Origin of the sequence: Pseudomonas sp. FP453 (assembly GCF_030687495.1) — a bacterium.
In the GTDB taxonomy this organism is placed as follows: Bacteria; Pseudomonadota; Gammaproteobacteria; order Pseudomonadales; family Pseudomonadaceae; genus Aquipseudomonas.
This window is the reverse complement of sequence record NZ_CP117435.1, coordinates 3,316,405-3,373,017: the sequence shown is the minus strand read 5'-3', so window position 1 is coordinate 3,373,017 and position 56,613 is coordinate 3,316,405. Positions and strand designations below refer to the sequence as shown.

Genomic DNA, 56,613 nt, shown 5'->3' with positions numbered 1-56,613 from the left:
GGCGTTTTGCCCGCTGGCGCCCGGTTGCGCAGTTTGGCCGGGTTGGGTGGTTTCGTCATCTTCGTTCTTTGCCGGTTTTTCAGGTTCCGGCTGCGTTTGCTCCTGCATCAGGGTTTCCAGCAGGGCTTTGTTTTTCAGCGCCGGCTGCAGGTCGGGCTGGGCTTCCAGAGCCTGTTCGTAGGCGTCGATGGCGGCTTCCAGTTCACCGGACCTGGCCAGCGCATTGCCTCGATTGTAGTGGGCGTAGGCGTCATTGCCTTCGGCAAAGCGTTTGATCGCTTCGGCGTAGTTGCCGGCTTCGTACAGCGCCACGCCTTGCCATTGCGGGTCTTGAAAGTGTTCGGCGGCTTCGGCGGGGCGTTTTTGCTTGAGCAGGTACTGGCCTTGCTGGTCGGGGCGCAGCCACAGGTCCTGCCACTCGAAGGCATAGCTGGGTTGTGGCGCGACCAGGAGCAACAGCGGCAGGCAGAACAACCAGCCGCGCCGCCCGGCACAGGCGGCCAGCAGCAGCAAGGGCAGCAGCAGCCAGTAACCCTGGTCGGCCCAGGTGTCGAGGTGCAGGCGCTGGCCGTCGTCGCGCAAGGCTTGCGGCGGGTCGAGCACGCCGAGCTGGCGCAGGTCCTTGTCATCCAGACGCGCGGCACGGTAGCGGCCGCCCATTTCGTTGGCGAAGGCCTTGAGGGTCGGGCTGTCGAGGCGCGGCACGAGGATCGCGCCCTGTTCGTCCTTGAGGAATTCGCCGCTTTCCTGGGTCACGGGCGTGCCTTCGCGGCTGCCGATGCCGAGGATCGACAGGCTCGGCGATTGCGCGCTTTGCAGCAGCAGGCGAATGCCCTGGCGCTCCTGTTTGGACAGCGACGAGCCGATCAGCAGCAGGCGTCCCTGGCCGAGGCCGCCACGCTTGAGCAGGTCCAGGGCTTTTTCCACCGCCAGGTCGGCACGATGGCCGGGCTCGGGCATGATCGACGGGCGCAGGGCTTCCAGCAGGTTGCGGCTGGTGGCCAGGTCGTCGGACAGCGGCACCAGCGTGTGGGCGCTGCCGGCATACACGACGATGGCGGTTTGCGCGTCGCTGCGCGCCTGCAACAAGTCGTAGAGTTTGCGCCGCGCCTGTTCCAGGCGGTTGGGCGGGCTGTCGGTGGCGAGCATTTCCGGGGTCAGTTCCAGCAACACCACCAACGGGTCGGACGGTTTTTGACTGGACTGTTCAACCCGCTGCCAGCTCGGCCCCAGCAGTGCCAACACGGCCAACAGCCAGGCGATGCCCAGCACCACCCACGGCGATTTGCTTTCGCGGCCGTTGCCACCACTGAGCAACACGGCATGGAAGGCCGGCGGCAGGATCATCTGCCAGCGCCCGGCGCGTTTCTGCCGATGCCACAGTTGCCACAGCAGCCAGCCGAGCAACGGCAGCAGCAACAGCCACCAGGGGCGGAACCAATGCGGCCACAGGTCGATCATCGCCGCCTCCGCAAACGCAGGCGTTGCAGGCGCTTGCGCCATTCGGGGTGCTGTTGCAGGAAAATCCCCTTGCTTGAGAGTTTGTTGAACAGGCGTTGCAGGGCGTTGTTCGGCCAGCGCTCCTGGATCACCAGCAACAGGCTCAGGATCAGCGCCAGGGCCAGCGGGCCGCTGTACAGCGCCTGCGCCGGTCGGGCCTGGGTCGGTTGTTGTTCGACCGGCTCGAGCTGGTCGAGGGTGTCCTTGATGGTTTGCAGTTCTTCGCCGTCGCGGGCACGGAAGTACTGGCCGCCGGTGGCCTGGGCGATGGCCTTGAGCGCCGGCTCGTCGAGGTCCAGGCTCGGGTTGACGCCAAGGATGCCCAGGGAACCGGTTTGCTCGGGGTCGGCGCCAATGCCGATGGGGTAGATCTTTACGCCTTCTTCGGCGGCCAGGCGCGCGGCGGTAAGCGGGTCGATCTGCCCGGCGTTGTTGGCGCCGTCGGTCACCAGAATCAGTACGCGGCTTTGTGCCGGGCGCTGGCGCAAGCGTTTGAGGGCCAGGCCGATGGCGTCGCCGATGGCGGTGTTTTTGCCGGCGATGCCGATGCGCGCTTCATCCAGCCAGGTGCGCACGGTGCGGCGGTCGAAGGTCAGCGGCGCTTGCAGGTAGGCCTGGCTGCCGAAGAGGATCAGGCCGACGCGGTCGCCTTCGCGCTCCTCAAGGAAGTCGCCGAGCAAGTGTTTGACCAGGCTCAGGCGGCTGATGTCGTCGTCCTGCCAGTGCATGTCGGGGAAATCCATGGAGCCGGACACGTCCACCGCTACCAGCAGGTCGCGGCCGCTGGCGGCAATCGGCAGCGGTTCGCCGAGCCATTCCGGGCGGGCGGCGGCGGTCAGCAGCAACAGCCACAGGACCACGAACGGCGCTTGCTGGCGCCAGCCCGGCAGGTTCACGCGGGCGCGGCGACGGGCCAGGCTTTCGAGGTCGCCCAGGTAGCTGACTTTCAACGCGGGCTCGCCGCTGTCGGCCACCGGCAGCACGAGGCGCATCAGCCAGGGCAATGGCAGCAGGGCGAAGATCCACGGCCAGGCGAACTCAAACATGTTTGCGGATCCAGGTGTCGACGGCTTGGGTCAGGCCGGCGATGGCCTTGTCGTCGAGTTTGCATTCGGGTTTATAGGCGCCCTCCACCAGCACCATCCAACGGGTGAGGCCCGCGGCGGGGCAGCGGTTGTCGAGAAACGCCAGCCATTTGCGGCCGTTGAGGGTGTGGCTCTGGCTGTAGGGGTAGTCGTTGCGGCACAGGCGCTTGAGCAGGCCGTTGAGTTGTTGCAGCCAGGCGCCGGCCGGGGCGCCGTCGTAGGGTTTGGGCATCAGCGCCAATTCCGCGAGGGCGGCAATGCGCAACGGGTCCAGCGGTTGTTCGGCACGGGCCACCGGGCGCCGCGCCGGCAGGAAGCGCCGCAGCGACCACAGCCCCCAGCCAAGCAGCGGGAGCAGCAGCAACAACAGCCACCAGCCCGGCGCAGGCGGCCAGAAGCCGATGGCCGGCGGGGCGATCAGCGGTTGCAGTTGGTCCAGGCTGCTCATTGCTTTTTCACCGGACGCTGCGGGTTGAGGTATTCGCGCAGTTGCTCGACCATTTCACTTTGGGTGCTCAAGGGCATCAGCAGCACCCGCAGTTTTTGCGCGAGCAATTCCCAGCGGGCGATGCGCGCCTCAGCTTGGGCTTTGTAGGCCTGGCGCAAATCGTAGTTCAGCGTATCCAGTTCAAGCAGCGCGCCGCGTTGCGCAAAACGCAGCAGCCCGGCGGCGGGCAGGGCGTGGTCCAGCGGGTCGGAGATCGGCAATAGCAGCAGGTCGCAATGGCGCGACAACAGGCTCAGTTGCTGCTCGGCGCCTTCGGTCAGGGCGCGCTCGTCGCAGATCACGATCACCAGGCTGCCGGGGCGCAAGACTTCACGGCCACGGCGCAGGGCCATGCCCAGGGCATCGGCTTCGGGGTGGCTTTCGGTGTTCAGGCTCTGGTTGACGCGCACCAGGCGGTTGAGCAGTTGCAGCAGGCTTTGCTTGCTACGGCGGGGTTTGATTTCGTAGTGCTCGTTGTCGCCAAACACCAGCCCGCCGACGCGGTCGTTATGCCCCAGCGCCGCCCAGCCGATCAGGCTCGCCGCTTGGGCGGCCAGTACCGATTTGAACATTTGCCCGGAGCCGAAAAACAGCCGGCAGCTTTGCTCGACCATGATAAAGATCGGCCGCTCGCGCTCTTCATGGAACAGCTTGGTGTGCGGCTCCTGGGTGCGTGCGGTGACGCGCCAGTCGATGGTGCGCACATCGTCGCCCGCCTGGTACACGCGCACCTGGTCGAAGTCGACGCCACGCCCGCGCAGCTTGGAGTGGTGCAGGCCGATCAGCGGGCTGCGCTGGCTGGGCGTGGAAAACAGCTGCACTTCGCGCACGCGATGGCGCATCTCGATCAATTCGCTGAGGGTGACGCGGATGCCATCGCTTGCGTTCATGGGGTTCAAGCGACGGCAACGACGTCGAGAATGCGTTGCACCACACGGTCCTGGTCAATGCCCGCGGCTTCGGCTTCGAACGACAGGATGATGCGATGGCGCAGCACGTCGAACAGCACCGCCTGGATATCTTCCGGGCTCACAAAGTCACGCCCGGCCAGCCAGGCGTGGGCGCGGGCGCAGCGGTCAAGGGCGATGGAACCGCGCGGGCTGGCGCCGTAGGCGATCCATTCGGCCATCTCCGGGTCGAACTTGGCCGGGGTGCGCGTGGCCATGACCAGTTGCACCAGGTATTCCTCCACCGCGTCGGCCATGTACAGGCCGAGGATTTCCTTGCGGGCGGCAAAGATGGCTTGCTGGCTGACCCGGCGCTCGGGCTTGGTTTCACCGTTGAGCGCTTCGCCGCGGGCCTGTTGCAGGATGCGCCGTTCGACGGCGGCGTCCGGGAAGCCGATTTTCACGTGCATCAGGAAACGGTCGAGCTGGGCTTCGGGCAGCGGGTAGGTGCCTTCCTGCTCGATCGGGTTCTGCGTGGCCATCACCAAAAACAGCGGCGACAGCTCGTAGGTGCTGCGCCCGACGCTGACCTGGCGCTCGGCCATGGCTTCGAGCAAGGCCGATTGCACCTTGGCCGGCGCGCGGTTGATTTCGTCCGCCAGCACCAGGTTGTGGAAGATCGGGCCTTGCTGGAACACGAAACTGCCGGTTTCCGGGCGATAGATCTCGGTGCCGGTGATGTCGGCGGGCAGCAGGTCGGGGGTGAACTGGATGCGATGGAACTGCGCCTCGATGCCTTCGGCCAACTCCTTGATGGCCTTGGTCTTGGCCAGGCCCGGCGCGCCTTCTACCAGCATATGGCCGTCGGCGAGCAGGGCGATCAACAGGCGATCGATGAGTTTTTCCTGGCCGAGAATCTGCGTAGAAAGAAAGGTTCGCAGCGCGAGCAGCGCTTCACGATGTTCCATCGATGACGGTTCCTGGAGAGGTGCGCCCTGGGGTCGAGTCAGAACGCCGGGCTAGGGAGGCTTACTTTAATGCATCGCGGGGTGTGGCGACTAACGGCGCGCGGGGTATTTTTAGGAAAACTTGTAGGATTTTTGTGTGTAGGACGTAAATTCTGCTGGTGTGGCTCGGTCCCTGTGGGAGCTGGCTTGCCTGCGATAGCATCACCTCGGTATCGCTGACAAACCGCGGTGCCTGCATCGCAGGCAAGCCAGCGCCCACATTTGATCGCTTGTGCAGCTTAGATTCGGGTGAAGGTGCCGGTGCCGTTGAGGATGTTCTGCAGGGTTTCTTCTACTTCGGCCATGTCTGAGGCAGCGGTGGCGTGGCTGATCTGCAATTGATCCTTGCCCCCCAGCGCGTCGGCGTCACCGGCAGCCAGTTCCACCAGCAGGGACGTGTCACCCAGGGTGACCTTCAGCCCATCCAGGGTCGATGGCTCGTAGTCCCAGGTCAGCTCCACTTCGTCTTCATCCGGGTAGCGGGTGAGCATGAACATCTCGCCGTTCTTGCCGTGGCAGCAGAGCATGGCCATGTTGTCTTCTTCGTCATCGCACGGGGTGACCATCAGCGCGTCGGTTGTCAGTTGCAGCATGGGGAATCCTGTCTGGGCGGGGCGTAATGCGGGCAATTGTGCCATTGCCGCGAATTTTGTGCTGCATCCTGTGTCAGACCCAGTGCATGACCTGACGCGTGCTATCAGTCATTTTCGGCACTCGGTGCAGTAAAAGTAGCTGGTTTTTTCACCGAAAATTTCGGGTTGCCCAAGTTGCAACCCCCAGCCTGCGTACCGATGACCGAATATGTCGCAGCACCGCAAGCAGCTGTCTTCCCACACTCGTTAAGCTGCGCAACGGATGTGCATGGGCCAGGCGCCTGACCTGCCCGTCGTACCGTCATCTGGCCCGGTGCGCATCTTGTGCAAGTTGTATGTGACCCCGTTGTCTTGTGCAGCTTCACCCACCTGTCGCTTTGATTCGCTATGGTTAACCTGCGAACAGAGCTGACGGTCTCCCCGCAAGGGGATAACACGCGACGCTTTCATCAATAACAAGCCCAAGCGGAGTACCACAGATGGCGTTCTTCACCGCAGCCAGCAAGGCCGACTTCCAGCATCAACTGCAAGCGGCACTGGCGCAGCACATCAGTGAACAGGCACTGCCACAAGTGGCGCTGTTCGCTGAACAATTCTTCGGCATCATTTCTCTGGACGAACTGACCCAGCGTCGCCTTTCCGACCTGGCCGGTTGCACCCTCTCTGCGTGGCGCCTGCTTGAGCGCTTTGACCACACCCAACCGCAAGTGCGGGTGTACAACCCCGATTACGAACGTCATGGCTGGCAATCGACCCATACTGCGGTTGAAGTGCTGCACCATGACCTGCCATTTTTGGTGGACTCGGTGCGTACCGAGCTGAACCGTCGCGGCTACAGCATCCACACCCTGCAAACCACCGTGCTCAGCGTGCGTCGTGGTGCCAAGGGCGAGTTGCTGGAAATCCTGCCGAAAGGCACCCAGGGCGAAGGCATCCAGCAAGAATCGCTGATGTACCTGGAAATCGACCGTTGCGCCAATGCCGCCGAACTCAACGTGCTGAGCAAAGAGCTTGAGCAGGTGTTGGGCGAAGTGCGCGTCGCCGTGGCCGATTTCGAACCGATGAAAGCCAAGGTCCAGGACCTGCTGGCCGGTATCGACGCCAGCCAGTTCAGCATCGACGGCGAAGAAAAGGCCGAGATCAAGAGCTTCCTGGAATGGCTGGTGGGCAACCACTTCACCTTCCTCGGCTATGAAGAGTTTGTGGTACGTGACGAGGCGGACGGCGGTCATATCGAATATGACGCCGATTCTTTCCTCGGTCTGACCAAGCTGCTGCGTGCCGGCCTGACCGCCGAAGACCTGCGTATCGAAGATTATGCGGTGAACTACCTGCGTGAACCGACGGTGTTGTCGTTCGCCAAGGCGGCGCACCCGAGCCGCGTACACCGTCCGGCCTACCCGGACTACGTGTCGATCCGCGAAATCAGCGCCGACGGCAAGGTCATCAAGGAACACCGCTTCATGGGCCTGTACACCTCTTCGGTGTACGGCGAAAGCGTGCGCGTCATCCCGTATATCCGTCGCAAGGTGGCCGAGATCGAACGCCGTTCCGGCTTCCAGGCCAAGGCGCACCTGGGCAAGGAGCTGGCGCAAGTCGTTGAAGTGCTGCCCCGCGACGACCTGTTCCAGACCCCGGTGGACGAGCTGTTCAGCACCGTGATGTCCATCGTGCAGATCCAGGAGCGCAACAAGATCCGCGTGTTCCTGCGCAAGGACCCGTACGGTCGTTTCTGCTACTGCCTGGCCTATGTGCCGCGTGACATCTATTCCACCGAAGTGCGCCAGAAGATCCAGCAAGTGCTGATGGATCGTCTGAAAGCCTCGGACTGCGAATTCTGGACCTTCTTCTCCGAGTCCGTGCTGGCTCGCGTGCAGTTGATCCTGCGGGTTGACCCGAAGAACCGCCTCGATATCGACCCGCTGCAACTGGAAAAAGAAGTGGTGCAGGCCTGCCGCAGCTGGCAGGACGACTACGCCAGCCTGGTGGTGGAAAGCTTCGGCGAAGCCCAGGGCACCAACGTGCTGGCGGACTTCCCGAAAGGCTTCCCGGCCGGCTACCGCGAGCGTTTCGCCGCGCATTCGGCCGTGGTCGACATGCAGCACCTCAACAGCCTGACCGAAGCCAACCCGCTGGTGATGAGTTTCTATCAGCCGCTGGGCCAGGTTTCCGGCCAGCGTGAGCTGCATTGCAAGCTCTACCACGCCGACACCCCGCTGGCGCTGTCCGACGTGTTGCCGATCCTGGAAAACCTCGGCCTGCGCGTGCTGGGCGAGTTCCCGTATCGCCTGCGCCACGCCAACGGCCGCGAGTTCTGGATCCATGACTTTGCGTTCATCGCCGCCGAAGGCGTGAACCTGGACATCCAGCAGCTCAACGACACCCTGCAAGACGCCTTCGTGCACATCGTGCATGGCGACGCCGAGAACGATGCGTTCAACCGCCTGGTGCTCACCGCCGGCCTGCCATGGCGCGACGTCGCGCTGCTGCGTGCCTACGCCCGTTACCTCAAGCAGATCCGCCTGGGCTTCGACCTTGGCTACATCGCCAGCACCCTGAACAACCACACCGACATCGCCCGCGAGTTGACCCGGTTGTTCAAGACCCGTTTCTACCTGGCGCGCAAGCTCACGGCCGAAGACCTGGAAGACAAGCAGCAACGCCTGGAGCAAGCGATCCTCAGCGCCCTGGACGACGTTCAGGTGCTCAACGAAGACCGCATCCTGCGTCGCTACCTGGACCTGATCAAGGCCACCCTGCGCACCAACTTCTACCAGACCGACGCCAACGGCCAGAACAAGTCGTACTTCAGCTTCAAGTTCGACCCGCGTGCGATCCCTGAGCTGCCCAAGCCGGTGCCGAAGTTTGAAATCTTCGTCTACTCGCCACGGGTTGAAGGCGTGCACCTGCGCTTCGGCAACGTCGCTCGTGGTGGCCTGCGCTGGTCCGATCGTGAAGAGGACTTCCGTACCGAAGTGCTTGGCCTGGTAAAAGCCCAGCAAGTGAAGAACTCGGTCATCGTGCCGGTGGGTGCGAAGGGCGGCTTCCTGCCGCGTCGCCTGCCACTGGGCGGCAGCCGTGACGAGATCGCGGCCGAGGGTATCGCCTGCTACCGCATCTTCATCTCCGGCCTGTTGGACATCACCGACAACCTGAAGGACGGCGCCCTGGTGCCACCGGCCAACGTCGTGCGTCATGACGACGATGACCCGTACCTGGTAGTGGCAGCGGACAAAGGCACGGCGACCTTCTCCGACATCGCCAACGGCATCGCCATCGACTACGGCTTCTGGCTGGGTGATGCGTTTGCTTCCGGTGGTTCCGCTGGTTACGACCACAAGAAAATGGGCATCACTGCCAAGGGCGCGTGGGTCGGTGTGCAGCGTCACTTCCGTGAGCGCGGCATCAACGTGCAGGAAGACAGCATCACCGTGGTGGGCGTCGGCGATATGGCCGGTGACGTGTTCGGTAACGGCTTGCTGATGTCCGACAAGCTGCAACTGGTCGCGGCCTTCAACCACCTGCACATCTTCATCGATCCAAACCCGAACCCGGCCACCAGCTTTGTCGAGCGCCAGCGCATGTTCGAGCTGCCGCGTTCGGCCTGGACCGACTACGACACCAGCATCATGTCCGAAGGCGGCGGTATCTTCTCGCGCAGCGCGAAGAGCATTGCCATTTCGCCACAGATGAAAGAGCGCTTCGACATCGCGGCCGACAAGCTGACCCCGACCGAACTGCTGAACGCCTTGCTCAAGGCACCGGTGGACCTGTTGTGGAACGGCGGTATCGGTACCTACGTCAAGGCCAGCAGCGAAAGCCATGCCGACGTGGGCGACAAGGCCAACGACGCGCTGCGCGTCAACGGCAACGAGCTGCGCTGCAAGGTAGTGGGCGAGGGCGGTAACCTCGGCATGACCCAGCTGGGTCGTGTGGAATTCGGCCTCAATGGCGGCGGTTCCAACACCGACTTCATCGACAACGCCGGTGGTGTGGACTGCTCCGACCACGAAGTGAACATCAAGATCCTGCTCAACGAAGTGGTGCAGGCCGGTGACATGACCGACAAGCAACGCAACCAGTTGCTGGCGAGCATGACCGACGAAGTCGGCAGCCTGGTGTTGGGTAACAACTACAAGCAGACCCAGGCCCTGTCCCTGGCCGCGCGCCGTGCCTACGAGCGTGCAGCCGAGTACAAGCGCCTGATGAGCGACCTGGAAGGCCGTGGCAAGCTGGACCGCGCCATCGAGTACCTGCCGACCGAGGAGCAGCTCGTCGAGCGCGCCGCGACCGGCAAGGGCTTGACCCGTCCAGAGCTGTCGGTGCTGATTTCCTACAGCAAGATCGACCTCAAGGAAGCGCTGCTCAAATCCCTGGTACCGGATGACGACTACCTGACCCGTGACATGGAGACCGCGTTCCCACCGAGCCTGGTGGCCAAGTTCGGCGAAGCCATGCGTCGCCACCGCTTGAAGCGCGAGATCGTCAGCACCCAGATCGCCAACGACCTGGTCAACCACATGGGCATCACCTTCGTTCAACGGCTCAAAGAGTCGACCGGCATGAGCCCGGCGAACGTGGCGGGCGCGTATGTGATCGTGCGTGACATCTTCCACCTCCCGCACTGGTTCCGTCAGATTGAAGCCCTGGATCACCAGGTGTCTGCCGACGTGCAACTGGAGCTGATGGACGAGCTGATGCGCCTGGGCCGCCGTGCTACGCGTTGGTTCCTGCGCAGCCGTCGCAACGAGCAGGACGCTGGTCGTGACACCGCGCACTTCGGTCCGCACCTGGCGGCGCTGGGCCTCAAGCTCGACGAACTGCTGGAAGGCCCGACCCGCGAAGGCTGGCAGAACCGCTACGGCAAATACACCGAAGCCGGTGTACCGGAGTTGTTGGCGCGCATGGTTGCAGGTACGACTCACCTGTACACCTTGCTGCCGATCATCGAAGCCGCCGACGTCACCGGGCACGACGCCGCCGAAGTGGCCAAGGCCTACTTCGCCGTGGGCAGCGCCCTGGACCTGCCGTGGTACCTGCAGCAGATCAGCGATCTGCCAGTGGCCAACAACTGGCAGGCCCAGGCCCGCGAAGCGTTCCGCGACGATGTGGACTGGCAGCAACGGGCGATCACCATTTCGGTCCTGCAAATGGCCGATGCGCCAGAAGACATGGAAGCCCGCGTGGCCCTGTGGCTTGAGCAGCACAAGGACATGGCTGATCGTTGGGTGGCGATGATGGTGGAGATTCGTGCCGCTGTGGGCACGGACTACGCCATGTATGCGGTAGCCAACCGTGAGTTGCTGGACCTGGCGTTGAGCGGTCAGTCGGTGTTGTCACCGGTTTGATCTGACGCTGAAAACAAAAGCCCCCGTATCGCGAGATGCGGGGGCTTTTTTGTTTGAATTGGAATGCGATCACTGTGGGAGCTGGCTTGCCTGCGATAGCGGTGTATCAGTGACATATGTGTTGGCTGACCCACCGCTATCGCAGGCAAGCCAGCTCCCACATTTGGATGTGTTTATCCCTTGGGATCAGTGGTGTTTGAGTAATTTGGATTCCAGGTGGTCCAGGTGCTGGGTCATCAGGCTCACGGCGGCGGTGGCGTCGCGTTGCTCCAATGCATCCACAATCGCCATATGCTCCTGCCACGCGCAGTAGGTGCAGGCTTTCGCCTCGTACTGGGCAATGACCAACGACGTCAGCGGCACCAGGCTGTTGAGGAACTGCGCCAGCGGCGCATTACGCGCCATCGCGGCCAATTGCAGGTGGAACTCCCCGGACAACCGAATCGCCGGCCCACGCTGGTCGCGCTCGATGCACTCGCGCTCGCGGGCGATCAGCTCGCGCAACTGGCGCAGTTGCGTAGGCGTGGCGTGCACGCAGGCCAATTGCACCACGGTGATTTCGGTCAGGCGCCGCGCCTCGAGGATCTGCCGGGTTTGCTGGGCATCCGGCGCGGCCACTTGGGCGCGCTGGTTGGGGCGCAGGATGATCACTTGCTGGTGTGACAGTTTGGCCAGTACGCGACGGATCACGCTGCGGCTGACACCAAAGGTCTCGCCCAGGCTCTCTTCGGTAAAACGACTGGCCGGCGCAATGCGCTGTTCGAGGATGGCATCGAACAGGCGCGGGTAGATGTCGTCCACCGAGGGCTTTTTACCGGCGATCAAGCGCAGGGCAGGGAAGATAGGATCGCGTTGCAACGCGTAAGCGGTCATGGCCAGTCTCCAATAAATCAGCTGCCCAGATGGTCATCCGGGATGTTCAAGCGAATGCCCATGCGCAGGCCTTCCTGCAGGATGTGCCGACGCATCTCGGCACTGGCCAGGGCGCTGTTCTTGTTGCGGATGGCGCGCACCACCGCCTCGTTTTCGCGCAGGCGTTCGGCCAGGTGCTCCGGTGAGTTGCGCAGCACCTGGGCGCTCTGCTTGAGGGCGTTGCTGGTTTGCTGCACCACGTTCTGGAAGATCGGGTTGGAGGTCAGGGCGAACAGTTCTTCATGGAAGCCGATGTAGGCGTTCATGCCGGCTTCGGCGTCTTCGGCGTCGAGGGCTTCGCGCATGTCCATCAGGGTCAGGCGCAGTTGGCCGACTTCCTTGCTGCTGATGGATTGGGCGACGAGACCGACGATGAAGGGTTCGAGGGTGTAGCGCAGTTGCAGGATATCTTCCAGGCTCGCGTCGGCCACGGCGTCGCTGGATTGTGGTTCGCTGACGCTGGTTTCCAGCACCACCACGCCTTTGCCGGGCATGGAGCGCACCAGGCCGAGGGTTTCCAGGACGATCACCGCTTCGCGCAGGCTGGGGCGGCTGATGCCCATCTGTTCGGCCAGCTCGCGTTGGCCGGGGAGCATTTCGCCACGGCGCCACTGGCCGCGCTTGAGGGCGGCGCGCAGTTTTTCTACCACTGAATTGACGACGGTTGAGGTGCTGATCACGTCTACGCCTCCTTTAAGTTGCAAACACAATAGTTAATCCAGCGAAGATCTAGTGTGGGAGCTGGCTTGCCTGCGATAGCAGTGTGTCAGTCAATCCATCCTTTACTGATACACCGCTATCGCAGGCAAGCCAGCTCCCACATTGGATGTGTGTTTTCCTAGAATTCTTGGTGCGCCGGCACTACCGGTTTCTTGGCCTGAAAGGCATACCCTTGCTGGCCTTCGAGCACCTTGTTGGCGCGCTGCAGGTCGATGTCTTTCTCCCAACGAGCAATCGCCACGGTAGCGACGCAGTTGCCGATCAAGTTGGTCAGTGCGCGGCCAATGCCCATGAACCAATCCACCGCCAGCACCAGCACCAGGCCCACCACTGGAATCGCCGGGATAGCCGTGAGCGTCGCCGCCAGGATCACCAGCGCCGACCCCGGAATGCCGTGGGCACCCTTGGAGGTGATCAGCGACACCAGCAGAATCGTCATCAGATCGGTCATCGACAGCGGCGTGCCAGTGGCGTTGGCGATAAACACGATGGCCAGGGTCAGGTAGATCGAGAAGCCGTCGAGGTTGAACGAATACCCCGTTGGAATCACCAGGCCGACGGTGGAGCTGCCAATGCCCAGGTGCTCCAGTTTACGCATGATCTGTGGCAGCACGGCGTCGGAAGAAGCGGTGCCCATCACGATCAGCAGTTCTTCGCGCAGGTACTTGAGCAGCGGCAACATGCGCAGGCCGGACAGGCGCATCACCAGGCCGAGGATCAGCCCGACGAAGGCGAAGCAGGTGAGGTAGAACAGGCCCACCAGGCTGCCCAGGTGTTGCAGCGAGTCCAGGCCGTAGGTGCTGGTGGTGAAGGCAATCGCCCCAAACACACCAATCGGCGCCAGGCGCACGATCATGCCCATGATGCGGAAGATCACATGGCTCAGCTCGTTGATCAGGCGCGAGATGCCCGATGCCGCTTCGCCCACCAGGTTCAGCGCGCTGCCGAACAACACCGAGAACAGCAGCACTTGCAGCACGTTGTTCTCGGCGAAGGCGCCGATCACCGAGTTGGGGATCAGGTCCATCAGGAACTGGCTGGTGCCGCGGATGTGCTGGCCTTTGTCGGCCAGTTCATTGAGGCCGGCGGACGACAATTGCTCCAGGTGGATATTGGCGCCTTGGCCAATACCGGTGCTGAAGGCCATCACCAGGCCTATCACCAGGGCGACGGTGGTGAGGATTTCAAAGTAGATCACCGACTTGAGGCCGATGCGCCCGACTTTCTTCAAGTCGCCGGCGCCAGAGATGCCGCTGACCACCACGCAGAACACGATCAGGCCGATCAGCATTTTGATCAGCTTGATAAAGCCGTCACCGAGGGGTTTGAGTTGTGTGGAGAATTCGGGAAGGGCCAGGCCGCAAACAACGCCTAGCATCAGGCCGATCACGACTTGCAGGAAAATCGAACGCGAGCACCATCTGAGCATGGGAGGGATCTCTATTCGGTGCCCTGGTGGTTCCAGGGCTTAATTGTTGTGGTCTTACCGGTAAGTCCAGTGCGCAGCCAGTCTACGCTCGGCTTTTTTGAAATCACAAGTAAAAATTCGGTGGTTGACCGGACCCGGTCTGACCAGTTGGTCGGCGAGGGCGATGCTTGAGCGGTTGGTGGGCTGGAAATTTTTTCGCTTATCATCCGCCGCAAGACACACGAGGTGATGGATGGACCGACCAGGACTGACCACCGACGCCACCGGGCAGACCTACTGCACCTGGCGCACGTCGGCGCCGCAATACCCGGATTACCACGACCACGAGTGGGGCGTGCCGGTGGCTGACGATATCCAGCTATACGAGAAGATCTGTCTGGAAGGCTTCCAGGCGGGCATGGCGTGGATCACCATCCTGCGCAAGCGCGAACAGTTCCGGGCGGCGTTCGAGGGCTTTGACTTTCGCCGGGTGGCGCAGTACGGCGAGGCCGATATTGAACGACTGATGCAGGACGTGGGCATCGTGCGCAACCGGGCGAAGATCGTGTCCACGATCAACAATGCACGCAGGGCGTGTGAGCTAGTGGATGAGACGGGGTCGTTGGCGCGTTGGTTGTGGGCGTTCGAACCGGCTGATGAGGAGCGCCCGGCGCGGGTGGATATGGCGTACTGGACGGGCAACCCGACCTCGCCTGCGTCGGTGCGCTTGTCGAAAGCGCTGAAGAAGCGTGGCTGGACCTATGTGGGGCCGACCACGATGTATGCGTTGATGCAGGCGATGGGGATGGTCAATGATCATCTGGAAGGGTGCCTGTGCCGGCCCCGGATCGAGCAGTTACGGCGCCAGTTCAAACGACCCTAAATCCCTGAAAACACACAGTTCAAACTGTGGGAGCTGGCTTGCCTGCGATAGCGGTATGTCAGTACCAGATGTATTGGCTGACCTACCGCTATCGCAGGCAAGCCAGCTCCCACAGGGTTTTGTGGTGTTGCGGGTTACTGTGGCAGGGGAGTGAGTACCTCGGCCTTATCATCCATGACCATCACCACCAGCAACCTGGCCGGCTTGGTCTGGCTGGCATTGCTCGATTCAAAATGCCGCGACCCGGCCGGCTCATAGAACGATTCACCGACCTTGTAGGTGACCGCCTTCTCATCATTCACCCGCGAGGTGATTTCGCCTTCCAGCACGTAGGCCACGGCGGTGCCGGTGTGGCTGTGGGGCACGGTGGCTTGCCCAGGTGCATAGTCCACGGTGAGCATGATGGTTTTCTTGCCGGGCACATTGGTCAGCGCGTGTTCTTGCAGGACCTTGATCGACTCCTGGTTGTACACCGGTTCGTGGGCAAATACGGCAAAGGAGGCGAGCATCAGGGAGGCAGTGAGCAGTTGTTTCATGACGAAGTTTCCGAGTAGTTCGAGACCTGTTCACCCTACGCCGCGTGGCCGGGGTCACCAATGACCAATCCGGCGGTAAATCCCCTAGCCAATCTGCAGCAGGATGTCGCGCACCCGGTCCAGGGCCGGGTCGATGTCCAGGGTTTCGATGGCGCCAAAGCCGATGATCAAGCCCGGGCGTACCGGTGCGTCATGGAAAAACACCTCCAGTGGGTACAAGCCGACTTCCACCTGGCGCGCCAGCTGCATCAGCAGCGGGATATCGATCGCCACCTTGCACAGCGCCGCCATGTGGAACCCGGCCACGGTGGGTACCGCTTCGAACCAGGGCGACAAGTCCCCGGCCAGCCGTTGCAGGATGCGTTCACGGCGCCCGGCATACACGGTGTGGCAGCGGCGGATGTGCTTGAGCAGGTAACCTTCGCTGATGAACTTGGCGAGGGCCCATTGCGGCAAGGTGGAGCTGTGCTGGTCGGTCAATTGCTTGGCCTTGAGCACGGCGCCATGGATTGCCGGCGGCAGCACCGCGTAGCCCAGGCGCAGCTCGGGCAATAGCGTTTTGGAGAAGGTGCCGACGTAGGTCACTACGCCACGGTTGTCCATGCTTTGCAGGGAATCGGTGGGGCGGCCTTCGTAGCGGAATTCGCTGTCGTAGTCGTCTTCGATGATGATCGCCCCCAGCTCGAAGGCGCGGGCCAGCAGGGCTTCGCGGCGTGGCAGGCTCATGGGCATGCCGAGGGGGAACTGGTGGGACGGCGTCACGTAGATCAGGCGCGTGCCGTCGGGGATCCTGTCGACCTGGATACCCTGTTCGTCCACCGGCACACTGGCGACGCTGGCTCCCATCGCCACGAACAGCTGGCGTGCGGGGCTGTAGCCGGGGTCTTCCATGGCGACGATGCTGCCCGGCTCCAGCACCACGCGGGCGATCAGGTCCAGCGCTTGCTGCGCACCGTTGGTGACCACAATGTCGCTGTCACGGCATTTCACGCCGCGGGAGAACGCGATATGCCCGGCGATGGCACTGCGCAGGGCGGGCAGGCCTTCGGGCTGGCTGTAGAAACCGCTGTTCTGCGCAATGCGTCGCAACGCATCCTGGGTGCAGCGCCGCCATTCATCCTGGGGGAACTGATTGCGGCTGGTGGCGCCGCCGATAAATTCGTAGCGCAAGGTGCTGTCGCGCGTGGGGTGGCGCATGGGTGAGGGCAGTGATTGCCACCGGGCCAGGCTGGCGGCGCAGGCCAGGTCGGTGGCCGATTGCGGGCGTTCCGCCTGCGGCGCATGGGCGTTGACGAAGGTGCCGCGGCCGGTCTTGCCCACCAGCAGGCCTTCGTAGGTCAGGGTGGCGTAGGTGTCGGACACGGTCTTGCGCGACACACCCAACTGTTCGGCCAGCAAGCGGCTCGGCGGCAATTGCGCACCGGCGGCGAGGCGCCCGGAGCTGATGGCTTCGCGCAGTTGCTGGTACAGCTGTTCGGCCAGATCCTTGCGGCCGTTGATCACGACGTGCAGTTCCATGTTGTATCCCAAGGCTTCAGTCTGCGCCAAGACTACGCGCTGGCGCGGTGGCTGCAAAATGGTCTGCGCATAAACCGGCCGATTGGCTATAGGGCTTATGCCGTGGGGGTTCTAGGCTGGGGTGTCACTTCAGAGAAACACTCCATGGAACCCCGTCTGGATTACTACACCGCGTCCCCGCAAGTGCTCAAGGCCATGTTGATGCTGGAGGCGAACACCTTTGGCCTGTCGATCGAACAGCCGTTGCTGGAGTTGATCAAGATCCGCGTGTCGCAACTCAACCACTGTGGCTTCTGCACCGACATGCACTCGATGGCGGCCCGTCAGCGTGGTGAGACCGAGCGGCGTTTGTTTGCCCTGTGTGTGTGGCGCGATTCACCGTTTTTCACTGCGCGGGAGAAGGCCGCATTGGCCTGGAGCGAGTCGGTGGCGACGTTGCCCACCTCCCAGGTGTCGGATGAACTGTTTGCCGCCGTGCGCGTGCAGTTCAGCGAGGAGGAACTGGTGGACCTGACCATGGCGGTGTCCAGCATCAGTGGCTGGAACCGCTTGGCGGTGAGCTTTCGCCAGCAACCGCCGAATGTTTGATTGGGCTGAGCAGAGCTCAATCTGTGGGCCAGTCAGGTACTTTGCCAGCTGTGCTGCCGTCATCGCAGGCAAGCCAGCTCCCACAGGGGATTTGTGGTGTTGGTGGGGTTGTGGTCTGGCTTTGGGAGTTGGAGCCGAGCGCGTTCTGCCTGCTGATGGAGATTAAAGGTGGGAGCTGGCTTGCCTGCGATAGCGGTGGGCCAGCTCCCACAGGCTCAGGACAGGAAGCCACCATCCACATTCAGCGCAACGCCGGTGGTGTAGCTCGACGCATCGCTCGCCAGATACAGCACCGCACCCGCCATCTCACTCGGGTCGGCGACGCGCTTGAGCGGGATCTGCGCCAGCGCGGTTTTGAGGATGGCGTCGTTCTTCACCAGCGCCGAAGCGAACTTGGTGTCGGTCAGGCCCGGCAGCAGGGCGTTGCAGCGAATGCCGAACGCCGCACATTCCTTGGCAAACACCTTGGTCATGTTGATCACGGCCGCCTTGGTCACCGAGTAGATGCCCTGGAACACGCCCGGGGAGATGCCGTTGATCGACGCCACGTTGATGATGCTGCCGCCGCCGTTCTCGCGCATCAGCTTGCCGGCTTCCACCGACATGAAGAAGTAGCCGCGAATGTTCACGTCCACGGTCTTCTGGAACGCGCCGAGGTCGGTGTCCAGCACGTTGCAGAACTGCGGGTTGGTCGCGGCGTTGTTGACCAGGATGTCCAGGCGACCGAACTGTTCGCGAATGCCGGCGAACACCTGGGCAATCTGCTCCATTTCACCGATGTGGCAGGCAATGGCCGTGGCCTTGCCGCCGTCGGCGATGATCGCGTCGGCCACGTGCTGGCAACCGTCCAGCTTGCGGCTGGAGACAATCACGTGGGCGCCTTGCTGGGCCAGCAACTTGGCGATGGCTTCACCGATGCCACGGCTCGCGCCGGAAACAAAGGCAATCTTGCCGTCGAGGTCGAACAGGTTGGTCTTGGACATGGGGGTTCCTTAGAGGGCTGATTTAGCGATCACATTCAGGCTCATCTGCTCCAGCAGCTTGTTCATGTGGATGAACTGCGCAAAGCGTTTGTCCTGGGTCTGGCCATGGAAGAAGCGGTAGTAGATCTGCTGCACGATGCCGGCCAGGCGGAACAGGCCGTAGGTGTAGTAGAAGTCGAAATTGTCGATCTGGATGCCGGCGCGTTCGGCGTAATAGTCGACGAACTCGCGGCGGGTGAGCATGCCCGGAGCGTTGCTCGGCTGGCGGCGCATCAGTTGCACCGGTGCCGGGTCGGCGGCTTCGATCCAGTAGGCGAGGGTGTTGCCCAGGTCCATCAGCGGGTCGCCGAGGGTGGTCAGCTCCCAGTCCAGCACGCCGATGATCTGCATCGGGTTGTGCGGGTCGAGGATCACGTTGTCGAAGCGGTAATCGTTGTGCACGATGCTCGATGTCGGGTGGTCGGCCGGCATCTTCTCGTTGAGCCAGGTGCGCACGGCGTCCCAGCGTGGGGCGTCGGGGGTCAGGGCTTTTTCGTAGCGATCGCTCCAGCCGCGGATCTGCCGCGCCACATAACCCTCGGGCTTGCCCAGGTCGGCCAGGCCGCACGCGGTGTAGTCCACCTGATGCAGTTCGACGAACTTGTCGATAAAGCTCTTGCACAGGGCCTCGGTCTTGGCGGCGTCCAGGCCCAGTTCGGGCGGCAGATCGGAGCGCAGGATGATGCCGTTGACGCGCTCCATCACATAGAACTCGGCGCCGATCACCGACTCGTCGGTGCAATGCACGTAGGCCTTGGGGCAGTACGGAAAGCCGTCCTTGAGTCTGTTGAGAATGCGGTATTCGCGGCCCATGTCATGGGCGGACTTGGCCTTGTGGCCAAAGGGCGGGCGACGCAGGACGAATTCCTGGCCGGGGTATTCCAGCAGGTAAGTCAGGTTGGACGCACCGCCCGGGAACTGGCTGATGGTCGGCGTGCCGCTCAGGCCGGGGATATGGGCCTTGAGGTAGGGATCGATCAGGCTGGCATCAAGTTCTTCGCCTGCTCGGATCTGGGTCGATTGGTCGTTCAGCGCCATGCTTATCCCTTCTGCTTATTCTAAAGGCCTCGGACTATTTCCTAATCTAATGCGCACCACCGCCCAGCGACAAGGTCGGGGCGGCTTAATAGGTTAGCGTGTTGGATGATGATCAGCGTGCCTGATCGGTCATTTTGCGGGCGGGGGCAATGCGACGGGCGTGAGCACCGGGCGACCGGCGAAGTACTCCAGCAGGTTGTCGGCCACGCGCTGCACGGTGTCGTGGGCGGCTTCCGGCGACAGGCCGGCGACATGGGAGGTGAGCACGGTGTTGCTCAAGCGCTTGAGGGCGTCGGGTACCTGGGGTTCGTCGTCGAATACGTCCAAGGCTGCGCCACCGATGCGGCGTTGCTCAAGGGCGGTCACCAGGTCGGCGGTGACGACCACGCTGCCGCGTCCGATGTTGACCAGGAAACCATTGGGCCCGAGTGCGTCGAGTGCGTGGCGATCGATCAAGTGGCGGGTGCTGGCGCCGCCGGGCGTGGCGAGGATCAGGAAGTCCGAGGTGCGCGCCAGCTCCACGGCTGTTGCGCAGTAGGTGTAGTCCACATCATCGCGCGGCTGGCGGTTGTGGTAGCTGATTTCCATGCCGAAACCCAGGGCCGCGCGCTTGGCGATCTCCAGTCCCACGGCACCCAGCCCGAGAATGCCCAGCTGCTTGCCGCCCAGGGACGGGCGCATGACCTTGGGCCATTCGTTGCGCCGTACGGCGGCGTCGGTCTGCGGGATGCCGCGCACCAGCGACAGCAGCAGCGCCATGGCGTGGTCGGCCACTGACGGTGCGTTCACCCCCGCGCCGTTGGTGACGACGATCCCACGATTGCTGGCGGCTTGCAGGTCCACATGTTCGTAGCCGGCGCCGATCACGCAGATGATTTCCAGCAAGGGCAGGGCGGCGATTTCTTCAGCGTACAAACCCAGCGGGCCACGGGTCAGCACGGCTTTGATTTGGCCACCGTGGGCCTTGATGGCCTGGGCGCGTTCGGCGGGCGTCGGCGCCAGAATCACGTGGAAGTCATCGTTTTCGATGATGTGCAAGTATTCGTTGATGGTTTCAACCAGAACCAGAACAGTGATGGACATCGGAAGGCTCTTCCTGAAGGGTTTGAGGGGGGAGTATGCGGGATTTGTAAGACTGAGCGTTTTACTGAGATAGAAAATTTTCTTCTTGCGTAAGGCCATTCTGAATTTCCTGGCCGTTCGTCCCGGGTGTATTTGCTGGGCCAGACTTTGCGGACTTTCCCTCTAGCAGAGACGACATGGATGCCTGTTCCTGCAACGCTCGAAGAAGAGATTCAATGGACCCCGTATGGATACAAACACTACCCTTCGATCGCTGTACCCTGGAGGGCAGTCATTGCCGGAACCTTGGACGGTCCGGCCAAGTACAGGCCAGGTATTGCTATTGAAATACTTGAAAGAGAGGCCTATAAAAATGGAACGCCAACCACCAATGGGAGGCCTTGGAAAGTGATGGAGCACCAACACTGTATCGGTGCCTGCCAAGGCAAACTCAGCCGCTGGGTTCGAATAGAACTGAGCGGTGGCGCTATCCATGGTCATCCTATTTCTGAACAGGAATTCAGGAGGTTAACAAATTGATTCCACTCAAGTTCGCCGGTGGCACGATTACTCATGACGATTTATCGCTCCTGCAGGAGTGCGCTGTGTCGGAGCAGGTCGATCTGCTGAAAGAAGACATGCTTCAAGTTGAATATGCTGGCGGCCTACTCCTGGATGTAGGTTGGTACCCGGAGTTCGACGCAGCGGGTGGTTTTCGGATAAATGTCATCAGGAATTGCGACTGGGGCCGGCCTGTTGTTGCACTGACGGCCCACGAAACCGCTGAGCTCCTGGAGAAGCTGGATATCGCGCAGAACGCCATAAAAGGCGAACTGCACAATTTTCCTTTAGGAAACTCAGCTTTTTAGCCGATCAACCCCAAATATCCATAGCCCTCACTCGCTTCACAAATGCCCCTGCCAATGTCGCATTGTGATGCTCGATGATCGCCTGCGCGTTGAGCGCTGGAGTGTCCATGCAAGTGTGGCCATCTTCGGGTAGCATCACCGAGAACCCCAGCTCAACCGCCACTCGGCAAGTCGTGTCGATGCAGAATTGGGTTTTCATGCCCACGATCACCAGTTCGTTGATCTGCGCCGCACTCAGTTGCTGCGCCAGGTCAGTCCCCAGAAAACAGCTCGGGCGGGTTTTATTGAACAGGTGGTCGCGGGACTCATCCACGTCCAGGCCGTGCCACAGCTGCCACAGCGGGCTGCCCGCTGCGATCGGCGAGCCTTCTGGGCCGGTGTGGCGGGCGACAAAGATCGGCGCGTTGGCGTTGCGCGCGCGCTGGATCAGTTGGTTGATGGTGGCGAGTACACGTTCGCGCTCGAAGGGCTTCTGCGGGCCGTCGTAGAGACCAGTTTGCATGTCGATGATCAGCAGGGCGTCAGCCATGGTGTTGCTCCTTGTGAATGCCAGGTGGGCGGAGCAATAAAAAGGCCCCGTCCATTGCTGGCGGGGCCTTGGGGTGAATCTGTGAAGTGTTTAGCTTGACCACCCACAGCCACCGCACGACCCGCCGATGGCGGTCGTGGTGGTGGTGCGGGTGAGGTGCAGCTGAATAAGGTTCATGGCCTGATCATGCTGAAAGCGCCGCCAGATTGTCAACAAATGTGTCTGTTGTGGGTGCGGCGTGTCGATATACCACGCCACCGTTCCTCAGCTAAGTCTTTGCTTATTCACAAGAATCCCGGACAATCGCGCCCCTTCTATGGTCGGGGCGCTGCCTGTCAGGTTTTTCTGACTCGTCCCGGCCGTGTAAATGCGGAGATCCGACCGGATGAATGATCAGGCCAATAGCGTTGACGAACGCTATGCATCGACACCTGCAACCCTCACAAGCTGGAGCCGCCAGGACACCACCTGGATGCTTGGCCTGTTCGGCACGGCCATTGGCGCCGGCACCTTGTTTTTGCCCATCAACGCTGGCCTGGGCGGTTTCTGGCCGTTGTTGATCCTGGCGCTGCTGGCATTCCCGATGACGTTCTTCGCGCACCGTGGCCTGACCCGCTTTGTCCTGTCCGGTCGTGAAGGCTCCGACATCACCGACGTGGTCGAAGAGCACTTCGGCATCACCGCTGGCGCAATGATCACCTTGCTGTACTTCCTTGCGATCTTCCCGATCCTGCTGATCTACAGCGTCGCACTGACCAACACCGTCGGCAGCTTCATGGAACACCAACTGCACATCATGCCGCCGCCACGGGCGATCCTGGCGTTTGTGCTGATCCTCGGCCTGCTGGCCGTGGTGCGTTGCGGTGAGCAAGTGATCGTCAAGGCCATGAGCCTGATGGTGTACCCGTTTATCGTCGCCTTGCTGTTCCTCGCGGTGTACCTGATCCCGCATTGGACCGGTGGCATCCTCAGCACCGCCAGCGTGGTGCCGGAGCCCTCGGCGTTGCTCAGCACCCTGTGGCTGGCGATTCCGGTGATGGTGTTTTCGTTCAACCACTCGCCGATCATCTCGGCCTTCGCGGTGGACCAGAAGCGCCAGTACGGCGTGCATGCCGATGAGCGCAGCTCGCAGATCCTGTCCCGCGCGCACCTGTTGATGGTGGTGATGGTGCTGTTCTTCGTGTTCAGCTGCGTGCTGACCCTGTCGCCGGCACAACTGGCCGAGGCGAAAGCGCAGAACCTGTCGATCCTGTCGTACCTGGCCAACCACTTCGACAACCCGACCATCGCGTTTGCCGCGCCGTTGATCGCGTTCGTGGCGATTGCCAAGTCGTTCCTGGGCCACTACATCGGCGCCAGCGAAGGCCTCAAGGGCCTGGTGGTCAAGACCGGCCGCCGCCCGGCACCGAAGACTCTGGACCGCATGACCGCCGCGTTCATGCTGGTGGTGTGCTGGATTGTCGCCACGCTGAACCCAAGCATCCTCGGCATGATCGAATCCTTGGGCGGCCCGGTGATTGCGTCGATTCTGTTCCTGATGCCGATGTACGCGATTCGCAAGGTGCCGGCCATGGCCAAGTACCGTGGGCAGGCGTCCAATGTGTTTGTTACGGCGGTAGGCCTGGTAGCGATTACGGCGGTGGTGTATTCGCTGATTCCTTGAGCCTGAGTACGGTCTCTAGGACGGTAGAGTTCTAAATTGTGGGAGCTGGCTTGCCTGCGATAGCGGTAGTTCAGTCACTGTATGGGTGACTGATACACCGCCATCGCAGGCAAGCCAGCTCCCACTTTTGGTTTGTGGTGCTGCAACTACAGTATTCCGGGCAATAGAAAACGCCGCGCATCTTGCGATACGCGGCGTTTCGTTGATCGGCGTTTTTGTGGACGGGGATCAACCTGTGACCCGGCAATGAGGGCTAAGCTTGTCGGCTTATGGGTTTCTGCCCTGGAAACCCCGAAGGTTGGCCCGATTGAATACTCAAACCCCTCCCGCCATTGTCGCGTCCTCTACCCGCACCCAAGACCTGCTCGCCGGGCTCTCCATCGCCGGGCTGTTGCTGCCCGAGGCGGTGGCCTATTCCAGCATTGCCGCACTGCCACCCCAGGCCGGGGTGATCGCCTTGTTTGCCGGGTTGTTGTGCTACGGCCTGCTGGGCACCAGCCGCTTTGCGATTGTCTCGGCCACGTCGTCGTCGGCAGCGGTATTGGCCGCAGCCACCGCCAGCCTGGCCGGTGATGACCCGGCGTTGCGCCTGTCCCTGGCGTTCGGGCTGGTGCTGGTGACCGGGGTGTTTTTCCTGCTGGCCGGGTTGTTCAAGCTGGGTGGCGTCACCTCGTTTATTGCCAAGCCCGTGTTGCGCGGCTTTGCCTTCGGCCTGGCGTTGACCATCATCCTCAAGCAGTTGGCGGGCGTGGTGGGCGTACACCTGAGCGACAACAACCTGATCCGCTTCCTCCCGCAATTGCTGGAGCAGTGGCCAAGTTGGAACTGGCCGGCGGCGCTGGTGGCGGTGGTGGCCTTGGGCGTGCTGTGGCTGGGCGCGCGCATTCCGCGCCTGCCGGGCGGGTTGCTGGTGGTGGTGCTGGGGATTGTTGCCGGGCAATACCTGAACCTTGAGGGCCATGGCGTCGGATTGATCGGCATGATCGACCTGCGCCTTGAGCTGGGGCATTTTCCGGTGCTGCCGTTCGCCGACTGGCTGCGCCTGGGCGAATTGGCGTTTGCCTTGGTGATGATCCTGTACGCGGAGTCCTACGGTTCCATCAGCTCGTTCGCGCTTAAACACGGCGACCGTGTGTCCTCCAATCGCGACTTGCTGGCGTTGGGGGCGGCCAATCTGGTGTCTGGGTTGTTTCACGGTATGCCAGCGGGTGCCGGGTATTCAGCGACCTCGGCGAATGAAGCGGCCGGCGCCGGTTCGCGTCTGGCCGGTATCGTCGCGGCGTTCGTGGTGTTGGTGATTGTGTTGACAGTGCTGCCTTATGTCGCGCTGACGCCGGAGCCAGTGCTCGCTGCCATTGTCATCTACGCGTTGGGTCGCGGCTTGAGCCTGCAACCCTTGGGGCGCTACTTCATTTGGCGGCGTGACCGCCTGCTGGTGATCTGCGCCGTCGCGGCGGTGCTGGTGCTTGGCGTGCTGGATGGCTTGTTGCTGGCGGTGGCGATCAGCGTGGTGTTGATGCTGCGTCAGATGTCATCGGCTGATATCCAAGTGCTGGGCCGCCTTGGCGATAGCCATGACTTTGTTGATCAACAGCACCATGCGGATGCGTCGCCAGTGCCGGGCGTGCTGATCGTGCGGCCCAGCGAAGCGCTGTTTTTTGCGAATGCCGAGCGCATCCTGGGTGCGGCGTTGCGCCTGATGCGGCAATCGTCAGTGGAGGTGGTGGTGCTGAGCCTGGAGGAGTCCCCCAACCTCGACGGCACCAGCATCGAAGCACTGGCGGCGTTTTTTGCGCAGGTGCGCGCGGAGGGCAAGCGCCTGGTGCTGGCGCGCGTGCGGCATGGCGCCCGTGAAGTGTTGCAGGGCTTGCCCGAGGTGTTGCCACCGCAGGTGCTGCTCAGCGGCTTGAGTGTGGATGGCGCGGTGCAACTGGCCAAATCCCAGGCATAAAAAAACGCCGCGTATCGTGGGATACGCGGCGTCTTTTACATCAACATCTTAGGCTTGAATCACCGGGATGTTGGCGCTTGCTGCGATCTTGCGGAACTCGGCGATCTGGTCGAAGTTCAGGTAGCGGTAGACGTCACTGGCCATGGTGTCCAGTTTCGCTGCGTAACCCATGTACTCTTCGACGGTCGGCAGGCGACCCAGGGTGGAAGCAACTGCCGCCAGCTCAGCCGAAGCCAGGTAGACGTTCGCGCCGTCACCCAGACGGTTCGGGAAGTTACGGGTCGACGTCGACACAACGGTCGAATTCGGCTCGACACGTGCCTGGTTACCCATGCACAGCGAGCAGCCCGGCATTTCCATGCGCGCGCCAGCCTTGCCGTAGATACCGTAGTAGCCTTCTTCGGTCAGTTGGTGAGCGTCCATCTTGGTCGGCGGCGACAGCCACAGACGGGTTGGCAGCTGACCCTTGACCTGTTCCAGCAGTTTGCCGGCAGCGCGGAAGTGACCGATGTTGGTCATGCACGAACCGATGAACACTTCGTCGATCTTCTCGCCGGCAACGCTCGACAGCAGACGGGCATCGTCCGGGTCGTTTGGCGCGCAGAGGATAGGCTCGTTGATTTCCGACAGGTCGATCTCGATGACTTCGGCGTATTCCGCGTCGGCATCGGCTTCCATCAGCTCCGGGTTGGCAACCCAGGCTTCCATCGCTTGGGCGCGACGTTCCAGGGTACGCGGGTCGCCGTAGCCTTCACCGATCATCCAGCGCAGCAGGGTGATGTTGGAGTTCAGGTATTCGGTAACGGATTCTTTCGACAGCTTGATGGTGCAACCGGCAGCCGAACGTTCAGCCGAGGCGTCGGACAGCTCGAAAGCTTGTTCCAGCGTCAGGTCGTTCAGGCCTTCGATTTCCAGGATGCGGCCGGAGAAGGCGTTCTTCTTGCCTTTCTTCTCTACGGTCAGCAGACCCGATTGGATCGCGTAGTAAGGAATGGCATGAACCAGGTCACGCAGGGTGATGCCAGGTTTCATCTTGCCTTTGAAGCGCACCAGGATCGATTCCGGCATGTCCAGTGGCATGACGCCAGTGGCTGCGGCGAACGCGACCAGGCCAGAACCGGCCGGGAACGAGATGCCCATCGGGAAACGGGTGTGGGAGTCACCACCGGTACCGACGGTGTCCGGCAGCAGCATGCGGTTCAGCCAGCTGTGGATGATGCCGTCGCCTGGACGCAGCGATACACCGCCACGGGTCATGATGAAGTCAGGCAGGGTGTGGTGGGTGGTCACGTCGATCGGCTTTGGATAAGCCGCGGTGTGGCAGAAGGACTGCATTACCAGATCGGTCGAGAAGCCCAGGCACGCCAGGTCTTTCAGTTCATCACGGGTCATTGGACCGGTGGTGTCCTGGGAGCCCACGGTGGTCATCTTCGGCTCGCAGTAGGTGCCAGGACGAACGCCTTTGCCTTCTGGCAGGCCGCACGCCTTCCCGACCATTTTCTGTGCCAGGGTGAAGCCCTTGCCGGTGTCGACAGGTGCTTCAGGCAGCTTGAACAGGTCGGTAGGGCCCAGGCCCAGTTCGGCACGCGCCTTGTCGGTCAGGCCACGGCCGATGATCAGCGGGATACGGCCGCCAGCGCGGACTTCGTCCAACAGCACCGGGGTCTTCATTTCGAAGGTGGTGATGACTTCGTCGGTGCCGTGCTTGCAGACCTTGCCAGCATGCGGGTACAGGTCGATCACGTCGCCCATGTGCATGTCGGAAACGTCGAATTCGATTGGCAGTGCGCCGGCATCTTCCATGGTGTTGTAGAAGATTGGAGCGATCTTGGTGCCGAAGCAGAAACCGCCAGCGCGCTTGTTCGGCACGTAAGGGACGTCGTCGCCGAAGAACCACAGTACGGAGTTGGTCGCCGATTTACGCGACGAACCGGTACCGACCACGTCACCGACGTAGGCGATCGGGAAGCCTTGGCCGCGCATCTCTTCGATCTGCTTCATCGGGCCGGTCTTGCCTTGCTCGTCCGGCACGATGCCTTCGCGCGCCATTTTCAGCATGGCCAGGGCGTGCAGCGGGATGTCAGGACGGGACCAGGCATCGGGAGCAGGGGACAGGTCGTCGGTGTTGGTTTCGCCGGTCACCTTGAATACGCGCAGGCTGATCTTGTCGGCCAGGGTAGGGCGGTTGCGGAACCATTCGCCGTCAGCCCAGGACTGGATCACGCCTTTGGCGTGCTCGTTGCCGTTCTTGGCTTTTTCGGCCACGTCGTGGAACGCGTCGAACATCAGCAGGGTGTGCTTGAGTTGGGCGGCGGCGACAGGTGCCAGCTCGGCATCGTCCAGCAGCTCGACCAGGGTCACGATGTTGTAGCCGCCTTGCATGGTGCCAAGCAGTTCAACAGCGCGCTGTTTGCTGATCAGGGGGGAAGTGGCTTCGCCCTTGGCCAGGGCAGACAGGAAACCGGCCTTGACGTAGGCAGCTTCGTCAACACCAGGTGGAATGCGGTTGGTGATCAGGTCAACGAGGAATTCTTCTTCGCCAGCCGGAGGATTTTTCAGCAGCTCGACCAGGCCTGCGGTTTGTTCGGCGTTAAGCGGCTGGGGAACGATACCCAGGGCTGCACGCTCTTCGATATGTTTGCGGTAGGCTTCAAGCACAGTTATTACCCTCATCAGTGGTCCCACGGGACGCTCATCCAGAAATGAACGGCACGCATGCGCTCGGGGGCTTTTTGGGCCGCAAAGCCAGCGCTGCCGGCATTCCTCACAGAAGCTGCTTTCAAAGTTTTACGCCTGCAGAACGGGGCTGATGAGGGTTGGCGAGGGCATTGACCTACCGAGTCATTGACCATCGCCAACACCGTTCTGAAGGAACGACTGTGCTCGTGACGCTTTGAAAACAGCTTCCAGCGGATTATTGGCGCCTTACAAGGCCGGATGATTCTACGGCAAAAAAAATCTAAAGGTAAGTTGCCTAACCAAGTTTGCAGGGTGATAGAGGTTAGACAAAGGGCTAACATGGCGCATTGTTTCGCTGATTTGCGTGTTGTTGCCCATGTCCAACCAAACCATCAAGACCCCCTGCGTAGGCCTGTGCTCCACGGTCTACGGCGATCTCGTGTGCCGTGGCTGCAAGCGTTTCCACCACGAAGTGATCCAGTGGAATGGCTATAACGAAGAAGAGAAACGTGCGGTCTGGCTGCGCCTGGAGCAGCTGTTGGTGCAGGTGATGGCCGGCAAGCTGGAGGTTTTCGACCCCAAGACCCTGCGCGGCCAGCTGGAACAACGCAAGATCCGCTTCGTGCCGCACCAGTCGGAGTATTGCTGGGCGTACCAGTTGATTGCCCGGGGCGCGCGGGTGATCTCCAATCTGGAGGCCTATGGCATGGTGTTGTTGCCGGAGTTTCGTGACTGGGCCTTGCCGGATTTGCGTGATGCGATTGATCGGGAGTTTTTTATCCTGTCCGAGGCGCATTACCAGCGCTATATCGCGCCGGGGTTCCTCAGGGATGTGTTTGCTGACTGACGACACAGGACCCCTGTGGGAGCGGGCTTGCCCGCGATTGCGGTGTGTCAGCCAAAGATTTGCCAACTGATCCACCGCTATCGCGGGCAAGCCCGCTCCTACATTTTGATCCTCGTCGCCCTCAGGATTTGGCCGCCAGCTCTTCCAGGTGATCCATCAGGCTCGCCGGCTTGAGCACCAACACGTCACTTTCCAGCTTGTCGAGCACCACCTCCGCCGTATTGCCGATCAACGCGCCGGAAATGCCGGTACGCGCCACCGTGCCGATGATGGTGACGGCGGCATGATGCTTGTGCGCCGCAAAGGGAATCAGCACGTCGGCAGGGCCTTCCTCGATGTGCAGCCTTGAGTTATCGATATCGAATTCGGCCTGGAAGGCCCGGCACTGCTCGCGGTAGCGCGCCTCGATGGTTTCCTTGAGCTGGAACGTCGGGTCCGCCGCCGACAGCATCGGCGAGGGATGGGCGCTGATCACATGCAGTTGGGCCTTGGCCAGGCTGGCGATGTCGAAACCATGGCCGACGATTTCCGCGTGCAGTTCACGGTGTTCTGCGTCGGTATTGCCCACATCGATGGCCGCCAGGATCACGCCGCCCGCCCACGGCGTCGATGTCTTCACCAGCAGCACCGCCGTCGGGCAATAGCGCAGCAGCTTCCAGTCAGCGGGGGTCAGCAATGCCTTTTTCAGCGGGCTGTCGGGAAAGTGCTGCTTGATCACCAGCCCACAACCTTCAGCCTGCTGCACATCGATGATGGTTTCATGCAGGCTGTCATTCCATGCCTGTTCGGTGGTGACGCTGTAGCCGTCTTCCTGCAAGCCGGCCTTGAGCAGGCTCAACAGCGCCGAATGCTCATGCTTCTTGTCGCAGACCAGCAAATGCAGGTGCGCGCCGGTCACCCCCGCAATCAACTTGGCGCGCTTGAGGGCCAGGCTCTCCGAATGCTCGGGCTCGATGACCACCAGGATGCTGCGGATGGCTTGCATGTTCGGGTTCTCCATGAAAAAGGGGGGCATGGAACAACTATAGTTGCTGCCCGGCGCACGTCATGTTGATACACATCAAGGCCAGTGGCTGGTGGTCTGCGGCGTGGTCGGTATAATCGGCGCCCTTTTGTGATCCTTTGCCCGTGAGCCCGATGAACCTGCCCGAAATCCACGAATTCCTCGGCTGCCGCACCCCCGACGCCTGGGTCCAGGCGGCCTTGGCCGATCAGGAAACCCTGCTGATCGACCACAAGAACTGCGAATTCAAAGCCGCCAGCACCGCCCTGAGCCTGATCGCCAAGTACTACAGCCATGTCGACCTGATCAATATGATGTCGCGCCTGGCCCGGGAAGAGCTGGTGCACCACGAACAAGTCATGCGTCTGATGAAAAAGCGCAAGGTCGAACTGCGCCAACTGAACGCCGGGCGTTACGCTTCGGGTTTGCGTAAAGTCGTGCGCACCCACGAGCCGGTCAAGCTGGTGGATACACTGGTGGTCGGCGCCTTTATCGAAGCGCGCAGTTGCGAGCGTTTCGAAGCACTGGTGCCGCATTTGGACGAAGAACTCGGCAAGTTCTACTTCGGCCTGCTGAAAAGCGAGGCGCGCCACTTCCAGGGCTACCTCAAGTTGGCCTACCAGTACGGCGACGCCAAAGACGTGCCTCTGGTGATCGAGCGGGTGCGGGCAGCCGAGCAGGAATTGATCGAGTCACCCGACGTCGAGTTCCGCTTTCACAGTGGCGTACCAGCCTGAGGCGACGGCCACGCCAATCAACGCGGTGATGCCTGCCAGCAGCAGGATCACCGTTTGCACGCCCAGGGGCGCGGCCAACACGGCAATCACCAGGCCCGCCAGCGGTTGTGGCAGGTTGTTGAGCAAGGTGATCACACCGACGGTCTTGCCGAAGTCCTGCACGGGAATCACCTGCTGCCGCACGCTGCGCATGTACACGCTGTACATCTTGTCGAAGCCGATCACCAGCAAAAAGCCCAGGGAATACAGCCATAGCGTGGGGCTGATCGCCATGATCAGCGCGCCCAGGGCAATCATTGCGTAGGAAAGCCCGCCGAGCAGCTTCAATGGCAAGGTGGCGCGCGCCACGTAGAACAGAATGACGATGGTCACCAGTGCGCCGGCCGCTTGCAGCAAGGCGTAGGCGTCTTTGCCGGCGACGTACAGGCCCGTGACCATCGCGGCTGACGTGGCCAGCGTGACGCCGATGATCAGGTTCACGCCCATGGTCAACGCAATCAGGCGCTTGAGCCCAGCGAGGTTGCCGATATGCCCGAACGCAATCCGCAGCGGCTGCACCCAGATATCCCGATGCTGCTCGAAAACGGCCGGGACGACCGTGCTGGAACGCTGCCACACGCGCATCGCCACGTCCGCCAGCACAAACAGCCCGGCAATCCCCAGCACTACCCAATGCCACGCCCAGACGTCCAGCATCAGCGCCGCCACCAGGGGGCCGAGCACCAGCCCGCTTTGGTCGGCGATCTGTGAATAGGACAGGGTCTTGGCATAGCTGTACTGCTGGAAGATATGCGGCATCAGCACTTCCCGGGCCATGATGCCCTGGGTGGTCAACACCCCGCACACAGCCGACAGCAATACGATCCAGTAGATGCCGTCGAACAGGCCGAACAGCGCCACTGCCACCACGCAGGCCAGCGCCCGATAGACCTGGCTGATATGCAGGATACGCACCGGCGGGTACTTGTCGCACAACGCCCCGCACAGCGGAAACGCGAGGAAGCGCGGCAGCGATTCGACGAAGAACGCCAGTCCGGCCCAGGCAACACTGCCGGTGGTCTGGAAGACGATCAACGGCACGATAAACAGCAGGATCTGATCCGCCAGCCGCGACAGGAACAGCGAGACAAAAAACGCCAGGTAATCCTTGCGCATACAACTCCCTGTGAATGGCGTTAAAGATTGCAGGCTATTTGTTAAAAAGTCTTAAAAGCATGAAGCTTCGTCGGGCCGTGCTGGCCAGTTGCTTAAGTTGCCCAGCTTGCCACCTATAATGCCTGCACTTCAATCTGCGTCGCACACTGAGAACTTATGGAAAACCTGGGTCTGGGCAAGGTATTGCTCGTTGAAGACGACGAGAAACTGGCAGGGCTGATCGCACACTTTCTGTCGCAGCATGGCTTTGACGTGCGCGTGGTGCACCGGGGCGATGAAGCCTTGGCGGCGTTCCTGGATTTCAAACCGAAGATTGTCGTACTCGACCTGATGTTGCCGGGCCAGAGCGGCCTGCACGTGTGCCGCGGCATCCGCAACGTCTCAGACACACCCATCGTCATCCTTACGGCCAAAGAGGACGACCTGGACCACATCCTGGGCCTGGAGTCCGGTGCCGACGACTATGTGATCAAGCCGATCAAACCGCCGGTACTGCTCGCGCGTTTGCGCGCCTTGCAGCGGCGCCAAGTGCCTGAACCCACGGTGCGCGGCTCCCTGGCGTTCGGCCGGCTGGCCATTGATCGCACGTGCCGGGTAGTCAGCCTGGGCGAGGAGAAGATCGACCTCACCACCATGGAGTTCGAATTGCTCTGGTTGCTGGCCAGCCACTCGGGCACGATCCTGTCTCGCGATGACATCCTCAACCGTATGCGCGGCATCGCCTTTGACGGCCTCAATCGCAGCGTGGACGTGTACATCAGCAAGCTGCGCGGCAAGCTGAACGACAACCCCCGTGAGCCGGTGTGTATCAAAACCATCTGGGGCAAGGGTTACCTGTTCAATCCGTTCGCGTGGGAGGTCTAGATGCTGCGGCTGTTTCTGCGCCTGTATGTGATCCTCGCGCTGGGTCTGGCGGGGGCCATCTGGCTGGTCAACTACACCTTTGACGAGTTGCTGCCCGAAGCCAACGAAACCTATAACCGCGAAGCCATGCGCGGCCCGGCGTATGGCTTGGTGGAGCAATTGCGCCCCGTGCCAGAGGCGGGCCGGGCGGCGCGCCTGGCTGAGTTGCAAAGCCATTACGGGCTGCACCTGAAATTGGTGGCACGTGATCAGCTGAAGCTGAACTCCCGCGAACAGCAATTGCTGGCGGCCGGACAATTGGTGGTGCGTGGCGACTTCATGGAATTCATCGCCAATATCGACGGCGGTTCGCAACTGCTGGAAATCAAGCTCCCGGAAGAACCCAAGTGGTTGTACCTGTGGGCCTATGGGTTCCTCGGCCTGTGCCTGGCCATCGTCCTGTATTTCTGGGTGCGCCCGCACTGGCGGGACCTGGAACATATCCGCCTGGCCGCGCAGCGTTTTGGCGACAACGACCTTGGCTCACGCATCCTGCTGCCGCGCCGCTCCACCGTGCGTGAACTGGCCGGGCACTTCAACCAGATGGCCGAGCGCATCGAAAGCCTGATCGCCAACCAGCGTGAACTGACCAACGCGGTTTCCCATGAGTTGCGCACGCCGATTGCGCGCCTGTCGTTCGAGCTCGACCAGCTCAAGCAACAGGCTGACCCGGTCCTGCGTGGCGCGTTGATCACCGACATGTATGCCGACCTTGGCGAGCTGGAAGAAATGGTTTCCGAGCTGCTCACTTATGCCAGCCTGGAGCGCGGCGCGACTCAGGTCACCCGGGAAAGCATCGAGGCCCACAGCTGGCTCGACAGCGTGATCGGCAGCGTTGCGCTGGAGGCCGAGGCGGCGGGTGTGCAGCTGTCGTTGCGGACCTGTGAAGTGGACGTTATCCAGATCGAACCACGCTTCATGGCGCGGGCGGTGATCAACCTGCTGCGCAATGCCATTCGGTACGCCGAGCGGCGCGTGGAAGTGTCGCTGGTCAAGTTCGGCAATGGTTATGAAGTGCGGGTGTGCGACGACGGCCCGGGCGTGCCCGAGGACGGGCGGGCGAAGATCTTCCAACCCTTCATGCGCCTGGACGCCAGCCGTGATCGCCGTACCGGTGGTTTTGGCCTGGGTTTGGCGCTGGTGCAGCGGGTATCGCAGTGGCATGGCGGGCAAGTGGAGGTGTTGGATTCGGAGTGGGGCGGCGCGTCGTTTCGGATGACCTGGGCATATGCCGAGTAACACCCTTGAATAATGTGAAGATCCACTGTGGGAGCGGGCAAGCCCGCTCCCACAGTGTTTGTTTTCACAAGGTTTTATTGGGTTGCTGGGTCAGAACGTGTATTCCAGCACCCCCATCACCGACGTCTGCAAGCGCCGCTCCACAATCGGGCTCTTGCCCGCTTCGTCCGCCAGGTACTGCACATCGAGCAAGGTGGAGAATTGGGTGTGCTCGCTGATCGGCAAACTCCACACCAGGTTCATGCCGTTGCTGATATTGCCTGCACCGGCCTTGTAGGCCTTGAACCGGCTTTGTGCGGCCTGGCCCGTGGTCACGCCGTACCAGGTCTGCAGGTATTCACGGTCGCCAAAGTGGCTGCTGAGGCTGGCATCGACCGAGCCGTAGCGGCCGTCATAGAGGTTGGTGCCCAGGCTCAGTTCCAGGTGGGTGTAGGCCTTGCCGGTGTCCTTGTGGTCATCGTCCTTGAGCGCGTGTTCCAGGGTCGCACCGACGATGGCGCCGCCGAGGTTGTAGCTGGCGCTCACGCCTACTTGCGCGCGTGACTTGATTTCGCCCATGCCTTTGAGGCGCTTGGAGCCGGCATGCATCGACTCGTTCTTATCCTTGCGTGAAGCGCTGGCGCCGATATAGGTGCTGAAGCTCAGGGCGTTGCCTTCGTAGCCCCAGCCCAGGCCCTTGTCGGTGTCGAGGAAAATCCCCCAGGGGCTGACGATTTTGCCGCCCAGCAGCGGCGCGGTCATGCGTTCGTCGCTGCCGCTGTAGCGGGGTGCGTTGCCGACGCCGGCCTTGAGGCTGTATTGCCAGTCCTCGGCAATGGCAGGCTCGGCTGCAGCGAGCAGGCACAACGAGGAAAGGGACAGGCATAGGTTTCTAGAGCGCATCAGGGGGTTCGTCCGTGTCAGAGGTTCAGGGGTGGGTGAGGTGAGTGGGTACGTTTGAACGCGTAGCCGGAGGCGCTGAGGCCATTGACTTGGCGGCTGACGGTATCGCCCAGGCCGTAGCCGTTGCCGGCCAGTACCGCGTGGGCGTTGTCGACGGGTAGCAGGATGTAATCGGTCAGTGGTTCGTCGTGCAATTGGCCGCGAATCACCAGAAAGCCTTGCTCCAGGCGCACGTTGATGCCGGTCAATGGCGCGTCGGGCTCATGGGTACTGAGGACCTGATAGGTGCCGATGGTGTCGGCCCATGCCTGGGGCAGGGGCGGCGGGTCGATGCGCTCGCCAATGGCGATACGTTGGCCGTGGCTGCGGGCGGTAAGCATTTGGCGCCCCTGTACAGTGACCATATCCAACTGCACGCGACCCAATTCGCCGAGGTCCTTGAGCCATAAACCGAGTACGCGTTTTTGCGCGCGCAACCAGCCTTGTTCGTCACGCAACAGCTCGAAGTCGAACCCGGCCAGCTCGCCGTACAAGCGATCATTGGCATCGCGGATACGAAATACACCCCAGGCGGTGGCATAAAACCCAGCCAGGCGCTTGCGGTCGATGGCGGCGGGCACGTGACGCAGCTTGAGCCCGTGGCTGAGTGCCTCACAGCCGTCGCCACACACCGGTTCTCCGGTTTGCGCCTGGAGCATCAGGCGCAGGGCATCGGTGGCCAGGCGGGCGACCAGGTCTTCGGCGCTGCTGTCGTTGGCCATGATGATGACGGCTAGTTGCTGGTCCGGCAGCAAGGTCAACTGCGCGGCAAAATCATCACCGCCGCCGCTATGTTGATAAGTGCGGATGCCGGGGCCGACGGGCTCATCGCCGCACGGCGCCAGGAACCAGCCCAGGCCAATCTGGCAATCGAAGTCGAGGGCGTTGCCGGTGTTTTGTTGGGTGAACATCTCGTCGATGGAACGTGCGCTCAGCACTCGCTCACCTTTGTACAAACCCTGGGCAAACAGCATCTGCACGTAGTGGCCAAGGTCCTTCGGGCTGGTCCACAAGCCTCCGGCGGCCAGGTCGCGAACCTGCGCATCGGTGCTCGCACTGCCATCCTGGTACCCCTGCGCGCGAAAGCCAGGGGTCGTGCCGGTCCCGATAAAGCTCGACTGGCTCATCTTCAGGGGCTTGAGCAGGCTGTTTTGCAGTTGGGCTTCAAAGCTCTTGCCGGTGCTGCGCTCAATGGCGGCGCCCACCAGCGCATAGCCAAGGTTGGAATACGCCACTTGTGAACCCGGCGGGCTGCTAAGCCACACACCGGATAGGCGTAGCGGCATCAGGCCCATGGCGAAGGTGCTGTGCAGGTCGCGCAGGTGTTCGCTGGGCAGGCCGGACTGGTGGCTCAGCAAGCGGCGCAGGGTGATATCACGGTCTGCCGCGTCCTGGTCTGGATGAAAGCGCGAGCGCACATGGAACTCGCCCAAGGCTTGCTGGATCGGCACATCCAGCCCCAGGCGCTGTTGCTCGACCAATTGCAGCGCCGCCGTGGCGGTAAGCAATTTGGCGATACCGCCGGCGCGAAAGGCGGTGTTGGGGGTTACCGCTACACCGTGGGCCTTGTCGGCCAGGCCAAAGCCGCGTGCCCAGATCAGTTCCTGACCATTGACCAGGGCAATCGACAGGCCTGGGATATTGCGTCGGGCCATTTCCTGGGGAATACGGGTTTGCAGGTGCCGGATGATCGCGCCGTAATCGCCCTTTTGTATGCGCGGCGAGGCCGGTGGCTGCCCCTGGCAACCGACGCTGCCCAGCAGGCAGCTCAGCAGCGCAATACTGCGCAATATGCGAAACATGGAGAGCACCCGGGTGGTGGTTTGGATGCTCGAATGCTAGGGGCGCGCCGGTTGACAGTCTTTGAGGGCTTTGTCGGGAAACTGTCAAAGATTGTTAATTCAGCAGTTGCGCAGGCTCAGTGCAGAACACGTTGGAGGAACTGCCGAGTGCGCTCTTCCCTCGGAGCGCTCACCACCTGCCGGGCATCGCCCACTTCACAAATCAAACCATTGTCGAAGAAGGCGATTCGGTCTGCGGATTCGCGGGCGAAGGCGATGTCGTGGGTCACCATGATGATGGTCATGCCCGACTGCTTGAGCTTGCGGATCGTGTCCAGTACTTCGCCCACAAGTTCGGGGTCGAGGGCGGACGTCACTTCGTCAAACAGCATGTAGTCAGGCTGCATGGCCAGGGCGCGGGCAATCGCCAGGCGTTGCTGCTGGCCGCCGGAAAGGCTTGCGGGGCGCATGTCGGCGCGGTTCTCGAGGCCGACGAACGCCAGGTGGTCATGGGCCAGTTCCAGTGCCTGGGCCTTGGGGATCTTCTTCACCAGGCGCGGCGCAAGGGCCACGTTTTCCAGTGCGCTGAGGTGGGGGAATGCGTTGTACTGTTGAAACACAATGCCGAGTCTCTGGCGCAGCTTGTTCAGGTCGGTGCCCCTGGCGTGTACATCGGTGCCATCGACCAGGATGCTGCCCGTTTGGATGGGTTCCAGGCCATTGATGCACTGCAGCAAAGTGGACTTGCCGGAGCCGCTGGCGCCAATCAGGCATAACACTTCGCCCTTGCGGATTGTCAGGTTGATGCCCTTGATGACTTCAACAGGGCCAAAGCTTTTGCGGACGTCCTTGATATCAATCATGGTGCAGTACCTTTTCAAGATGGCGGCTGTAGCGCGAAATGGGATAGCAGATGGCGAAATAGAAAAGCCCGGTGCCGGCCAATACCAGCAGTGCCTCGTTTGAGCGGTTGATCAGGATCTGCGAGGCCCTGAGCAGTTCGATGTAGCCCACCACGCTCACCAGTGCGGTGTCCTTGGTCAGGCCGATCACCGTGCCAATCCAGCCTGGGAGCAGCGTGCGAAAGGCGAGTGGGGCGGATATATGGCGCAACTCCTGCCAGTAGCCCAGCCCGAGTGAGCGGCTGGCCTTCTTCAACTGCGGGCGCACCGATTGCAGGCCTGAGCGCACCAGCTCCGAGGTCAACATGCCCATGTACAGGCTGAGGACGACCACCCCGATCAGCAGCGGGCTCAGGGCAAAACCGGCCATGGCGAAAAAGCTGTTGGCGAGAATGAACTGGATGATCAGCGGAATACTGCGGATGACGTTGACCCAGGGGGCCAGTGCAAGACGGGCGACCCTGAACTCCTGGCGCAGCCAGCCGATCAGGACGCCGAGCAGGCTGCCGAAAAACGTTGCCAGTAACGTCAGCAGCAGGGTGTGCCAGATCCCCTTCAGCACGAACCCAACATCACCCCAGTGCAGGCCCGAATACGCGAGTTGAAATTGCATGGTGGCTTACCCCTTGAACACGCGCCAGAAGGTCAGTCGGGCGCCGCCCTCGATCAGCTTGGACATCACGTAGTACATCCCGGCGGCGACGATAAAAAACTCGAACGTCCTGAACGATTCGGATTGAGCTGCCTGGGTGGCGCCCGTCAGTTCGCGCAGGCCGATGATCATGCCCAGCGAACTGTTGAGCAGCGCCCAGTTGAGCTGGTTGACGTACGGGAAATAGACGACCCTGAACAACTGTGGAAAGACCACGTGCCTGTAGGCGGCGAAGGACGAGAGCCCCAGGGATCTGGCGGCCGTGTGCTGTTGCCTTGGAATGGCCTGCAGCCCGCCGCGAAAAATCTCGGCCAGGTAGCCCGCGTTGTTGAACGACAACGCCAACAGCATTGCCAGGTAGCTGGAAAAGTGCAGCCCCAGTGCGCCCAGGCCAAAATAAATCATGTAGACCTGGAAGAGTGCCGGGGTGTTGCGGGCGACTTCGACCCAGGTTGTGGCCAGTGCATGGCCGAGGCCTTTTTCCTGGCGCCGCAACAGGGTCAGCGCAAGGGCGATCAATGTGCCGATGACCATCGACAGCACGGTCAGCGCAAGCGTTGTCCGAGCGCCGTCGACGAGTTCGGGGAACTTGTCCCACACCATTGACCAGTAAAACGTATATCCGAACATAACGCAGGCTCCGGGCAAGAGCGGCCAAGGTGCGCCGCTCAGGAATGGGGTTAGTAGTCCACGCCTGCAACCGCAAGCGAAGGCGCTTGGCCGTCACCGAAGTACTGCGCATAGAGCTGCGTGTAACGCCCGTTTTTCACCTGGGCCCAGACGAACGTCTTTACCCAGTTGAGCATCTGGGTGTCTGATTTTTTTACGGCGATGCCGCACAGGTCGGGCGGCGTGGGTGCAACACCCTTGATCGCGAGCGTCGGGAATTGGCCGCTCTGGAGCAGCGCGGCGGCCGATGCGTTGCCGATGATCAGCCCGTCCATTTTTCCCTGGACCAGGGCCAGGTAGCTTTCCGCTTCGCTGCCGAACCCGGTGTAGCTGCCATTGGCGTCATTCCAGCCGGTGCGCAGCACCTGCAACTCCTGCTCGGTGGTGGTGCCGGTGACACCGCCGATGTGGCGGCCTTTCAGGTCGTTGAAGCTTTCAATGCCAGTGTCTTTGCGGGCTAGAACGACGTTGGTGTAGTTCACGTAGGGCTGGGAAAAACTCACGCTCATCGCGCGCTGGGGCGAGATCGAGGCGGAGGCGATCAGCACGTCGATGCGATTGGACACCAGCGCCGGAATGCGTTCGGAGGAGGGTGTTTCGACAATCACCGGTTTGACGCCAAGGGCTTTGGCCATGTCCTTGCAGTACTGGACGTCGTAGCCATCCGGCTCGTTGGCCGAATTACGAAAGCCGGCAGGTGGATAGTCGAGCTGTACGCCACAGCGAAGGGTTTTTGCCGCAATGACCTGGTCCAGGGTCGAGTCGGCCGCGGTTGAAACCATCGGCGCGGTGGCTGCGAGGGCGAGCAAGAGGGTGCTGCTGACGTGGCGTGAAATGTTCATGGGAGAGCCCTGTTGTGGTGGGTATTGTTGTTTTTAGGGTTTGAACGTTTGTAGGTTGTATCCAATCGACTGTTGGTAAAAAATCTACCAAATGTTTAATCTCGGAAGAAGAGGGAGAGAGATGTTTTTTGTGTGGTTGAGCGAGAAAATTCCGCTGTATCGTATAAAAAACTATAAAAAACAAGTATCTATGTTTTATTTGAAAGATGTTGCTGGTGTTGAAGTGTGACAGGAATTGACCGATCTGAAGCAAGGGATTGACAGGAAGTGTTTACTGTATCCAATCTTCGCTGGGTCGAATGGCTCGCTGGGTCAGCTGTGGCGGCCTTGCAGGGCAGTTCTTTTTTATCCGGGAAAGGTGTGGGTCATGAAGCACGTAATCGTCATTGGTGCCGGCATCGTGGGGCTGTCAACGGCGCACCATCTGCTCAAGGAGGGGGTGCGCGTTACCGTGATTGATCGCGACCCTGAAGGTGACAAGGCCTCGTTTGGCAATGCTGGCGGCATTGCCGTCACGGAGGTGGTGCCCGCCTCGGTGCCGGGGTTGTTGTGGAAGGTGCCAGGCTGGTTGCTGGACCCGCTGGGGCCCTTGGCGATACGGGCCACTCATGCCCCCAGCCTGATCACTTGGCTGCTGCGGTTTTCCAGCGCGGGCCGGCCAGCAGAAGTCAGGCGCATCGCCGCGGCACTGGCAGCCCTGAATACGCGGGTTTACACCGACCTCCTGCCGCTCCTCGCCGAAAATGGTCTGCTTGGAGAGCTGCAGCAACTGGGCGCCTTGACGGTTTACGAGAACGCGAAGGCGTTCGAAAGCGAGGCGGCGCAGTGGGCGCTCAAGCGTGCCTATGGTGTGGAGGTGCTTGACTTGAGTGGCGACGACGCGCGGGAAATCGAACCGGCACTCGGCGCGTCCGTCGCCCGAGGGGTGTTTACGCCCCAGTGGTCCCATGTGCGAGATCCCAGGAAGCTCGTGGATGCGTTGCGCCAGTCACTGGTCGGCCGAGGACTTTGTATCCGGGTCGGCGAGGCGTGCAGTATCGGGCCGGGCGTCTTGGACGCTGCTGTATCGGTAGGGCTACACGATGGCCAGCGGGTGCTGGCCGACAGCGTGGTAGTGGCTGCCGGCGCATGGTCTGGGCAGTTGGCCCGCGACGTCGGCGACAAGGTGTTGCTGGAAAGCGAACGCGGATACAACACCACCATCGCAGCCCCGGGCGTTGTGTTGTCCCGTGAGGTCATCTTTGCAGAGCGCCACTTTGTCGCCACGCCGTTGAGCTGTGGCTTGAGGATTGGTGGCGCCGCCGAGTTCGGCGGGCTGAATGCGCCGGCGAATTTCCAGCGTTCCCGCGCGCTGGTGCGGTTGGCCGCTCACTATCTGCCCGGTTTACGGGCAGAGGGCGGTACGTATTGGGCGGGACATCGTCCGGCAACCCCCGACAGCCTGCCGGTGATCGGGGCGTCGCCGCGCAACCCGGCAGTCATTTATGCATTTGGCCATGGCCACCTCGGCCTGACGCAGGGCGCAACCACCGGGCGCCTGGTCAGCGATATTGCCCTGGGCAAGCCGCCGCAAATCGATCTCGCACCCTATGCAATCAGCCGCTTCAACTAAACCGCCAAGAAGGGGATTTTCATGTCACGTCATACGTTCTTCTGCATTGATGCGCACACCTGTGGCAATCCGGTACGCGTGGTAACCGCCGGCGCGCCTCTATTGCCCAATGTTTCGATGGCTGAAAAGCGCCAGATATTCCAGCGTGAGCATGATTGGGTTCGTCAGGCGCTGATGTTCGAACCCCGGGGCCATGATGTGATGTCAGGCAGCATTCTCTATCCGTCATCCCGTGAAGATTGTGACATCGGCGTGCTGTTCATCGAGGTCAGTGGCTGCCTGCCCATGTGTGGTCACGGCACCATCGGCACGGTAACGGCTGCGTTGGAGGCTGGCCTGGTGACGCCTCGAATCGAGGGCACGCTGGCAATCGAAGCGCCGGCAGGGCGTGTTGCCATCGACTATGTAAGAAATGGCGCACATGTAGAGCAGGTCCGCCTCTACAACGTTGCCAGCTACCTCCACGCCGCCGATGTGCAGCTCGACATACCGGGCCTGGGCACGTTGACGATCGACCTGGCCTACGGTGGGAACTTCTACGTGATCATTGAGCCGCAAGCGGGCTGGGCTGGCTTGGACTCAATGGCTGTCAGCGAGATCGTGCGCTTGAGTCCCTTGGTCCGCCAGGCCGCTCAGGCCCTGTTGGCGCCGGTGCACCCGCTGGACACGCATATCCAGGGCGTCAGCCATGTGATGTGGTGTGACAAGCCCAGGAACGCTCGCGCCGATGCACGCAACGCGGTGTTTTATGGCGACAAGGCCATTGACCGTTCGCCATGCGGCACCGGCTCCTCTGCACGCATGGCACAACTGGTGGCCAAAAAGCGCTTGAAGGTAGGCGATGCATTTGTTCACGAAAGTATCATCGGTACGATGTTTGATTGTCGGGTCGAGTCGGCAACGGAGGTCGGTGCCTTTGCCGGTATCCTGCCAAGTGTTGCTGGCTGGGCCCGAGTCACGGGTCATAACACGCTGTTTGTGGATGACCGTGACCCGTTGGCGCATGGGTTTCAACTGGTGTGATCCGTTCGACTGCAAAGGCTTTGTGGTCGAAGGTGAGGCGCCCCGGGGTTCAGGCCCGAGTTTCTTTCTCGCGCTTTTTCTTGAGCAGCGTAACCAGGTCGGCGCCCGCCCGTTGAATATGCTTGCGCAGGAACTGAACGGCTTTCTTGGCGTCACCTTTTTCGCACAACCTGAGCAATTCACGGTGATCGACTTCGGCTTCTTTTTTGCCGGCGGTCAGCAGTAGTTGCAAGCGGATATAGCGATCTGTCTGGACGTTGATGCCTTGAACGATCGCCAAGGTCTGGACACGATCGGCCGCTGCGTAAAGGCTCTCGTGGAATAGCCAGTTGAGCTTGCCCCATTGCGCGATGTCGTCGTTGACATAGGCTGCTTCGAGCTGAGGCAGCAGCTGTTTGGTGGCAGCAAAATGCGCGTCTGTCATGTTCGGCAGCGAGCGCTCCAGCAACTCGGACTCCAGCAGCGCGCGCAGGTCGAACAGCTCCTCGATCTGCTCCGGTGGGATGGACTTCACCACCGAGCCCTTGTGGATCTGGGTGGTGATGAGGCCGGACGCCTCCAGCTCCTTGAACGCTTCACGCACGGGCATGCGGCTGACACCGTACTCGGTCGCAATCGTCTCCTGGATCAGTGATTCACCTTCTTTGAATTCACCGTTGAGAATCCGCTCGCGCAGTGATTCCGCAAGGGTTTCAGGCAAGCTTTGACGTTTGATGCGCAGGTTGGGCGAGGGTTCTTTTTTAGACATTCTTCAACTACTGGCAGGTGAATGGATCCAGGATTTGAGATCCTCCTTGGGCGATCATACCTCAGGCAAAGGAGTGTAGGACGCTTCCAATAGGTGAGAGCGAAACATTTCAGCATCAGCCCGCAACCGTTGCTCCCGTCCGCTGGCCAATACCGAATGGATTCCGGTCCTGAAGCACGGGGGGTAGTAATGCCTGGGGGAAATCCTGGTAGCACACGGGCCGCAGAAAGCGCTGGATTGCCCGGCTGCCCACCGAGGTGGTACGCGCGTCGGAGGTGGCTGGGAAGGGGCCACCATGGACCATCGCATGACAGACCTCCACGCCTGTACCAAAACCATTCAACAGCACACGCCCAGTCTTTTTCTCCAGGCTGGGCAGCAGTGCGGCCAGTGCGGGGTAGTCGTTCGCGTGGGCGTGCACGGCAATCGTCAATTGGCCACCCAGCGCGTTGAGCACGTGGAGCACGGTGGCTGCATCGGGGCAGCGGACAATCAACGATGAGGCACCGAATACCTCATCGTGCAACGGTGGTTGTGCGAGGAATGCAGCGGCGCTCGTCGCAAACAAAGCGGGTTGCCCTTGAGCGCCAGTGCCCGGTTTGCCTCGGCCAAGCAGTACGGCAGAGGGCTGCGCGCGGAGCTTTTCGACGCCAGCGCAATAACTTTCGTAGATCTGGCGCGTCAGCATGGTCGCTGCGGGGCACAGGGCCAGGGCGTCGATGGCGGCGCGCTCAAAGGCCGCCAGTTCGGGGCCGTCAATGGCCAGGATCAATCCCGGGTTTGTACAGAACTGGCCGGCGCCCAAGGTCAGGGACGCTGTAAAAGCAGTGGCAATCTGGGGGCTTCGTTCGGCCAGTGCATGGGGCAGCAGGATGACGGGGTTGATCGCGCTCATTTCTGCATAGACTGGAATAGGTTCCTGGCGTGCGGCTGCGATACCCATCAGCGTTACGCCAGCCCGTTGCGAACCGGTGAAGCCAACAGCCTTGACGCGGTGATCGGCGACAAGCGCCTGGCTGATCGTGTGCTGCGAGTCGAACAACAGGGAAAACACCCCCTCCGGCAAGTTGCAGTCACGGACGGCTTGTTGAATTGCCCGCCCCACCAACTCGGACGTGCCCGGATGGGCAGAATGGGCTTTCACGATGACCGGGCAACCGGCCGCGAGTGCGGAGGCGGTATCGCCACCGGCGACCGAAAAGGCCAGGGGAAAGTTGGAGGCGCCAAATACCGCCACCGGGCCGATGGCAATGTTGCGCATTCGAATATCCGCGCGGGCTTGTGGTGTGCGGGAAGGGATTGCCGGGTCAATACGTGCTTCGAAGAAGTCGCCCTCGCGAACAACCGATGCGAATAGCGCAAGTTGGCCGACTGTGCGTGTGCGCTCGCTTTCGATGCGTCCGCGAGGCAGGCCGGTTTCGGCCATGCAGCGCTCGATCAATGCATCGCCCAACGCCAGGATGTGGCTGGCAATGGTTTCCAGAAAGACTGCGCGGCCCTCTGGTGCGGTTTCGCGGTAACGGTCGAAAGCGGCATCGGCCAAGGCGCAGGCGGCCTCAAGGTCGTCCAGGCTGGCGCCGCCGAATACGGGGGCAAGGGCTTCGCCGGTCGCGGCATTGATAGCCCGCAATTGCCCGTTTTTACCGGGAACCCTCGACTGGCCGATGAGCAGATGACCTGTAATAGACATGGTGGTTCTCACTTCATGGAGGGGGCGGGCCCGTGCACAGGTGCGAGGCCCGCGTTGTATCAGCCGTGTGCAGCCAGGGTGTCGATGGCTTTTTGCACGGTGTTGATGACGTACTCGCGCTCCCGGCCTACCAGGGCCAGGCGCGGCGCGCGTGTCCACTCGGGTGCGCCGTATACCAGGTGCTCGGCCAGCTTGATGTACTGCACCAGCTTGACGTGCACATCCAGGTGAAAGGAGGGCGTGAGGATGTGGTACAGCTTGCGGGCTTCGTCAAAACGTTGCTCGGCACAGAGGTTGAACAGTTTCACGCACTCCACCGGCCACACGTTGGTCATCCCGGACACCCAGCCGGTGACACCCAGTGCGCTGCTTTCGACGATCAGGTCATCGACTCCACAGAAGATGCTGAAGCGATTGCCGAACGCGACATACATGTCGGTGACGCGGCGGATATCACCGGTCTCCTCCTTGACGCAGACGATTTGCGGGGTATCCATCAGGTCTGCCAGGATCGCCGGCGTGCAGTCCACGCCGTACGCGATGGGGTTGTTGTAGATCATGATCGGCAGGTCGGTTGCACTGGCGATGCCCTTGTACCATTCGACCGTTTCGCGGTGGTCGGTCTTGTAGCCGAGGCTGGGGAAGACCATCAGCCCTTGTGCACCAAAGCTCTTGTACAGGGCCGCGTGTTTCTTCGCGGTGTGCAGGGTGATTTCGGCCAGGCCCGATAGCACGGGGACCCGGCCGGCGGCCACTTCGACCGCCGCGCGAATCACCGACTCACGCTCCTGCAGGTTCATTGACGCGTTTTCGCCCAGCATCGGCAGGACGATGATGCCGGAAACACCGCCGGCGATCAGGCGTTCGATGCTGGCTCGGGTTGCCATCAGATCGACTTCGCCGTCAGGGGTCAGCTTGGTGGTGACTGCTGGGAAAACACCTTTCCAGATTGCCATTTTGGGTACCTTTCTTGTTGTTGGGAGTTGGCATGATGTGTCAACTGTATCCAATCTACAATCCAGGAATTTTGCTGTCCATCCCGATCTTGGTCTTTTTATGGCAAAAGAATTCTCTGCCTGCCTAGCAGCGAAAGGGGGGCAGGGAGGGCGAAGGCGCGAGGGGTGAGCGATTTTGCCCATAACGCGGCGCCACAAGGTGCCAGGCCATGTTGCCGCGCCACTGCTGATGCAGCGCCTGGGCGCATACCCGCATTTGCTCCTGGGTGCGCTCGTCATAGCCGAGTTCGGCAAGGCGCACTGGCAAGTGTTGCTGGGCGTGGGTAAAGCGTTCGGCCCACTGTTCAATGCGCAGCATCACTTCCTCGGCTGCGCGTTCGCTGGCATAACCTTGGTGGTGCCTCAGGTGGGTCAACAAGTTGTAGCTATCGTCGTCGGGGTTTTCCATGATGGGGAATGACAGCAGGTCATTGACGGCCTTGCACAAATTCAACGCCAGATTGCGCAGCTCTTGCCAGGGACCGCTGTAGTAAGCGGATGAGGCCAAGTGAATGTCGTGCACCAGGTAATTGAACTCCGTGCAGACCTGAAAACCGCCAGCGTTTCGCCACAGGCACTCGTAGCCGTCCAGGGCCGGCTGGGTGTGATGGAGGCGATGCATCAGCGCCGTGCAGCAAGGCAACAGGTAGGTCGCATATTGTTCTGCGAGGCGTTGTTTCCACTGCGGTGGCATCAGGCGTGCGGCGCGCCGGACAATATCCGCGAGCCCGCGTGCGAGGGGTTCACGGCTGCGGCTATCGGAGGTAAACGCGCAGGCGTAGACCTCGCGCAAAAGTCGCTCCATGGCGTTGGGGTCGGTGCAGTCTTCGTCCGCGAAGTCGTCCTGGCAACTGAACCAGCCCAGCAGGTCGGAGAGAATCAGCAGTATGTCCAGCGGGGCGTCACACCACAGATAGCCGGCATAGGTCCCTGGAAGGTAGATGTCCATCTGATGGGCCGCATGCGGTGTGGCTTGCAGCCCCATGTTTTGCAGCCACTGGCGGGTATGGTGTTGCGCTTGGTCGGTGTACAGGCTCAGGGGAAACGTCTCGGGTTGTTGCCATACGCTGTGCATCTCAGGCTCCTGGCAGGTGGGGGCGGAGAGAGGCTAAGTATTGAAGGCCTGACGTATGTCTTATAGCCAAAACTGCCTTTGGCTGTGGGCGGCTATTTATATTGTTTCGTGATTGCGTGAGGGGGCTCCAAAAAATAAAAAATCTAATCCGGTTTCAGCTGCGGGCTAGCTTGATAGTGAACAGGATGTTCCGGTGTGAAGGGGTGGCCGCTGCTGTGGAAGGGTCTTTTGCGCGCAGGTGCACGGGTAGGGAAGCGCTTTGTTGTGTCGCCCAAGAGGCCACTTTAATGAACACCTCCTTTCCCGGCATTGACCCGATGCGGTATGCCAGTGCCCAGGCCCAATGGATCGAACCGTTTGCCTATCAAGCACACGTACGTGGCAAACAGGTTCGAACGGAGCTCGCTTGGGCGCTATCGGCGCTCTACCGTCTGCCCGCACACCAGGCTCAGGTGCTGTGCAATGCCGTGGAGCGCATGAATGTTGCGTCGCTGATCCATGACGACCTGCTGGACGGCGATTGTCTGCGTCGTGGTGTCCCGGCGGTATGGAAGCGCTACGGCGCCTCTGTGGCGTTGGTTTCAGGCATGTACGGTTATCTCGAGGGGCTGCGCGCTCTTACCGAATTGAATGACCTGGGTGTGTTGCGTGCCGGTTTGAAATGCCTGGAGTCCTTGCACATCGGTCAGTACCTCGATACGCAGATCAGCGAGGGTGCTGTGTTGCCCAGCCTGGAAGAATACGGGTTTGTCGCGCAGGCCAATACAGGCTGCTTTTTTGTTTTTTTACTCGACGCCTGCCAGCGTTTGCGACCGTTGGATGACGGGGTGCACGCTGGACTTGAAGCGCTGTTGTACGAGTTGGGTGTTTATTATCGCTACGTGAACGATTACTGCGATATCAACCACATTCCGCATTTCGCAAAAAAGGGCTTTGCGACAGACCTGGAAGGCGGCCCCAAGTCGTTTCTGATGATTCTCGCCAATCAATCCCTGGTTAAAGGCGTGCGAACGGCCGAGCAAAAAAACGCAATCATTCGAGCGTGGGGCAAGGCCGGCGTTTTTGACGCAGCGTTGGCCTTGATGGAGGGCACCTACCGACACATCCTTCAACGCCTGGACACGCTCCGTCAGCTTGACTGCGGGATCAACAGCCAGGGGCTTGAAGGGTTTGTGTGTGATGTCCATTTCCAGCCTGGCGCCGATGACAACTACTACGAACGGATGCTCGCGTAAGGCGCCAACGCCCGACTGCCTGGGTGCAAGCAGTCGGGTAGGGGGCATGTCTATTTGTCCATCGCCCCCAGGATGAGGTGAGCGAGCTTCACCCGTTCTTCATTCGGGTAGTTTTTGTTCGCCAGAATCACCATGCCCAATCCCTTGCTCGGCACGTACGCCACATAGGCGCCAAATCCTCGGGTGGAGCCGGTCTTGTTGACCAGCATGTCTCCATGGGCGGGTTGTGCAGGTGTCAGCCAGTTGACCGGGTGCGGCTCCATGGCCATTTGTGTCGAATTGCCATTGACCAGCGCATCCCGAGCGATGGGGTAGGGGTACATTTCCCAGCCCAGGCCTTGGGTCATGCCCCCGACGGTGTAGTAACCGGTATGAGTGAGGGTGATGGCCTGTTGCAACGGCTGCTCCAGGCGTGTCGGGTCGAGGTTGGCTTGAACATATTGCAGCAGGTCTGAGGCGCTGCTCTTGAGGCCGTAGGCTTCGCTGTCCATGGCGCCAGGGCTGACGCGCACCGGTTTGCCGTCCTTGCCATAGCCCTGGGCGTACAGGCCCATCTGGCCTTTGGGCACGCTGATGAACGTGTGCTGGAGCCCCAGTTTTGGCAGCAGGGTGTTCTCCATCGCCTGGTCAAAGGGTTGCTTTAGGCTTTGAGCTGTCAAGTAGCCGAACAGGCCCAGGCTCGGGTTGGAGTACAAGCGCTGGCCCCCGGGGGCAAATGCGGGCTTCCAGTGCTGGAAGTAACTGATCATGCGCTGGGTATTGTCGGCTTCCGCAGGGAATTGCAGGGGCAAACCGCCCGCGCTGTAGGTGCCGAGCTGGAGCACGCTGATGCGCTCGAACGCGCTGCCCTGCAGCGCTGGCAGGTACTGGCTGGCCGGCGCCGACAGGTTCAGCTTGCCAGTGGCAACCGCGTAGCCGGCGAGGGTGGCGGTAAAGGTCTTGCTCACCGAGCCTAGTTCAAACAGGGTGTTTTCGTTGGCAGGCTGGCGAGTGTCTTGGTCGGTGACGCCGTAGTTAAAGTATTGTGTCTTGCCGTTCTGCACGACCCCGATGACAAGGCCGGGAATAGACTGTTGTTGCATCAACGGTTTGACACTGGCGTCTACCACGGCGTGCAGGTCGTTCGCCGCCAGGCACTGGCCAGCGCCGAGAAATAGCACAAGACCAGTAAAATTCAGCACTCCAGACAAGGCATGTTGGGGCATGATGTTGCTTCCATGAGTATGATCGATTGAATGGAACCTGCGCAGGCGCCGCCAATGTAGGCAGTTCGCGGTTTTTGGGCAAACGATCATATTTCGCAACAGCCATTAGAAAAATTTGGGTTAAGGCATGCTTCGTTCCCATCTTCCCCTAAACGCCCTGCGTGCATTCGAGGCCTCGGCCCGGCATCTGAGCTTCACGCGTGCCGCCATCGAGTTGTGCGTCACCCAGGCCGCGGTCAGCCATCAGGTGAAAAGCCTGGAGGCACAACTCAATGTCACGTTGTTCAAGCGCCTGCCACGGGGCCTGATGCTGACCAGTGAAGGCGAAACCCTGTTGCCGGTGGTGCGTGAATCTTTTGATCGCATTGCCCAGACCCTCAGCCAGTTCGAAGGCGGGCACTACCGTGAAGTGCTCACCTTGGGTGCAGTCGGCACCTTCACCGTCGGCTGGCTGCTGCCGCGCCTTGCGGACTTCCACGCGCGTTATCCGTTTATCGACCTGCGTCTTTCCACCCACAACAACCGTGTCGATGTGGCCGCCGAAGGCCTGGATTACGCGATCCGCTTCGGCGCCGGCGCCTGGCACGGCACCGATGCCTGCCAACTGTTGGAAGCGCCGTTGACCGTACTGTGTGTGCCGCACCTTGCCGAGCAACTGCGCACGCCCGCCGACCTGCTCAAGCACACCTTGCTGCGCTCCTACCGGAGCGATGAATGGAGCCTGTGGTTCCAGGCGGCCGGGTTGCCTGCCGACACCCTGGTGCCGCGCAGTATCGTGTTCGACTCGTCCCTGGCAATGATGGAGTCGGCATTGCAGGGCCTGGGTGTGGCCTTGGCGCCAGCGCTGATGTTTTCGCGCCAGCTGCAAAGCGATGCTGTCCGCCAGCCATTCGATGTGGGCATCAGCACCGGCAGTTATTGGCTGACCCGCTTGCAGTCACGGGCCGAGACACCGGCGATGGCGGCGTTCAAGGGGTGGCTGATGGCGGCCACCGGGGCGTCCTGATTTTTATTCATGAAACAAAATGAAACATTTGCGACGGGCCAACCTCTACCGTACCCCGTACCGAGTGCATTCATGAAAAGCCCGCGCCCCTCCGCCCGCATGCCCCACCTCACGCAACTGCGTAACCTGAAAATGGCCCGCTCTGCCCACGCCTACGTGCGTGGCAGCACCGTGCAGTTTTATGAATGGCTGCACAGCCTGCCCGGTCGGCGCTTGCCCCACGGCCCGGCGATCTGGATCTGCGGCGATTGCCACGCCGGCAACCTGGGCCCGACCGGCGACAACAAGGGCCGCATCGACATGCATATCCGCGACCTTGACCAGACCGTGATCGGCAACCCGGCCCACGACCTGGTGCGCCTGGCCTTGTCCCTGGCCACCGCCGCACGGGGCTCGGATTTACCCGGCGTGACCACCGCGCGCATGCTCGAAGAAATGATGGTGGGCTACGCCCAGGCGTTCAAGGACAAGCCCGACGAAACACCGCCACGCCCGTCCCAGGTCAAGGCTGGCATGCGCAGCGCCGTGGAGCGCACGTGGAAAAGCCTGGCGCGTGAGCGTATCGACAGTGCGCGGCCGACCATTCCGTTGGGCAAGCACTTCTGGTCGTTGTCGCGGGCGGAAAAGAGCGCGCTGGAAGACGTCTGCGCCTCGGACGAAATCCACCAACTGGTCACGTCCCTCAAGGGCCGGCCCAAGGATGCCAAGGTGCAACTGCTGGACTCGGCGTACTGGGTCAAGGGGTGCAGTTCCCTGGGCTTGCTGCGCTATGCCGTGTTGCTGGGGGTGGGCGACAAGGAGGACGAAGAATATTGCCTGATCGATATCAAGGAGGCCGTCGGCGCCGCCGCGCCGCGAGCCGCCCGCGCAAAAATGCCCCGGGACAACGGCCGGCGCGTGGTGGAGGGCGCGCGCCAGTTGTCACCCGGCCTGGGTGAACGCATGGTGGCGACGCGGTTTCTCGACCACGGCTTTTTCATCCGCGAACTGTTGCCCCAGGACATGAAGCTGGAACTGGATGAACTGAGCGAGATTGACGCGATGCACGCTGCCGGCTACCTGGCCCGCGTGGTGGGGATCGCCCATGCGCGGCAGATGGACCGGGACACACGCAAGGACTGGATGGCCGTGCTACAGGAGAATCGCTCCAAGCAATTGGACGCGCCGTCCTGGCTGTGGACCAGCGTGGTGCAACTGGTGGGCAGCCATGAGCAGGGCTACCTCAACCATTGCCGCCGGTATGCGTTGGAACACTAACCCGGAAACACCGAGGATTAACTGTCGGTCCCAGTTTGTGTGGGAGCTGGCTTGCCTGCGATAGCAGTGGGTCAGTCAATCAAGGGGTGACTGATACACCGCCATCGCAGGCAAGCCAGCTCCCACAAAAGCCAGTGACCACAACTGGATTGCCGCTAAGCGAGATATTTGCGGAACCAGCCCAGCGTGCGCTCCCACGCCAGGTTCGCCGCCGCCTCGTCATAGCGCGGCGTCGAATCATTGTGGAAACCATGATTGGCGCCCTTGTAGATAAACGCCTCATACGGAGTACCCGCAGCTTTCAACGCCGCCTCATACGCCGGCCAGCCTTCATTGATCCGCGTATCCAGCTCGCCAAAATGCAGCATGATCGGCGCCTTGATGCGCGGCACGTCCTTGGCCTCGGGCTGGCGCCCATAGAACGACACCGCCGCGCCCAATTCAGGGTAGGCCACCGCCGCCGCATTGGTCACGCCGCCGCCGTAGCAGAAACCGGTGATGCCGACCTTGCCGGTGCTGCTGTCGTGGTGCATCAGCCATTCGATGGCGGCGAAAAAGTCGTTCATCAGCTTGGTCGGGTCAACGGTCTGTTGCAGGGCCACGCCTTTTTCATCATTGCCGGGGTAGCCGCCCACCGAGGTCAGGCCGTCCGGCGCCAAGGCGATAAAGCCGGCTTTGGCCAGGCGTCGGGCGACGTCTTCGATATAGGGGTTGAGGCCACGGTTTTCGTGGACGACCACCACGGCGGGCAATTTGCCTGCGGCCTTGGCCGGGCGCACCAGGTAGCCGCGTACGGTGCCGTTGCCCTTGGGCGAGGGATAGGTGATGTAGTCGGCGACGATATCCGGGTCGGTGAATTTCACCTGTTCGGCCAGCGCGTAATTGGGGCTCAGGGCCGCCAGCAATGCCGAGGCGGTCAGGCCGCCAAAAGTAAACAGTGCGGCGCGGTCAAGGAATTCTCGGCGGTTGATCTTGCCGTGGGCGTAGCCGTCATAGAGCTCCAGCAGTTCGGGCGCAAAGTCTTTCGCGGTGAGACGAGTCATCGGTGCAATCCTCGATTAGCGGTGGCGGTCAATGTAAACCACCTTCAACCCTCGCGGCCATGGGCGGTGGCGGCCAATTGGCCGGTGTCGACGCGCACGAACAGCGAGTCGCCAATGGCCGTCAGCACGCTGCCTGCGTACACCTCGCAGACCACGCGGCTTTTGCGTCCCACATCGCCCTCGACCCGCGCGCGCAAGGTCAATGTCACGCCCATGGGCGTCGGCTTGATGAACTTGATGCCCAGGTTGCCAGTGACGCAGTCGATGCGTGGCAGACTGCCGGGTTCGCGCTGCTCGGCGCGGTAGTGGTAGGCCATGGCGGTCCAGTTGGAGTGGCAATCCACCAACATGGCGATCAGGCCGCCGTAGACCAGGTCCGGCCAGCCGCTGAACTGGGCGTCGGGCAGGTGTTCGGCGATCAGGTGGATGCCGTCGGCGTCCCAGCGGCTCTTGATGTGCAGGCCGTGGGGGTTGCTGGCGCCGCAGCCGTAGCAGATACCTTCGGGGGCGGTCATGTCCTGGAGAGAAGCAGCCTGCATGAAATGTCCTTATTGTTTTGGGGGGCTACTCTGTTTAGCAGCACACGGGCAGGATGGGAACCCGTTGGCCTTACTTCTCGCGGAGCGTTGCATGAACCTTCGACTTTTCCCAATCGTGTTGCTGGCGCTGGTCCTGGGTGGGTTTTCCAGTGCCCGGGCCGTGGAGTATCGAGACGTCAACCGCGCGGCCAGCCAGATCAGCTTCACCTTCCAGCAGTTCGGCCAGCGGGTCTACGGCACGTTCGGCGAGTTTGAAGGCACGCTGGCGTTTGACACGCAGCACCCCGAGGCGGCCCATGCGCGGCTCACGATCCAGCTTGCCAGCATCGATGCCGGCAGCGCTGATGCCAATGATCAATTGCAGCGGCCGTCCTGGTTCGATACGACGGCATACCCGCAGGGCGTCTACCAATCCAGCGGCGCCACGGCGCTGGGGGATAATCGCTTCAAGATCAACGGCAACCTGACCCTCAAAGGCATCACGCGCCCGGTGATGGTGGATGTGGTGCTCAAGGAGCAGGGCGGCATCGGTGTGTTTGACGGTGAGTTCATCCTCAAGCGCGCCGATTTCAAGATCGGCGAGGGCGAGTGGGCCGGCAACAGCGTGGTGTCCAATGACATCCACATCAAGTTCAAGATGGTCGCGCCGCAGCGCTAGCGGGCGAATTTCTTCGCGCCGGCCACGCAACCGATGACTGCGACGGTGACCAGCAGCATGCCCAGGCTGACCTGCTCGTGCAGCAAGCCAGCCGCCAGCGCCAGGCCGAAGAACGGTTGCAGCAATTGCAACTGGCCAACCGCCGCGATACCGCCCTGGGCCAAACCGCGATACCAGAACACAAAGCCGATCAGCATGCTGAACAGCGCCACATAGCCCAGGCTCAGCCACGCGGGCAGGCTGATGCCGCGCAAACTCGCGGGTGCGAGGATCAGGCTCAACGGCAGCACCACCGGCAGCGACACCACCAGCGCCCAGCAGATCACCTGCCAGCCGCCGAGGCTGCGCGACAACGTGGCGCCTTCGGCATACCCGAGGCCGCACACCAGCACCGCCAACACCATCAGCACATCACCCGCCGGCGCGGCGCTCAAGCCTTGGGCAAACGCGTAGCCCATCACCAGCACGCTGCCCAGGACCGAAAACAGCCAGAACACCGGGCGCGGGCGCTCGCCGCCACGCAGCACGCCGAACACCGCCGTAGCCAGCGGCAGCAAGCCGATAAACACGATGGAGTGGGCGGAGGTCACGTATTGCAGCGCCAGTGCGGTGAGCAAGGGGAAGCCGATGACCACGCCCAGCGCGACGATCACCAAGGGCAGCCACTGGTTGCGCGCGGGGCGTTGCTCCTTGAACAGCGCCAACAGCAGCAGCCCGAGTACGGCGGCAATGGCGGCGCGGATCATCGTCAGGAACACCGGGTCGAACTCCATCACTGCCAGCCGCGTGGCCGGCAATGAACCGCTGAAGATCACCACGCCGATAAAGCCATTGATCCAGCCCTGGGTGCTGCTGTCCAGGGGGTTGAGGGAAGACGTGCGTTCCATGGGCGGTGGCCTGAAAAAGAATGATTGCGTGCGGGCCATCCTAGAGTTGAAGATTATTACAATCAAAAAATTGTCATGGATACAGCCCTATGCCGCGCGCCCGCTACAAGTCGCTGGTCGATACCTTTGCCGCTGCCATCCGCAATGGCGACATGCCGCCCGGCACGCGCCTGCCGACCCATCGGCAATTGGCCGCCGAGCATGGCTTGGCGCTAGTCACCGCCAGCCGCGTGTACGCCGAGCTTGAGGCGATGGGCCTGGTCAGCGGTGAAACCGGGCGTGGCACCTTTGTGCGTGAGATCGCGTTGCCGCCGGGGCAGGGCAGCGGGCAGATGACCGTCGCGACGGGCATGCTGGACCTGAATTTCAACTACCCGTCACTGCCGGGCCAGGCGGATCTGTTGCGCACGGCCCTGCGCCAGTTGGCATTGTCCGGCGACCTTGAGGCGTTGTTGCGGTATCAGCCCCACGCCGGCCGCATCCATGAGCGCGCGGTGGTGGCCCGTCACCTGTTGAGCCGAGGGCTGGCGGTGGAGGCCGAGCAGGTGCTGGTGGTCAGCGGCGCACAGCATGGGTTGGCGGTGACGATGATGGCGCTGCTCAAGCCGGGGGATGTGATCGCCGTCGATGCGCTGACCTATTCGGGCTTCAAGGTGCTGGCCGAGACCCTACACCTGGAAATCGTCGCGATCCCGGTGACGCCTGCCGGCCCGGACCTGCACCACTTGCAGCAGCTGTGCCGCAAGCGCCCGGTGCGCGCGGTGTACAGCATGCCGACCCTGCATAACCCGCTGGGCTGGGTCATGAGCCTGGAGCAGCGCGAGCAATTGGTGACCATTGCCCGTGAGCACAATCTGATGGTTATCGAGGATGCGGCCTACGCGTTCTTGGCCGAAAACCCACCGCCGCCCCTGGCGACCTTGGCGCCGGAGCGCACGGTGTACGTAGGCGGGCTGTCGAAAAGCGTCGCGACGGGACTGCGGGTCGGGTTTGTCGCGGCGCCTGCCGAGTGGGTGAAGGTGTTGGAGCGCACGATCATGGCCACCACCTGGAACGTACCGGGGGTGATGAGCGCGATTGCCGTGGGCTGGATCGAAGACGGTACCGTCGCCCAGTTGGAAGCGCAAAAGCGCGCGGATGCCCAGGCGCGCCAGGCGCTGGCAGCGCGGGTGTTGACGGGCCTGAATTACATCAGTCACCCGTCATCGTATTTCCTGTGGCTGCCGTTGGCGGAGGAGGCGCGTGCCGATCAGGTCGCCATGACCTTGCAGCGCGACAATATTTCCGTATCCACCGCCGAGCCGTTTGCGGTGTCGGCCCAGGTGCCCCACGCGTTGCGCCTGGCATTGGGCTCGGTGGCCATGCCGGCGCTGCGTGAAGCGCTGGTGAAGGTGCGCAAGGTGGTGGCGTGGTAAATCAGTATTTGTAGGCTTGGCGCCCGATCAGCAGCCATTTGCCATGCTGCTTCTGCCAGACCTGGAAGTTGTCGATGTCGGTCGGCACTTCCACGCCGCTGTTCAGCGCCAGGGCGTGAAAGTGGTTGCGCACCAGAGCGGTGTCGCCGTTCAGGGTGATGGTCTGGTTCTGCATTTCCAGGGTCTTGAAGGCGCTGGTGTGGGTTTCCAGGTCGGCGATGAACTGCGCCTTGTTCTGCACCTTGCCGCTGGAGTGGCCGTAGGTGAGCGTGTCGGAGGTCAACGCATG

51 protein-coding genes (2 of these 51 cut by a window edge) are annotated in these 56,613 nt (G+C 61.7%); 18 read left to right on the top strand and 33 right to left on the bottom strand.

All coding sequences use genetic code 11. The annotated features are described in order from the left end of the window. The 6 genes from PSH87_RS15115 to PSH87_RS15090 all read right to left on the bottom strand — a co-directional run. A protein-coding gene (locus PSH87_RS15115; protein WP_305430037.1) for a tetratricopeptide repeat protein crosses the window boundary here: on the bottom strand, positions 1–1,461 show its 5' portion. 279 nt of this gene lie to the left of the window's left edge; only the first 1,461 of its 1,740 coding nucleotides appear in the window; it begins with the start codon at positions 1,459–1,461; its stop codon lies off the left edge, out of view. Continuing rightward, entirely contained in the window at positions 1,458–2,546 is a 1,089-nt protein-coding gene (locus tag PSH87_RS15110; protein ID WP_257783010.1) for a VWA domain-containing protein, read from the bottom strand. Before PSH87_RS15110 ends, PSH87_RS15115 begins: the two co-directional genes overlap by 4 nt. Further along, on the bottom strand, positions 2,539–3,033 hold the full coding sequence (locus PSH87_RS15105; RefSeq protein WP_017739129.1) for a DUF4381 domain-containing protein: 495 nt from the start codon (positions 3,031–3,033) through the stop codon (positions 2,539–2,541). Before PSH87_RS15105 ends, PSH87_RS15110 begins: the two co-directional genes overlap by 8 nt. Next, on the bottom strand, positions 3,030–3,962 hold the full coding sequence (locus PSH87_RS15100; RefSeq protein ID WP_017739128.1) for a DUF58 domain-containing protein: 933 nt from the start codon (positions 3,960–3,962) through the stop codon (positions 3,030–3,032). The genes PSH87_RS15105 and PSH87_RS15100 overlap by 4 nt, the downstream gene beginning before the upstream one ends. A gap of 5 nt (positions 3,963–3,967) precedes the next feature. Next, positions 3,968–4,927, bottom strand: coding sequence for a MoxR family ATPase (locus PSH87_RS15095; protein WP_017739127.1), 960 nt, complete (start codon positions 4,925–4,927; stop codon positions 3,968–3,970). Positions 4,928–5,205: 278 nt separating this feature from the next. Next, positions 5,206–5,559: a hypothetical protein gene (locus tag PSH87_RS15090; RefSeq protein WP_305430035.1), complete on the bottom strand. Its 354-nt coding sequence runs from the start codon at positions 5,557–5,559 to the stop codon at positions 5,206–5,208. A gap of 479 nt (positions 5,560–6,038) precedes the next feature. Here PSH87_RS15090 and PSH87_RS15085 point away from each other — a divergent pair, with 479 nt between their 5' ends. Next, a complete protein-coding gene (locus tag PSH87_RS15085) occupies positions 6,039–10,907 on the top strand; it encodes an NAD-glutamate dehydrogenase (RefSeq protein ID WP_017736126.1) in 4,869 nt (1,622 codons plus the stop codon). 186 nt (positions 10,908–11,093) lie between these two features. Here PSH87_RS15085 and PSH87_RS15080 read toward each other — a convergent pair whose 3' ends face one another. From PSH87_RS15080 to PSH87_RS15070, 3 genes are all read right to left on the bottom strand, one after another. Further along, a complete protein-coding gene (locus PSH87_RS15080; RefSeq protein WP_017736125.1) occupies positions 11,094–11,780 on the bottom strand; it encodes a GntR family transcriptional regulator in 687 nt (228 codons plus the stop codon). Between the two features lie 17 nt (positions 11,781–11,797). After that, positions 11,798–12,499, bottom strand: a complete 702-nt coding sequence (locus tag PSH87_RS15075; protein ID WP_017736124.1) for a FadR/GntR family transcriptional regulator — start codon at positions 12,497–12,499, stop codon at positions 11,798–11,800. Positions 12,500–12,657: 158 nt separating this feature from the next. Further along, a complete protein-coding gene (locus PSH87_RS15070; RefSeq protein WP_177325327.1) occupies positions 12,658–13,983 on the bottom strand; it encodes a C4-dicarboxylate transporter DctA in 1,326 nt (441 codons plus the stop codon). A gap of 217 nt (positions 13,984–14,200) precedes the next feature. Here PSH87_RS15070 and PSH87_RS15065 point away from each other — a divergent pair, with 217 nt between their 5' ends. Then, positions 14,201–14,830 (top strand): DNA-3-methyladenine glycosylase I, encoded by a 630-nt coding sequence (locus PSH87_RS15065; protein ID WP_305430034.1) that lies wholly within the window; start codon positions 14,201–14,203, stop codon positions 14,828–14,830. Positions 14,831–14,964: 134 nt separating this feature from the next. On the opposite strand, the gene PSH87_RS15060 is transcribed toward PSH87_RS15065, so the two are convergent. Both PSH87_RS15060 and PSH87_RS15055 read right to left on the bottom strand, forming a co-directional pair. After that, positions 14,965–15,366 carry a cupin domain-containing protein gene (locus PSH87_RS15060; protein WP_305430033.1) on the bottom strand — a complete coding sequence of 134 codons (402 nt, stop codon included), beginning with the start codon at positions 15,364–15,366 and terminating at the stop codon, positions 14,965–14,967. A gap of 84 nt (positions 15,367–15,450) precedes the next feature. Next, a complete protein-coding gene (locus tag PSH87_RS15055; protein ID WP_305430032.1) occupies positions 15,451–16,884 on the bottom strand; it encodes a PLP-dependent aminotransferase family protein in 1,434 nt (477 codons plus the stop codon). 144 nt (positions 16,885–17,028) lie between these two features. Here PSH87_RS15055 and PSH87_RS15050 point away from each other — a divergent pair, with 144 nt between their 5' ends. After that, positions 17,029–17,472: a carboxymuconolactone decarboxylase family protein gene (locus PSH87_RS15050; RefSeq protein ID WP_305430031.1), complete on the top strand. Its 444-nt coding sequence runs from the start codon at positions 17,029–17,031 to the stop codon at positions 17,470–17,472. 215 nt (positions 17,473–17,687) lie between these two features. On the opposite strand, the gene PSH87_RS15045 is transcribed toward PSH87_RS15050, so the two are convergent. The 3 genes from PSH87_RS15045 to PSH87_RS15035 all read right to left on the bottom strand — a co-directional run bounded on the left by PSH87_RS15045 (position 17,688) and on the right by PSH87_RS15035 (position 20,615). Beyond that, entirely contained in the window at positions 17,688–18,455 is a 768-nt protein-coding gene (locus tag PSH87_RS15045) for an SDR family oxidoreductase (RefSeq protein ID WP_257783088.1), read from the bottom strand. 9 nt (positions 18,456–18,464) lie between these two features. Then, on the bottom strand, positions 18,465–19,532 hold the full coding sequence (locus tag PSH87_RS15040) for a phosphotransferase family protein (protein ID WP_305430029.1): 1,068 nt from the start codon (positions 19,530–19,532) through the stop codon (positions 18,465–18,467). 129 nt (positions 19,533–19,661) lie between these two features. Then, positions 19,662–20,615 (bottom strand): 2-hydroxyacid dehydrogenase, encoded by a 954-nt coding sequence (locus PSH87_RS15035; RefSeq protein WP_017736116.1) that lies wholly within the window; start codon positions 20,613–20,615, stop codon positions 19,662–19,664. Positions 20,616–20,795: 180 nt separating this feature from the next. Between PSH87_RS15035 and PSH87_RS15030 the strand changes: the two genes are divergently transcribed. After that, positions 20,796–21,134 carry a hypothetical protein gene (locus PSH87_RS15030; RefSeq protein ID WP_305430028.1) on the top strand — a complete coding sequence of 113 codons (339 nt, stop codon included), beginning with the start codon at positions 20,796–20,798 and terminating at the stop codon, positions 21,132–21,134. Further along, positions 21,131–21,463 carry a hypothetical protein gene (locus tag PSH87_RS15025; protein WP_305430027.1) on the top strand — a complete coding sequence of 111 codons (333 nt, stop codon included), beginning with the start codon at positions 21,131–21,133 and terminating at the stop codon, positions 21,461–21,463. The genes PSH87_RS15030 and PSH87_RS15025 overlap by 4 nt, the downstream gene beginning before the upstream one ends. 4 nt (positions 21,464–21,467) lie before the next feature. On the opposite strand, the gene PSH87_RS15020 is transcribed toward PSH87_RS15025, so the two are convergent. After that, positions 21,468–21,992: a cysteine hydrolase family protein gene (locus PSH87_RS15020; RefSeq protein WP_305430026.1), complete on the bottom strand. Its 525-nt coding sequence runs from the start codon at positions 21,990–21,992 to the stop codon at positions 21,468–21,470. A gap of 385 nt (positions 21,993–22,377) precedes the next feature. Between PSH87_RS15020 and PSH87_RS15015 the strand changes: the two genes are divergently transcribed. Together PSH87_RS15015 and PSH87_RS15010 are read left to right on the top strand one after the other, a co-directional pair. Then, positions 22,378–23,655, top strand: a complete 1,278-nt coding sequence (locus PSH87_RS15015; RefSeq protein WP_026136718.1) for a serine/threonine transporter — start codon at positions 22,378–22,380, stop codon at positions 23,653–23,655. A gap of 307 nt (positions 23,656–23,962) precedes the next feature. Beyond that, positions 23,963–25,606 (top strand): SulP family inorganic anion transporter, encoded by a 1,644-nt coding sequence (locus tag PSH87_RS15010; protein ID WP_305430024.1) that lies wholly within the window; start codon positions 23,963–23,965, stop codon positions 25,604–25,606. A 48-nt stretch (positions 25,607–25,654) separates the two neighbouring features. On the opposite strand, the gene acnB is transcribed toward PSH87_RS15010, so the two are convergent. Beyond that, complete coding sequence (acnB, locus tag PSH87_RS15005) at positions 25,655–28,264, bottom strand: bifunctional aconitate hydratase 2/2-methylisocitrate dehydratase (protein WP_017736111.1); 2,610 nt, start codon at positions 28,262–28,264, stop codon at positions 25,655–25,657. 397 nt (positions 28,265–28,661) lie between these two features. Here acnB and PSH87_RS15000 point away from each other — a divergent pair, with 397 nt between their 5' ends. Continuing rightward, complete coding sequence (locus tag PSH87_RS15000) at positions 28,662–29,132, top strand: DUF1289 domain-containing protein (protein ID WP_017736110.1); 471 nt, start codon at positions 28,662–28,664, stop codon at positions 29,130–29,132. A gap of 121 nt (positions 29,133–29,253) precedes the next feature. Here the strand turns inward: PSH87_RS15000 and PSH87_RS14995 are convergent, their stop codons facing one another. Next, a complete protein-coding gene (locus PSH87_RS14995) occupies positions 29,254–30,117 on the bottom strand; it encodes a universal stress protein (protein ID WP_017736109.1) in 864 nt (287 codons plus the stop codon). Positions 30,118–30,269: 152 nt separating this feature from the next. Here PSH87_RS14995 and PSH87_RS14990 point away from each other — a divergent pair, with 152 nt between their 5' ends. Beyond that, positions 30,270–30,872, top strand: a complete 603-nt coding sequence (locus PSH87_RS14990; protein WP_257783770.1) for a tRNA-(ms[2]io[6]A)-hydroxylase — start codon at positions 30,270–30,272, stop codon at positions 30,870–30,872. Here PSH87_RS14990 and PSH87_RS14985 read toward each other — a convergent pair. Further along, complete coding sequence (locus PSH87_RS14985; RefSeq protein ID WP_305430022.1) at positions 30,828–32,027, bottom strand: MFS transporter; 1,200 nt, start codon at positions 32,025–32,027, stop codon at positions 30,828–30,830. The two genes, PSH87_RS14990 and PSH87_RS14985, sit on opposite strands and share 45 nt — an antisense overlap. A gap of 156 nt (positions 32,028–32,183) precedes the next feature. On the opposite strand from PSH87_RS14985, the gene PSH87_RS14980 reads away from it, so the two are divergent. Both PSH87_RS14980 and PSH87_RS14975 read left to right on the top strand, forming a co-directional pair. Further along, positions 32,184–32,891, top strand: a complete 708-nt coding sequence (locus tag PSH87_RS14980) for a winged helix-turn-helix domain-containing protein (protein ID WP_017736106.1) — start codon at positions 32,184–32,186, stop codon at positions 32,889–32,891. After that, a complete protein-coding gene (locus PSH87_RS14975; RefSeq protein ID WP_305430021.1) occupies positions 32,892–34,169 on the top strand; it encodes an ATP-binding protein in 1,278 nt (425 codons plus the stop codon). It begins immediately after the preceding gene. A gap of 90 nt (positions 34,170–34,259) precedes the next feature. On the opposite strand, the gene PSH87_RS14970 is transcribed toward PSH87_RS14975, so the two are convergent. From PSH87_RS14970 to PSH87_RS14945, 6 genes are all read right to left on the bottom strand, one after another. Beyond that, positions 34,260–35,051 (bottom strand): MipA/OmpV family protein, encoded by a 792-nt coding sequence (locus PSH87_RS14970; RefSeq protein WP_026136716.1) that lies wholly within the window; start codon positions 35,049–35,051, stop codon positions 34,260–34,262. 17 nt (positions 35,052–35,068) lie between these two features. Next, positions 35,069–36,892: a serine hydrolase gene (locus tag PSH87_RS14965; RefSeq protein ID WP_305430019.1), complete on the bottom strand. Its 1,824-nt coding sequence runs from the start codon at positions 36,890–36,892 to the stop codon at positions 35,069–35,071. Between the two features lie 116 nt (positions 36,893–37,008). Continuing rightward, complete coding sequence (locus PSH87_RS14960) at positions 37,009–37,734, bottom strand: amino acid ABC transporter ATP-binding protein (protein ID WP_305430017.1); 726 nt, start codon at positions 37,732–37,734, stop codon at positions 37,009–37,011. Next, entirely contained in the window at positions 37,727–38,386 is a 660-nt protein-coding gene (locus PSH87_RS14955) for an amino acid ABC transporter permease (protein ID WP_305430016.1), read from the bottom strand. Before PSH87_RS14955 ends, PSH87_RS14960 begins: the two co-directional genes overlap by 8 nt. 6 nt (positions 38,387–38,392) lie before the next feature. Further along, positions 38,393–39,055: an amino acid ABC transporter permease gene (locus tag PSH87_RS14950; RefSeq protein ID WP_305430014.1), complete on the bottom strand. Its 663-nt coding sequence runs from the start codon at positions 39,053–39,055 to the stop codon at positions 38,393–38,395. Positions 39,056–39,105: 50 nt separating this feature from the next. Continuing rightward, a complete protein-coding gene (locus PSH87_RS14945; protein ID WP_305430013.1) occupies positions 39,106–39,936 on the bottom strand; it encodes a transporter substrate-binding domain-containing protein in 831 nt (276 codons plus the stop codon). Positions 39,937–40,303: 367 nt separating this feature from the next. Here PSH87_RS14945 and PSH87_RS14940 point away from each other — a divergent pair, with 367 nt between their 5' ends. Together PSH87_RS14940 and PSH87_RS14935 are read left to right on the top strand one after the other, a co-directional pair. Next, positions 40,304–41,548: an FAD-binding oxidoreductase gene (locus PSH87_RS14940; RefSeq protein ID WP_305430011.1), complete on the top strand. Its 1,245-nt coding sequence runs from the start codon at positions 40,304–40,306 to the stop codon at positions 41,546–41,548. A 21-nt stretch (positions 41,549–41,569) separates the two neighbouring features. Next, a complete protein-coding gene (locus tag PSH87_RS14935; RefSeq protein ID WP_305430009.1) occupies positions 41,570–42,571 on the top strand; it encodes a 4-hydroxyproline epimerase in 1,002 nt (333 codons plus the stop codon). Positions 42,572–42,620: 49 nt separating this feature from the next. On the opposite strand, the gene PSH87_RS14930 is transcribed toward PSH87_RS14935, so the two are convergent. From PSH87_RS14930 to PSH87_RS14915, 4 genes are all read right to left on the bottom strand, one after another. After that, the gene (locus PSH87_RS14930; protein WP_017736096.1) at positions 42,621–43,319 is read right to left on the bottom strand and encodes a GntR family transcriptional regulator; all 699 of its coding nucleotides are present in this window, start codon (positions 43,317–43,319) and stop codon (positions 42,621–42,623) included. A 115-nt stretch (positions 43,320–43,434) separates the two neighbouring features. Beyond that, positions 43,435–45,009 carry an aldehyde dehydrogenase (NADP(+)) gene (locus PSH87_RS14925; protein ID WP_305430008.1) on the bottom strand — a complete coding sequence of 525 codons (1,575 nt, stop codon included), beginning with the start codon at positions 45,007–45,009 and terminating at the stop codon, positions 43,435–43,437. 59 nt (positions 45,010–45,068) lie between these two features. After that, positions 45,069–45,965 (bottom strand): dihydrodipicolinate synthase family protein, encoded by an 897-nt coding sequence (locus tag PSH87_RS14920; RefSeq protein ID WP_017736094.1) that lies wholly within the window; start codon positions 45,963–45,965, stop codon positions 45,069–45,071. Between the two features lie 124 nt (positions 45,966–46,089). Further along, on the bottom strand, positions 46,090–47,079 hold the full coding sequence (locus PSH87_RS14915; RefSeq protein WP_305430007.1) for a hypothetical protein: 990 nt from the start codon (positions 47,077–47,079) through the stop codon (positions 46,090–46,092). Between the two features lie 287 nt (positions 47,080–47,366). Between PSH87_RS14915 and PSH87_RS14910 the strand changes: the two genes are divergently transcribed. Further along, the gene (locus PSH87_RS14910) at positions 47,367–48,314 is read left to right on the top strand and encodes a polyprenyl synthetase family protein (RefSeq protein WP_017736092.1); all 948 of its coding nucleotides are present in this window, start codon (positions 47,367–47,369) and stop codon (positions 48,312–48,314) included. A gap of 50 nt (positions 48,315–48,364) precedes the next feature. On the opposite strand, the gene ampC is transcribed toward PSH87_RS14910, so the two are convergent. Further along, positions 48,365–49,519 (bottom strand): class C beta-lactamase, encoded by a 1,155-nt coding sequence (ampC, locus tag PSH87_RS14905; RefSeq protein ID WP_032864804.1) that lies wholly within the window; start codon positions 49,517–49,519, stop codon positions 48,365–48,367. Positions 49,520–49,646: 127 nt separating this feature from the next. Here ampC and PSH87_RS14900 point away from each other — a divergent pair, with 127 nt between their 5' ends. Continuing rightward, positions 49,647–50,525 (top strand): LysR family transcriptional regulator, encoded by an 879-nt coding sequence (locus tag PSH87_RS14900; protein ID WP_305430005.1) that lies wholly within the window; start codon positions 49,647–49,649, stop codon positions 50,523–50,525. A gap of 72 nt (positions 50,526–50,597) precedes the next feature. After that, positions 50,598–51,782 (top strand): DUF2252 family protein, encoded by a 1,185-nt coding sequence (locus PSH87_RS14895; RefSeq protein ID WP_026136712.1) that lies wholly within the window; start codon positions 50,598–50,600, stop codon positions 51,780–51,782. A gap of 155 nt (positions 51,783–51,937) precedes the next feature. Here the strand turns inward: PSH87_RS14895 and yghX are convergent, their stop codons facing one another. Both yghX and PSH87_RS14885 read right to left on the bottom strand, forming a co-directional pair. Further along, complete coding sequence (gene yghX, locus PSH87_RS14890) at positions 51,938–52,825, bottom strand: YghX family hydrolase (RefSeq protein WP_305430002.1); 888 nt, start codon at positions 52,823–52,825, stop codon at positions 51,938–51,940. 44 nt (positions 52,826–52,869) lie between these two features. Continuing rightward, on the bottom strand, positions 52,870–53,364 hold the full coding sequence (locus PSH87_RS14885; RefSeq protein ID WP_305430000.1) for a PaaI family thioesterase: 495 nt from the start codon (positions 53,362–53,364) through the stop codon (positions 52,870–52,872). 91 nt (positions 53,365–53,455) lie between these two features. On the opposite strand from PSH87_RS14885, the gene PSH87_RS14880 reads away from it, so the two are divergent. Beyond that, complete coding sequence (locus PSH87_RS14880) at positions 53,456–54,022, top strand: YceI family protein (RefSeq protein ID WP_305429999.1); 567 nt, start codon at positions 53,456–53,458, stop codon at positions 54,020–54,022. Here the strand turns inward: PSH87_RS14880 and PSH87_RS14875 are convergent. Further along, positions 54,019–54,909 (bottom strand): DMT family transporter, encoded by an 891-nt coding sequence (locus PSH87_RS14875; RefSeq protein ID WP_305429997.1) that lies wholly within the window; start codon positions 54,907–54,909, stop codon positions 54,019–54,021. The two genes, PSH87_RS14880 and PSH87_RS14875, sit on opposite strands and share 4 nt — an antisense overlap. 89 nt (positions 54,910–54,998) lie before the next feature. Here PSH87_RS14875 and PSH87_RS14870 point away from each other — a divergent pair, with 89 nt between their 5' ends. Further along, positions 54,999–56,324 carry a PLP-dependent aminotransferase family protein gene (locus PSH87_RS14870; RefSeq protein WP_305429995.1) on the top strand — a complete coding sequence of 442 codons (1,326 nt, stop codon included), beginning with the start codon at positions 54,999–55,001 and terminating at the stop codon, positions 56,322–56,324. 1 nt (position 56,325) lies between these two features. Here PSH87_RS14870 and PSH87_RS14865 read toward each other — a convergent pair whose 3' ends face one another. Continuing rightward, positions 56,326–56,613 carry the 3' portion of a nuclear transport factor 2 family protein gene (locus PSH87_RS14865; protein WP_305429994.1) on the bottom strand. 138 nt of this gene lie beyond the right edge of the window, so 288 of the gene's 426 nt are visible here — the last part of the coding sequence; the start codon falls outside the window, past its right edge; it ends in the stop codon at positions 56,326–56,328.

Coding starts and splice junctions, on each gene's coding strand:
- PSH87_RS15110 (WP_257783010.1), bottom strand. CDS start 2,546: ATGTTTGAGTTCGCCTGGCCGTGGATCTTCGCCCTGCTGCCATTGCCC.
- PSH87_RS15105 (WP_017739129.1), bottom strand. CDS start 3,033: ATGAGCAGCCTGGACCAACTGCAACCGCTGATCGCCCCGCCGGCCATC.
- PSH87_RS15100 (WP_017739128.1), bottom strand. CDS start 3,962: ATGAACGCAAGCGATGGCATCCGCGTCACCCTCAGCGAATTGATCGAG.
- PSH87_RS15095 (WP_017739127.1), bottom strand. CDS start 4,927: ATGGAACATCGTGAAGCGCTGCTCGCGCTGCGAACCTTTCTTTCTACG.
- PSH87_RS15090 (WP_305430035.1), bottom strand. CDS start 5,559: ATGCTGCAACTGACAACCGACGCGCTGATGGTCACCCCGTGCGATGAC.
- PSH87_RS15085 (WP_017736126.1), top strand. CDS start 6,039: ATGGCGTTCTTCACCGCAGCCAGCAAGGCCGACTTCCAGCATCAACTG.
- PSH87_RS15080 (WP_017736125.1), bottom strand. CDS start 11,780: ATGACCGCTTACGCGTTGCAACGCGATCCTATCTTCCCTGCCCTGCGC.
- PSH87_RS15065 (WP_305430034.1), top strand. CDS start 14,201: ATGGACCGACCAGGACTGACCACCGACGCCACCGGGCAGACCTACTGC.
- PSH87_RS15060 (WP_305430033.1), bottom strand. CDS start 15,366: ATGAAACAACTGCTCACTGCCTCCCTGATGCTCGCCTCCTTTGCCGTA.
- PSH87_RS15055 (WP_305430032.1), bottom strand. CDS start 16,884: ATGGAACTGCACGTCGTGATCAACGGCCGCAAGGATCTGGCCGAACAG.
- PSH87_RS15050 (WP_305430031.1), top strand. CDS start 17,029: ATGGAACCCCGTCTGGATTACTACACCGCGTCCCCGCAAGTGCTCAAG.
- PSH87_RS15045 (WP_257783088.1), bottom strand. CDS start 18,455: ATGTCCAAGACCAACCTGTTCGACCTCGACGGCAAGATTGCCTTTGTT.
- PSH87_RS15040 (WP_305430029.1), bottom strand. CDS start 19,532: ATGGCGCTGAACGACCAATCGACCCAGATCCGAGCAGGCGAAGAACTT.
- PSH87_RS15035 (WP_017736116.1), bottom strand. CDS start 20,615: ATGTCCATCACTGTTCTGGTTCTGGTTGAAACCATCAACGAATACTTG.
- PSH87_RS15030 (WP_305430028.1), top strand. CDS start 20,796: ATGCCTGTTCCTGCAACGCTCGAAGAAGAGATTCAATGGACCCCGTAT.
- PSH87_RS15020 (WP_305430026.1), bottom strand. CDS start 21,992: ATGGCTGACGCCCTGCTGATCATCGACATGCAAACTGGTCTCTACGAC.
- PSH87_RS15015 (WP_026136718.1), top strand. CDS start 22,378: ATGAATGATCAGGCCAATAGCGTTGACGAACGCTATGCATCGACACCT.
- PSH87_RS15000 (WP_017736110.1), top strand. CDS start 28,662: ATGTCCAACCAAACCATCAAGACCCCCTGCGTAGGCCTGTGCTCCACG.
- PSH87_RS14995 (WP_017736109.1), bottom strand. CDS start 30,117: ATGCAAGCCATCCGCAGCATCCTGGTGGTCATCGAGCCCGAGCATTCG.
- PSH87_RS14990 (WP_257783770.1), top strand. CDS start 30,270: ATGAACCTGCCCGAAATCCACGAATTCCTCGGCTGCCGCACCCCCGAC.
- PSH87_RS14985 (WP_305430022.1), bottom strand. CDS start 32,027: ATGCGCAAGGATTACCTGGCGTTTTTTGTCTCGCTGTTCCTGTCGCGG.
- PSH87_RS14980 (WP_017736106.1), top strand. CDS start 32,184: ATGGAAAACCTGGGTCTGGGCAAGGTATTGCTCGTTGAAGACGACGAG.
- PSH87_RS14975 (WP_305430021.1), top strand. CDS start 32,892: ATGCTGCGGCTGTTTCTGCGCCTGTATGTGATCCTCGCGCTGGGTCTG.
- PSH87_RS14970 (WP_026136716.1), bottom strand. CDS start 35,051: ATGCGCTCTAGAAACCTATGCCTGTCCCTTTCCTCGTTGTGCCTGCTC.
- PSH87_RS14965 (WP_305430019.1), bottom strand. CDS start 36,892: ATGTTTCGCATATTGCGCAGTATTGCGCTGCTGAGCTGCCTGCTGGGC.
- PSH87_RS14960 (WP_305430017.1), bottom strand. CDS start 37,734: ATGATTGATATCAAGGACGTCCGCAAAAGCTTTGGCCCTGTTGAAGTC.
- PSH87_RS14955 (WP_305430016.1), bottom strand. CDS start 38,386: ATGCAATTTCAACTCGCGTATTCGGGCCTGCACTGGGGTGATGTTGGG.
- PSH87_RS14950 (WP_305430014.1), bottom strand. CDS start 39,055: ATGTTCGGATATACGTTTTACTGGTCAATGGTGTGGGACAAGTTCCCC.
- PSH87_RS14945 (WP_305430013.1), bottom strand. CDS start 39,936: ATGAACATTTCACGCCACGTCAGCAGCACCCTCTTGCTCGCCCTCGCA.
- PSH87_RS14940 (WP_305430011.1), top strand. CDS start 40,304: ATGAAGCACGTAATCGTCATTGGTGCCGGCATCGTGGGGCTGTCAACG.
- PSH87_RS14935 (WP_305430009.1), top strand. CDS start 41,570: ATGTCACGTCATACGTTCTTCTGCATTGATGCGCACACCTGTGGCAAT.
- PSH87_RS14930 (WP_017736096.1), bottom strand. CDS start 43,319: ATGTCTAAAAAAGAACCCTCGCCCAACCTGCGCATCAAACGTCAAAGC.
- PSH87_RS14925 (WP_305430008.1), bottom strand. CDS start 45,009: ATGTCTATTACAGGTCATCTGCTCATCGGCCAGTCGAGGGTTCCCGGT.
- PSH87_RS14920 (WP_017736094.1), bottom strand. CDS start 45,965: ATGGCAATCTGGAAAGGTGTTTTCCCAGCAGTCACCACCAAGCTGACC.
- PSH87_RS14915 (WP_305430007.1), bottom strand. CDS start 47,079: ATGCACAGCGTATGGCAACAACCCGAGACGTTTCCCCTGAGCCTGTAC.
- PSH87_RS14910 (WP_017736092.1), top strand. CDS start 47,367: ATGAACACCTCCTTTCCCGGCATTGACCCGATGCGGTATGCCAGTGCC.
- ampC (WP_032864804.1), bottom strand. CDS start 49,519: ATGCCCCAACATGCCTTGTCTGGAGTGCTGAATTTTACTGGTCTTGTG.
- PSH87_RS14900 (WP_305430005.1), top strand. CDS start 49,647: ATGCTTCGTTCCCATCTTCCCCTAAACGCCCTGCGTGCATTCGAGGCC.
- PSH87_RS14895 (WP_026136712.1), top strand. CDS start 50,598: ATGAAAAGCCCGCGCCCCTCCGCCCGCATGCCCCACCTCACGCAACTG.
- yghX (WP_305430002.1), bottom strand. CDS start 52,825: ATGACTCGTCTCACCGCGAAAGACTTTGCGCCCGAACTGCTGGAGCTC.
- PSH87_RS14885 (WP_305430000.1), bottom strand. CDS start 53,364: ATGCAGGCTGCTTCTCTCCAGGACATGACCGCCCCCGAAGGTATCTGC.
- PSH87_RS14880 (WP_305429999.1), top strand. CDS start 53,456: ATGAACCTTCGACTTTTCCCAATCGTGTTGCTGGCGCTGGTCCTGGGT.
- PSH87_RS14875 (WP_305429997.1), bottom strand. CDS start 54,909: ATGGAACGCACGTCTTCCCTCAACCCCCTGGACAGCAGCACCCAGGGC.
- PSH87_RS14870 (WP_305429995.1), top strand. CDS start 54,999: ATGCCGCGCGCCCGCTACAAGTCGCTGGTCGATACCTTTGCCGCTGCC.